Raw genomic sequence first — 57,671 nt, 5'->3', positions numbered from 1 at the left:
AGATATTTGACGAGCGCAGCAACGCCAAGTATCAGTGCAATAACCAGCAGGATGGAAATCAGCCCCATCCCCGCCATACCCTACATGCATGCTTCGCTTCCCATCATCTCTGTCTCCCGTTGACTTTCGCTGCTTAGGCTTGGTGGTGGACTTGACCCACCTGGGGTTCACCACGTGTCATGGGTGAAGCGTCGTCGATATCCGGCGTAAAGCGGCGCAGCCGCAACGAGTTGGTCAGCACGAAGACGCTGGAGAAGCTCATGGCGGCAGCCGCCAGCATGGGGTTGAGCAATACGCCGACGAATGGATAGAGCGCGCCTGCCGCCACAGGGATCAGGGCCAGGTTGTAGCCATAAGCCCAGACGAAATTACCGATAATGGTCCGATGGGTACGCTTGGAGAGCGCCGTGGCATTGACGATGCCTCGCAGGTCGCCACGCATCAGCACCACATCGCCGGCCTCGATCGCGATATCGGTACCGGTACCGATCGCAATACCCACATCGGCCTGGGCCAGCGCCGGCGCATCGTTGATCCCGTCCCCCACGAAGGCGACACGTCTGCCCTCCGACTGGAGGCGCCGTATCTCCGCCGCCTTCTGGTCCGGCAGCACCTCGGCGAGCACCCGCTGAATACCGGCCTGCCGGGCAATGGCTTCGGCCGTGGCGCGATTGTCGCCGGTGAGCATGGCCACTTCCAGCCCCAGCGCCTTGAGTGCCGCGATGGCCTCGGCCGAGCCCTCCTTGAGCGGGTCAGCCACCGCGATGATCGCCGCGAGCCGACCGTCCACCGCGGCATAGAGGGGGCTCTTGGCGTCTTCGGCAAGCGCCTTGGCGCGCTCTTCCGCCTTGCCGAGCCCGATCCCGAGCCGGTTCATATAGCGATCGGCACCCACGTGAAGCCGATGACCGGCGACGTCGGCCTCGATACCATAGCCAGGCTCAGCGCCGAAATGGCTCACGGCCGGCAATTCAAGCCCGCGCGCCCTGGCACCGCGCACGATGGCCTCGGCAATGGGGTGTTCGCTCTGCGCTTCCACCGCCGCTACCAGTCGCAGCACCTCGTTCTCGTGACCGTCGATCGCTTCGAAGTCGGTCAGCTCGGGGCGCCCCCGGGTCAGCGTGCCGGTCTTGTCCAGCACGACGGTATCCATCTTGGCAAGTGTCTCGAGCGCCGCGCCCTTGCGAAACAGCACCCCCATTTCCGCACCCTTGCCGGTGCCGACCATGATCGCGGTCGGCGTGGCCAAGCCCATGGCGCAGGGGCAGGCGATCAACAGCACGCTGACGGTCGTGACAAAGGCGAAGGACAGGGCCGGGGCCGGCCCGACGGCGAACCACACCCCGAAGGTGATCAGGGCGATGGCGATCACCACGGGCACGAAGACGCCGGCGATCTTGTCGGCCAGCTGCTGGATCGGGGGCTTCTCGGCCTGGGCCGCTTCCACCATCCTGATGATTTGTGACAGCAGCGTGTCGGCGCCGACCCGCGTGGCACGGAAGGTGAGCGCACCGTTCTTGTTGATGGTACCGCCGACGACCTCGGCATCCTTCTGCTTGGCGACCGGCACCGGCTCACCGCTGATCATCGACTCGTCGACGTAGGAATGACCGTCTTCAACGACGCCGTCCACGGGGATTCGCTCGCCCGGGCGGGCCAGGAGGCGATCGCCGGGTACGACGGCCTCGATTGGCACCTCGACCGCTTCGCCGTCACGGATGACGCGGGCGGTTTTCGCCTGCAGCTGCAGGAGCTTCTTGATCGCCTCGGAGGTACGGCCCTTGGCAAGGTGCTCGAAGTAGCGTCCCAACAGGATCAGCGTCACGATCACCGCCGCCGCCTCGAAATAGCTTTCGGCGGTCCCGGTGGGAAAAAATCCGGGCATCAGCAGGGCGGCGACCGAATAGAAATAGGCGGCGCTCGAACCGATCATGACCAGGCTGTTCATGCCCGGATTGGCATGTCGGAGTTCGGCATAGCCGGCGCGGTAGAAGCGCGCCCCGGCGTAGAACAGGACGGGAGTGGTGAGCAGCCACTCGATCCCCATCCAGCCACGGTGTGGCATCAGGCTCGAGAAGAGCGTCTCCAGCGCCGGAATCATCTTGCCCATGGCGATGATGACCACCGGGATCGTGAACACCGCGGCGAGCACGACCCGGTTGCGAAGCTGTGCTCCCTCCCGGTCCTCGCTGTCCGCCTGCTGTGGCGCATCGCCAGCCTGCGGCTCATAGCCCGCCTCCCGGATGGCATGATGGATAAGCGACAACGACACGGCCCCCGGCAGGTAACGTACGAAGGCCTTCTGTGTGGCGAGATTGACACTCACCTCCACCATGCCGGGCAGCTTGCCGAGCGCTCGCTCGATCCGCGAGACGCAGGATCCGCAGCTCATGCCGGTAACGGGAATGTCGCTGCTTTCCACCACCGGCTGATAGCCCGCCGCTTCGATGGCGTCGAGCAGGCCGGCAGTAGGAGTGCCTCCCTCCACCTCGATGGCAGCCTTCTGCATGGCAAGATTTACCTGGGCGTGGATGACCCCCGGCAGCTTGCCGAGCGCACGCTCCACCCGTCCGACGCAGGACGCACAGGACATGCCACGAATCTCGATGTCGACGTTTTCAGCCATGATTGCCTTCCCCTCTCCCTTACCCACCCGACAAGACACGCGAGTTATGGGTATCAGTATTGCGTTGTCAGTGGTTTCGCTCCCGCTCATCGGCTTTATCGGCGATGGCCTCGACGATCGGACAACCTTCCTGCATCGGCCCCTCTCCTGAGCACTCGATGAGAGTTCTCGACAGCACGGCCTCGACTCGGGAGAGATGCTTGATCTGCTCGCGGATCTTGTGCAGTTTCTCTTCGGCGATGCGCTTGGCCTGGGCTCGGTCGCCGTTGGCATCCTGGAGGATCAGCAGCTCGCGAATCTCGTCGAGCGTGAAGCCCCACTGCTTGGCATGAACGATGAATTGCAGCCTGGCCACCGCGTCGACGGGATAGCGCCGATAGTTGGCGTCCGTGCGCTGCGGGGCGGGCATGAGTTTCTCTTTCTCGTAGTACCGAATCGCCTGGCTGGCGACCCCGCTGAGTTCGGCAAGCTCGCCGATACTGATGGTTTGCATGGCTTCACCTCACGACACTGTGAATCGGACCTTCAGGCAGACCTATGGGGTCGGGCTGCCGGGTTCAGGAACAGTGGCCCTGGTCAGTCCCGCTGGCGCACGACGCAGGCAGGTCGTCTTGACAGCCCAATCCTGGAGAAGCGCACTCTGGGGTCCCCAATGGCGACAGCGAAACGATGATGTACTGCGCACGATAACCTTGAAGCCAACTTTAAGGTCAAGCGCCTTCGGCATAGCGATTATTCTAAATACTTATATTGTTATTCAACTATTCATGGTTGACCTTGAAGTGGACATAACCTCTAGAATCGTTCACTGAACCGAATGCGAAGCAGGCAGCCGGCCGCAGGCCGGTTCGCGCCTCGTGCGTTGACACCCCCAGGAAGCGTAATGCCTTGGAATCTCTCTCTTCTATCGGCTTGATCGGTGCTTTCGCCGGCGGGTTGATCTCCTTCTTCTCTCCCTGCACCCTGCCGCTGCTACCGGCCTACCTGTCGGTGGTCACGGGCGGTAGTGCCGGCAAGGCCGATAGACGGCTTGAGGCGTTGATCCTCAGTGCCTTCTTCATCTTCGGCTTCAGCATCGTGTTCATCGTGCTGGGGCTCGGCGCCAGCGGTATCGGTCAACTGCTGCGCGGCTATCGCCAGGAGCTCAACTGGATCACCGGCTCCGTGGTGATCGTGCTCGGCCTGTTCATGACCGGCGTGTTCCGGTTGTCGCTTTTCCAGCGCACCCTTCAGTTCACACCGAACGTCCAGGGCGGCTCCCCGCTGTCGGCGACGGTGTTCGGGGTATCCTTCGCCATCGGCTGGACACCCTGTATCGGCCCCATCCTGGGCGCCATCCTGATGGCCACCTCCAGTGCCGCCAGTGCCCAGGCCGGCATGATCTATCTCAGCGCCTATTCAGTGGGCCTGGCGCTGCCTTTTCTCGCCAGCACCCTGCTGATCAATCGATTCGCCCTGCATCGGCAAAGTCTGGGGAGGTGGAGCGCCTATGCTCGGCCGGTCGCCGGCACGATCGTGATCCTCATGGGCATCGCTATCGTCTCGGGTACCATGACGCGTCTCTCCAGCATCATGGTCGATCTCTTCCCGTCCCTGGCGACGCTGGGATAGTCGATACTGAATCTCACCACGCCATCCAACGAACAGGTGACGATACCTGATGTCCTTTTACGAGAAGCATATCTTGCCCCATCTCCTCCACCTGGCGTGTGGCAACAAGGTGGTCGATCGTCAGCGGGCGGCAGTGGTGCCGGAAGCGCGGGGTCGTGTCCTGGAGGTGGGCATGGGGTCCGGTATCAACATTCCTCACTATGATCCAGACAAGGTCGAGCTGGTCTGGGGGCTCGAGCCTTCCGAAGGCATGCGACGCAAGGCCCGCCACAACGTCGCCGACGCACCGTTCGAGGTGCGCTGGCTGGACTTTCCGGGCGAGGAAATTCCGCTCGAGGACAATAGTGCGGATAGCGTGGTGCTCACCTATACCCTGTGTACGATTCCGGACTGGAATCGGGCGCTCGAGCAGATGCGCCGTGTCCTCAAGCCGGGAGGACAGCTGTTGTTCTGTGAACATGGCACGGCGCCGGATGAGAGTGTGCGCAAGTGGCAAGACCGCGCTAACCCCCTGTGGCGCAAGATGGCAGGCGGGTGCAATCTCAACCGGCCGATACCCGAACTCATCGAACATGGCGGCTTCGGTATTCACCGGATGGAGACAGGCTATCTGCCGAAGGTCCCAAGATGGGCCGGTTTCAACTACTGGGGGGCAGCCGTTTCCCGGTAACCCGGTATGCGGTCAAGGAGCCGGATGGACTTCGTGAACACGCCCTGATCATAGGGTCTCCACGCCAGAAGCAGGGGCATCGCCCATGGACGACGTCGCCAGCCAGTTCATCGCCGCCAACGAGACCGCCCTCCGACTGGCGGTGGCGCTGCTGCTGGGGGCGCTGATCGGCATCGAGCGGGGCTGGGTGGCACGGGAGCAGAAGTCCGGCGAACGCATCGCCGGCATCCGTACCCATGCCCTGGTGGGACTGCTCGGCGGCATCGCCGCGCTGCTCGCCGAACGGCTCATCGCCTGGGCCTTCCCGCTGCTGTTCCTGGCCGTGGCGGCCATCGGCCTGGTGGCCTGGCGGGCCCGGGTGAGCGAACATCGCGACTACAGCATCACCGGCCTGATCGGACTGCTGCTCACCTTCTGCTTCGGCGCCATCGCGGTGGCCATCGACCTGGCCCTGGCCACCGCCTGTGCCGTGATCACCGCGGTGATTCTCGACAACAAGCGCGAGATCCACGGCCTGCTGGGCAAGCTGCAGGCCCACGAGCTCGATGCCGGCCTCAAGCTGCTGCTGATCACCGTGGTGATGCTGCCGTTGCTGCCCAACCAGGGGATGGGGCCGGGCGAGGCCCTCAACCCCTACCAGATCTGGTGGATGGTGGTGCTGATCGCCGCGATCTCCTTCGTCGGTTACTTCGCCATCCGTGTCGGTGGCCCCGAGAAGGGCATCCTCTTCACCGGCCTGTTCGCCGGGCTCAGCTCCTCCACCGCCCTGACCCTGCACTTCGCCCGCCAGTCGCGCCACAGCCAGGAGGTCCAGGCGATGCTGGCCGCCGGCATCCTGCTCGCCTGCGGCACCATGTTCCCGCGCATCCTGATCTACGCCGCGGTGGTCAGCCCCGGCCTGCTGCCTCGACTACTGCTGCCGGTCACGGTGATGGGCGTGCTGCTCTATGCCCCGGCCCTCTACCTCTGGCGCACCCAGCATCGGGCGCTCAAGCTCGACCGACCGGCGCTGATCCAGAACCCGCTGGAACTGCGCACGGCGCTGCTGTTCGGTGCCCTGCTGGCGCTGATCATGCTGCTCGGTGAATGGCTCAGGGAGTGGCTGGGCGAGGCCGGCATCTACCTGCTGGCCGCCACCTCCGGGCTGGCCGATGTCGACGCCATCACCCTATCGCTGACCCGCATGTCGCTGGGGCGCATCGACGCCTCCACCGCGGTGCTGGGGATCGTCATCGCCGCCGCGGTGAACAACCTGGTGAAGGCCGGCCTCGCGGCCGGCTTCGGCACTCGCCGGCTCGGCCAGCGGGTCGCCCTGCCGATGCTCGCCTCCTTGCTGGCAGGGCTGGCGCTGGCCTGGCTGGTCTGAGCCGGCGAGCGAGCTCAGTCCCGCCGTCGTTCGACCTCGGCCAGACGCCGCTCGAGGAAGCGCCGCTCCGCCGCCTGGGTCACCAGGCGCAGGGCCTCGCGGTACTGCGCGGCGGCCTCGCCGTATCGGCCCAGCCGACGCAGCAGGTCGGCCCGGGTGGCCGGCAGCAGGTGATAGCCGGGCAGGTGGATCTCCTCGAGCAGGTCCAGGCCCGTCTCCAGACCGTCCGCCATGGCGATGGCCACGGCACGGTTGAGCGCCACCACCGGAGTGGGCTGGAGGCCGTGGAGCAGGCTGTAGAGCGCCGCGATGCGCCGCCAGTCGGTCCGGGCCGCCGTGGGCGCCTGGGCATGCAGGGCGGCGATCGCCGCCTGGATCGTGTAAGACCCGGCCAGCAGGGAGCGCGCCCCCGGCGACCGGCCTCGCAGGGCCAGCTCGACCTGGGCGACACCCTCGGCGATCGCCTCCCGGTCCCAGCGCGTACGGTCCTGCTCCTCGAGCAGCACGATGTCGCCGGCGGTATCGGTCCGCGTCTCGCGCCGGGCGTCATGCAGCAGCATCAGCGCCAGCAGGCCCCGGGCCTCGCGCTCGGCGGGCAGCAGCCCGACCAGCAGGCGGCCGAGACGAATCGCCTCATGGCACAGCTCGACGCGTATCAGCCGATCGCCGTAGCTGGCGACATAGCCCTCGTTGAAGATCAGGTAGATCACCGCCAGCACCGCTTCCAGACGCTCGGCCAGGTCGTCGTCGTCCGGCACCTCGAAGGGAATGCCGGCATCGCGGATCTTGGCCTTGGCGCGCACCAGCCGCTGGGCCAGGGTGGGCACCGGCACCATGAAGGCCCGGGCGATCTCCTCGGTGGTGAGCCCGCCCAGGGTGCGCAGCGTCAGTGCCACCTGGGCGGACCGGGACAGGGCCGGATGGCAGCAGGTGAAGATCAGCCGTAGGCTGTCCAGCGGCTCGGGCTCGTCGCCACCCGACGCGGACTCGAGCAGCAGCGCCAGATGGGTCGCGAGCTCGCCCTGCTTGCGCTCGCGCATCTGCCGATGGCGCAGCTGGTCGACGGCCTTGTGCCGGGCGGTGGCCGCCAGCCAGGAGACCGGGGTCGGTGGCACGCCCTCGGCCGGCCACTGCGCCATGGCGGCCTCGAAGGCCGCCTGCAGGGCATCCTCGGCCAGCGCGAAATCGCCGAAGCGGCGAATCAGGCCGGCGAGCAGGCGACCATACTCACGCCGATAGAGGGCGGCCAGGTCGAGCTGCGTCCCCATCACATGCGATAGGCCGGGTCCACCGGCCGCACCTCGACCGCGCCCCCCACCCGCAGCGGCGGGATGCGCCGGGCCAGGGCCAGGACCTCGTCCAGGTCGCGGCACTCCACCACATGGAAGCCCCCCAACTGCTCGCGGGCCTCGGCGAAGGGGCCGTCGAGGGTCACCACCTTGCCGTCCTGCTCGCGCAGGGTGGTGGAGGTGGCCACCGACTGCAGCCGTGCTCCGCCCCGGTAGTGGCCGCTGGTGACCATCTCCTGGATCAGCCCATGGTAGTCATCCATCACCTCGTCGCGCGACGCCTCGGGCAACGCCTCCCACAGGGCCTCGTCGATACAGCACATCAGCATGTATTGCATGTCGAAATCTCCTCGGTTGCCAAGCAGCCTAGGCGCTGCCTGCACAAGGGTCGAGCGACGGTGGTGAGAATCGACAGCGCATCGAGTGCGCCGGCGAGGTCGATGGCCGCCTCACTCGCGGGTGGTCCCGAGCAGCCGCACGCCGAGCCACCGGGCGAGCCCGGTGGCACCGTCCTGCATCACGGCATGATGATTCCAGGCGAACAGCGGCCCCGCGACGGGGGCCACCAGGGCCATCCAGCGCCGGACGGGGCGTACCCGCCATTCGTATCGCACCCGGGTGACTCGCCCCTCCTCGGTCAACTGCCAGCGGCCGCTACCCTGCACGTCGCCACTGGCGATTCCCTCGATCGATCGGCCCGGCCGGACGCGGGTGACGCGGATCTCGAAGCGCAGGCGATAGCCCAGGCGGCTCTTCCAGGTGTAGCGATACCGCCGGCCGATGCCGTTGGTATCACCCGGCGTCAGCTCCTCCACCGAGCAGAGGCTCTCCCACCAGGCCGGCCAGCATAGCGACGAACTGATGGCCCGATACACCTCGTCGATCGGCGCCTCGAACCGCCAGGTGGTGACGAACCGGAACTCCGCCATGTTCGGGGTCCTTGCCTGCGCTCAAGACAGGTGCTCAGGGCGAGAAGAAGCTCTCCGGCAGGTCGGGATCGATGACGATCTCCTCCAGCCACACCCTCTCGATCACGCTCCCCAGCCGGTCCGAACTGATGACCTTGAGCGGGAACAGGGTCTCCTCGTCGAGCCACAGCTCGTAGCGGGCCACCTCGCCCACCCGGTGCCCCTCCTCGCCCTGCACGACCAGATGATGGCTGCGGCGACCATCGACCACGGCGCCACCCAGATGATGCAGCTCCCCCTGCTGCTGCAGTCGCTGCACGTTGCGCAGCAGGGTGCCCACGTCCGACTCGTCCACCCGGTGTCCCCGGGCGCTGCGTACCAAGGGGTTGAGAGGGCTGAGGGACAGACCGACACGCCGCTCGGGGGAGCCGAAGGGCCAGAGCCGGACTCGCCGGGTCTCGGGGCTGTAGATCAGCACGGCCCCGCTGTAGGGCGTGACCATGTCCATGCGGATGAAGCCGGGGCGACGGTAGGCGTAGCGGATGATCTCCTCGCCACGCCGACCCTCGCTGCGCACGGTCAGTTGGTAGGCATTCACCCGCTCGAAGCGCGACAGGGCCGCCGACAAGGGATCGGGCTCCAGGCCGAGCGCGACCACCATCAACAGTTCCGGCAACATGCATCTCTCCCCCATGGCCAGGCGGCGACCTGCCTGCCCTCAGCTTAGCAGCGTGGAGCCCGTGAACAGGCACAGTGTGACCGACAAGCTCCTGGCCATAGTGCTGCCCATCAGCGCCTTCGTGACCCTCGGCTTCGAGCACTCCATCGCCAACTGGTTCTTTTGCCCCTGGGGCTGGTCCTGGATGGGCAAGGGGTGGTGTCACTTGCCGGCTCGCTCGGCAATCTGCTGGTGGTCAGCCTGTGCAATATCGTCGGCGGCAGGGTCACAGCAACCGTGCCGCCAGCTCGGCCAGGCTGGCCTCGACCGACGCCCCGGGCGTGCGCGCCTCGTCGCCTTGACGATACTTGCCGGTCTGGACCAGTGCGCCGCGCATGCCGATGTCCATGGCCGCAGCCACATCGGCCTCGGCATCGTCGCCGACCATCAGCGCATCCGCGGCGCCCACGCCGATATCCTCGAGCACGGCCCGGAAGAAGCCCGCCGCCGGCTTCCCCAGCACCACGGCCTCGGTGTCGGCGGCGTACTCGAGCGCCTTGACGAAGGGGCCGACATCCAGGTGCAGGCCACCGCGCTGGCGGAAATAGCGGTTGGTGCCCACGGCCAGCAGTGGCGCGCCCTGCTGGAGCACCTGAAAGGCCTCATCGAGGTGCCGATAGTCCAGTCGATGCTCGGCATCGCACAGCACCACCGCATCGGGGTCGGCGAGGTTCAACCCCTCGAACTCCGGCTCGAGGGCCTCGTGAACCAGCAGGTAGGGGCGCAGCCGGTGCTGCTCGAGATAGCGCCGGACTGCGGCCGGTGCCGTGAGGACCTGCTGCCGCTCCAGCTCGAAGCCCATCTCCAGTAGCTCGGCATAGACGGTGGCGCTGGTCTTGCGGGAGGTATTGGTCACGAAACGCAGCGCCAGGCGGGAAGCCTGCAGCCGCGCCACCGCCTCCACGGCACCGGGCAGTGGCACGCCATCTTCGTACAGCACCCCACTGATATCGAGCAGCACCGCCTGCAGCATCGTCATCCCCTCGCTCCTTCCCCTCCACTCTCCAGACTAGCAGCTGATCGGTGCCGCGTTCGCGCAGGGCACGGCGGGCATCCCTCTGTCACGGTGGCTGGGCAGAAACAGGAATCGCTCCTGGCAGTAAAAGACAACGCGCCCGGCAAGGAAAGCCGGGCGATTCGATTCTATTCTGAGAGCTAGGAGCCCGAATGGCCGCCAGGAGACCGTCATGATAGACACGGATTTCCGCACGCTCGCTGTGGGGCTGCCCGGGGCGGTGGAGCACGCCCACATGAACCACCCCGATTTCCGGGTCAGCGGCAAGATCTTCGCCTCCCTGGGCTACCCAGACGAAGCCTGGGGCATGGTCATGCTGACGCCGGAGGAACAGCAGCACTTCATCGCGGAGAACCCCGAAGGGTTCCAGCCCGCGCCGGGCGAATGGGGCGAACAGGGCTGCACCAGCGTGCACCTGGCCTCGGTAGATCACCACCAGGTGCGCGCCGCCCTGATCGCCGCCTGGCGCAACAAGGCACCCAGGCGCATGACCGAGCACTTCCACGAATAAGGCCCGTATCACCAGGCCCACCCGCGAGCCTGAAGGCATGGCCGTGCCCTACCCGATCCCCCCACCGCCAACCCTCGAATCATCGACGCGACCCGCTCGACGTGGTCGGCGCGCTACTCCTCCTCGGTGGGCCGATAGGCCTGCATCAGGCGGCGCTGGACGGCGTCGGGAGCCGGCTCGTAGTGGCTGAACTGCAGGGTGTAGCTGCCGGCGCCGCCGGTCAGCGCATTGAGCCGGTTGGAGTAGTCGGCGATCTCCGCCAGCGGCACGATCGCCTGGATGCTGACCTGGTCGCCATGGTTGCGGGTGTCCTGGATGCGCCCGCGACTCGCGGCGAGATCCGCGGTGAGATCGCCCATGGCGCTGCTCGGCCCCTCGACCACCAGTTCCGCCACCGGCTCGAGGACCACCGGGTTCGCCTTGCGCACCGCGTCGAGGAACGCCTTGCGACCGGCGATGACGAAGGCGATCTCCTTGGAGTCCACCGGATGGGTCTTGCCATCGTGCACGGTGACCCGGATGTCCTGCAGCGGGTAGCCGGCCACCGCCCCGCTGGCCATGGCCTGGCGTACGCCCTTCTCCACCGCCGGCAGCAGCGAACCGGGAATCACCCCGCCGCGGATGGTATCCACGAACTCGAAGCCGGCCCCACGCGGCAGCGGCTCGACGCGCAGGAACACCTCGCCGAACTGCCCGGCCCCGCCGGTCTGCTTCTTGTGCCGGCAGTGTCCCTCGGCGGAGGCACCGATGGTCTCCCGATAGGCGATGGAGGGCGTGCTGGTCTCGACCTCGAGCCGGAAGCGCTCGGCAAGCCGCTCCAGGGCCGTGCGCAGATGCAGCTCGCCCAGCCCGCGCAGCACGATCTCCTGGGTGGTCGCGTCCTGCGTCACTTCGAGGCCCCGGTCCTCCTCGACCATCCTGGCCAGTGCCTCCCACAGCTTCTGCTCGTCACCGTGCCGGGTCGCCTGGATCGCCAGGCCGAACACCGGGGCGGGCAGTGCCACCGGGCGCAGGTGGATATGGTCCTCGTCGTGGGAGTCGTGCAACACGCTGTCGAAGGTCACCTCGTCGACCTTGGTCAGGGCGCCGATCTCGCCAGGGCCCAGGCGCTCGACGTCGAGATGCTCGCGGCCCTGCAGTCGAAACAGGGTGCCGACCCGGAACGGTTTGCGAGCCTCGCCGGCAAACAGCCGGGTATCGCGGGTGACGGTGCCCTGGTGGACACGGAACACCGCCATCTTGCCGAGGAAGGGGTCGTGCTCGATCTTGACCACGTGGGCCAGGACGTGGGCGTCCGGGTCGGGGCGGGCATGGTACTCCCGCCTGCCCTTCTCGTCGTCGCGCAGGAAGGGCGGCGGATTGCCCTCCAGGGGACTGGGCATCAGCCGCGTGAAGATCTCCAGCAGTTCGCGCACCCCGGCGCCACTGGCCGCCGACACGAAGCAGACGGGCACCAGGTGCCCGTCACGCAGCGCGGCCTCGAAGGGGTCGTGGAGCTGAGCGGGATCGAGCTCCTCCCCCTGCTCCAGATAGAGCGCCATCAGCTCCTCGTCGAGCTCCACCACCTGGTCGACCAGCATCTCGTGGGTCTCGGCCACGGAGGAGAAGTCCGCCTCGCCGGCGGGAGTGAAGAAGCAGTCCGCCACCCCCCGGGCACCCTGCGACGGCAGGTTGAGCGGCAGGCACTCGGGGCCGAAGGTGGCACGGATCTCCTCGAGCAGGGCGGGCAGCGCGGCGGGCTCGGCATCGATCTGGTTGACGATGATCAGCCGGCACAGTCCCCGCTCGCCGGCCCACTGCATCATCCGCCGGGCGCCGGCCTCGATGCCGCGGCCAGCGCTCACCACCACCGCCACCGTCTCGACGGCCGGCAGGATGGAGAGCGCCGCCCCCTGGAAGTCGGCCAGGCCGGGGGTATCGATCAGGTTGATCCAGGTCTCTCGCCACTCGATGCCCAGCACCGAGGCGCCGATCGAGTGCTGCAGCGCCTTCTCCTGAGCGGTGGTATCGCTGACCGTGGAGCCCTTCTCCACGCTGCCGGCACCGTCGACCGCACCGGCCGCCGCCAGCAGCGCCTCGGCCAGGGTGGTCTTGCCGGCACCGGCCGGGCCGGCCAGGGCGATATTGCGGATACGTTCGGGGGATAGCTCGGGCATCTCCTGGCAACTCCGCTGCGGTTCCATGCCGCGGATACGCGACTGTCTCTAGACAGGGTAGCAGGCGGTAGGGAAAACAGAGGAACGAACCACCGCTACTGCCTGCCCCGTCCGCGGAAGTGATGGCGGTCGATGCCCCGGCGAATGGGTGCTCGCCGCTGGAAGTGATGGGGCGCGAGTCCGCGGCGAATGTCCTTCCGCCGCTGGAAGCGTTGGCGCTCGATGCCCCTGCGTATGGGCTCTCGCCGCTGGAAGCGATGGGGCGCAAGGCCGCGGCGAAGGTCCTTCCGCCGCTGGAAGTGATGGGGCTCGATGCCCCGGTGAATGGGCGCTCGCCGCTGGAAGTGATGGGGCGCAACGCCGCGGCGGGGAGGGGCAAACCGCTCGCGTTCGAACCGACGTGGGCCGATGTCGAACGCCGGCGAGTGAATCCGGCCGGTTGTCCCGAACCTCACGCCATCATGCCGCCGTGTTCGATGCCGAATGCTTCGGCCGGAATGCCGCGGCACGTGACGCCCGCGGTGGATGTCGTGTTGCTGTGCCCGATGTCGCGGGGCGATCACGACCGCCCCCGGCGAATGCCGATGCACCACCCCGTGGCGGTGGTGCCGGTCGAAGGTGCCGAAGGAGAACTGCGTGGACACGCGGCCCCCGGAACGCCACAGGATGCCGACATGCGCCCGAGAGCTCGCCACCATCAGGGGCCGGGACGGCAACGCATCGGGATGGATCGGCGCCAGCCCCTGGTCGGTCTCGGCCGAATGAAACGTCGGTGACACTTCCTCGATAGACAGGTCCTGGGCTGGCAGGGGGGATACCGCCATGAACAGGAGCAGCAAGGGGGCGAGCACCAGCCTGGCAAAGACGCGCATGGTCACTCCTCCTCGGCGGGCAGGCCTGAGCAGGGGAAAACCACGCGGCTGGTTCCCGCGTCAAGCGCGCACACCGCTTTCCGGCACCCGGGTGGGGGGCACCGCAACGCGTGCGGTACTCCCGCGACGATAGCTTGGTGTCAATAAATTGAGACCCCCGTCGCCCCGGTATCGTTCCCCCAGCGGTCACGCCAGGCGGGGGGCCCGCTCCTCGGGGGAGAGCGGCCGATAGCCGGGGCCGCGCCGCAGTTGCTCCGTCACCTGCCACTGCTCGGCGGCCGGCAGCACCTCCAAGCAGTGGACCTCGCCGTTGTGCAGTACCGCCTCCGGTACCCCGTCGCGGTAGAGCAGGCGGTTGCCCGCCACCGCTGGCAGGCGGGAACCGGGGGTGAGAATCCCCAGCAGGTTGAGCGGGTCGGCGGCCGACACCACGACGCGGGTGTCGTCCGGTTCGCGCTTGCGCATCGCCTTGAGCGCGCCAACCGCCTCCGGCAGCGCGAACTGCTCGCCGGCGAACTGCTGCACGAAGCGCCCGCCGCGAATCTCGCCGCGCGCCTCCAGGCGACGGTAGACGTAGAGCAGCTCGCGCCACGGCGGCAACGCCGACTCGCGCTCCAGCACCCGCCGGAACACCACGCCGTAGCGGCCGAGCAGCACCCAGGCGATATGCTCCAGGCTCTCCAGGTCGGTGGTGATCCGCCGTCGCTCCGTGGTTGCCTCGCGCTCCGGCGCCGGCAGCCACGACCAGCGACCGGCGGCATCCACGCCCGGGGCCTGGCGGCGGCGACGCCGTCGCCCCGCATCGATCGGTGGACGCTTGTGGGCCGGGGCGATCAGCGCGCGCAGCCCGGTGAAGCTGTCCGAGGTCACCAGCCCCCAGGCCGCCAGCTCGCCCAGCGCCTCCTCCACCTGGGTGCGCAGCATCCGCGTTGGGCCGAGCAGGTCGGCGAAGAACATCGCCCCGCCGGCCTGCAGCGCCTCGAGCACCCGGCGCGCGCCCCCGGACAGCGGCAGCGCCTCGGGATCCGGGGCCGGTGTCGCCGCCCGCCAGTCGTTCAGAGCCCGACGCTCCACCAGGGCAATGGGCGTATTGCGCAGCGGCCCCGGCCGCTGGCGGCCGTCGTCCGCCGCCAGGCGCGGCGACACCAGGCGCAGCCAGACGAAACGCCCGCTGGCGAGCAACTGGTCGAGCAGGTGGGGGGCATAGTCCGCGACCCGGGCCGGCAGCACGTCCGGCTCCCAGGCCCCCGCCGCCACCGGGAAGCCCTCCAGCCGCTCCACCGCTCCCGCCAAGGCCTCGGCCCCCTGCGGGCGATCGGTCAGGCCGTGCCAGTCGAGCAGGAAGCGTAGATAGGTCTGGACGCTGACCGGCTCGATCTCGGCCCGCCGGCGATCGATGGCATAGCGATGCATCCGGGCCAGCAACCGCCGCTCGCACCACTCGACCTCACTCGTGGTGCCGGTATAGCGGCCCTGGAGCACGAAGCCTTCGGCTTCCAGTCGCGCCAGCGCCGCCATGCCCCGTGCCGGCGACATGCCCAGTGGCGCGGCCAGGGTCGCGGCGGTCACCGGGCCAAGCGCCTCCAGCCGCGAGCGCAGCAGCTCGATCAAGGCCGTGTCGGCGCTCTCGGGGACCGGCCCCACCGCCTCGATCGCGGGCGTCGGCGCTGCCCGGGGCTGGACCTCGCGCACTTCGGCCAGCCGCTCCGCGGCGACCCACAGCACCTCGCCCTCGGGCATGGAGACCGCCGTGGCGCGCCGCGCCTCGGCCAGCTCGGCGAACCAGGCACGCCACTCGTGCCCTTCCCGCTCGGCTTCCGTCGCGGTCAGGAAGCCGCACAGCACCAGGGCATCGTGCAGCTCGTCCATGTCGCGCGGTACCGGCCAGGCCTCGTCGCGCACGCGGCGAATGACCTCGGCATCGTAGCGCGACGAGGCCGCCGTCTCCGCCACGTCCAGCGCATCGCCGGTGCGCACGCTCAGGGTGCGCCGCTCCTCCTGGGCACCGTCGTCGAGGAAGGCGTAGGGCCGCGCATTGACCACCTCCTCCGCCAACGGCGAGGGCACGGCGAGATCCCGGCCACACACGGCGATCTCGCCCGCCTCCAGTCGTTCGAGCAAGTGTTCCAGGCCGGCCACGTCCATGGCCTGTGTCAGGCAATCATGCAGTGTCTGGGAAACCAGCGGATGATCGGGAATCTCGCGCATACCGGCCAGGTTCTCGGCACAGGCCAACTGGTCGGGAAAGACCACCGACAGCAGGTCCTCGGCATCCTGGCGCTGCAGTTGGGGCGGGCGCCGCCGGCCGATGCGGGTGCGCGGCACCGCCAGGCCGATGGAGGCGTTCCAGCGCCAGCGCAGGCCGAACATCGGCGCGTCGAGCAGCGCCTGGGCCAGCACCTCGCGCACCGTCCTGGCCTTCAGGTAGTGCCACACCTCGTCGAGCGGGAAGCTGTGGGTGGGGCCCAGCGACAGCACGATGGTGTCTTCCAGCGCCGCTGCCTGCAGCTCGAAGTTGAACTTGCGGCAGAAGCGCTTGCGCAGCGCCAGCCCCCAGGCGCGATTGAGCCGCGAGCCGAAGGGCGCATGCAGCACCAGGTGCATGTCGCCCGCCTCGTCGAAGAAGCGCTCGAGCACCAGATACGCCTGGCTGGGCACCACGCCGAGCGCCGCCCGCGCCCGGGCGAGGTAGGCGGCAAGCTGCTCGGCCGCCTCGCCAGCGAGGCCATGGGTCGACTCCAGCCACTCGCGCGCGGCGTCCTCGCCCTCTTCCGCCAGGCGCTCATCCACGCCGGCCCGCAGCCGCGACACCGCCTGGGACAATTCCTCGCTGCGCGCCGGCGCCTCGCCGAACCAGAAGGGAATGCTCGGCGGCGCGCCCCTGGCGTCCTCGACGAACACCCGCCCGGTCGCCACCTTGAGAATCCGGTAGCCCTGGTTGCCGAGCTGGAAGACATCGCCCGGCATGCTCTCGAAGGCGAAGTCCTCGTTGACCGTGCCGACCCGGAGTTCCTCCGGCTGCAGCATCACGTCGTAGTCGAACTGGTCGGGTATCGCGCCACCGTTGGTCAGCGCCACCAGCCGCGCGGCTCGCCGCGGGCGCAGGCGGCCGTTGACCCGGTCGCGGTGCAGATAGGCGCCACGCCGTCCGCGGCGGGTGGTGTAGCCATCGGCGAGCATCTGCAGCACGTCGTCGAAGCGTTCCCGGGGCAGCGCCCGATAGGGCCAGGCCGCGGTCAGCCGCCGGAACAACGCTTCCTCGTCGTATTCGCCGGCACCGGCGACCTCGGCCACGATCTGCTGGGCGAGCACGTCCAGCGGCCCCTCGGGGATGTGCAGGCGGTCCAGCTCGCCCGCCTGCACGGCCCCCATCAGCGCCGTGCACTCCAGCAGGTCGTCGCGGGTCAGCGGGAACAGCCGCCCTTTCGGCAAACGACCGACGCCATGGCCGGAACGCCCCACCCGTTGCAGCAAGGCGGCGATGGAACGCGGCGAGCCGAGCTGGCAGACCAGGTCGACCTCGCCGATGTCGATCCCCAGCTCCAGCGAGGCGGTGGCCACCAGGGCGCGCAGCTCCCCGCTCTTGAGGCGCTGCTCCGCGTCCAGGCGATGCTCGCGGGCCAGGCTGCCGTGATGCGAGGTCACCGCCGCCTCGCCCAGGCGATCGGCCAGGCGCCGCGCCACCCGCTCACAGACGCGCCGCGTGTTGGCGAAGATCAGGGTGGTACGGTGCTTCTCCACCAATGCCGCCAGGCGGTCGTAGACCTCCTCCCACACCTCGTTGGCCATCACCGCGGCCAGCGGCGAGCCGGGCACCGCGATGGCCAGATCGCGCTCGCGCACATGGCCGGTGTCGATCACCGTGCACTCGGCGCCGCCAGTGAGAAAGGCGGCGACCTCCTCCACCGGCTTCTGAGTGGCCGAGAGGCCGATGCGCTGGGGCGGCTCATCGGTCAGGGCGGCCAGCCGCTCCAGCGACAGCGCCAGATGCGAACCGCGCTTGGTGCCGGCCACGGCATGGATCTCGTCGACGATCACCGAGCGCACGCTGGAGAGCATGCGCCGGCCCGACGCCGAGGTCAGCAGTATGTAGAGCGATTCCGGCGTGGTGACCACGATATGGGGCGGCCGCTTGCGCATGCGCTCGCGGTCCCCGGCAGGCGTATCTCCGGTGCGTACCCAGGCACGGATTTCCGGCGTTGGCAGGCCCTCTGCCGCCAGTTCCTCGCTAATCCCCGCCAGCGGCGCCTGCAGGTTGCGCTGGATGTCGTTGGAGAGCGCCCGCAGCGGCGACACATAGAGCACCACCGTCTCGTCGGGCAGCTCCTCCCCCAGACCGCGACGCACCAGACCATCGATGGCCGCCAGGAAGGCCGCCAGGGTCTTGCCCGAGCCGGTGGGCGCGGCGATCAGCACATGGCCGCCGGCGCCGATCGCCGGCCAGGCGCGGGCCTGGACCTCGGTGGGCACGCCGAGGTCGCGCTCGAACCAGGCCTGGACAGCTGAATGGAAGGCGTTGAGTGGCATGACAATACACCTCACCGGTAACCGCGGCGCCATGATCCAGGACCGGAAAATGCCTTGTAAATCCTCGCTGACGGCACCATGGTTCAAGTAAAGCCTGATTGCCTATGGGGTGTCCATGACACAGCGGGACGATCGGCGGAACGGGAAGCGGCAAGGCCACATGCAGCAAGACAATGGCCAGCCCGACCCGAACGAGGAGCTTCGGAACAAGATCCGTCAACAGTGGATGATGTTCGTCTGGTTGTTGGTGGGGCTCCTGCTTTTCTTCTACTACATCGACGTTCAGCAGCAGCCGACACGGGCCGAACTCGGCTACTCCGAATTCGTGGAAGCCGTGGAGGATGGCTATGTCAGCGAGGTTACCCTGCGGGGCCAGCAAGTCGATGGCACCTTGACCGAAGAAGGCCGCAGGAACCTGGAAGTCGGTGACGCCCAGGCATTCGAAACCGTGCTACCGGAGATGGACCACCAGCGGTTGCTCGACCGACTCGAGCAGCATGGGGTGAACATCAAGGCGCTGTCGACCGAATCGCCTTGGTGGCAGCAGCTGCTGATGGGAATGCTGCCGCTGATCCTGATCCTCGGCCTGCTGTTCTGGTTCTGGTATCGCATGCAGCAGAGAGCGATGTCGGGAGGCGGGCTTTTCGGCATAGGCCAGTCCAAGGCCAAAAGAATCCGGCGCGAAGACAGCCACGTGCGCATGAGTGACGTGGCGGGCTCGGACAACGCCAAGCGGGAAATCGCCGAAGTGGTGGAGTTTCTCAAGAACCCGGCTCGCTTCCGTCAGCTCGGTGCCAAGATTCCGCGCGGCATCCTGATGATGGGGCCGCCCGGCATCGGCAAGACCCTGATGGCACGTGCCGTGGCCGGCGAGGCCGACGTGCCGTTCTTCAGTGTCAGCGGTTCCGAGTTCATCGAGATGTTCGTCGGTGTCGGTGCCTCGCGGGTACGCGATCTCTTCAAGCAGGCCAAGGAGGAGGCACCCTCGGTAATCTTCATCGACGAGCTCGACTCCGTGGGCCGCACCCGTGGCGCCGGCATGGGGGGCGGTCACGACGAGCGCGAACAGACCCTCAACCAGATCCTCGCCGAGATGGATGGCTTCGAGGTAGAGGAATCGGTGGTGGTGCTGGCCGCCACCAACCGCCCCGACGTGCTCGACCCGGCCCTACTGCGCCCCGGCCGCTTCGACCGCAAGATCACCATGGAACGCCCCCACCGGCAGGCGCGTCATGCGATACTCCAGGTGCATACGGCGAACATCCCCTTGGCCGAAGGCGTTTCCCTGGAGCGCCTGGCGCAGATCACCACCGGCTTCTCCGGCGCCGACCTCGCCAACCTGGCGAACGAAGCGGCCCTGCTTGCCGGGCGTCGTGAGAAACACGAGGTGGACTGGGCGTGTTTCGCCGATGCACGCGACCGCATTCTGCTCGGCGAAGTCCGGGAAGCCGCCCTTTCCGAGCGAGAGCGGCATATCGTGGCCTATCACGAGGCCGGCCACACGTTGTTGGCCTACCTGCTGCCCCACGCCGACCCACTGGAGAAGGTCACCGTCATCCCGCGCGGCCAGGCGCTGGGGGTGACCGCGCAGGTTCCCGAGGAAGAGCGCTACAACTACAACGAGTCCTACCTGCGAGACCGCATCACCGTGATGTTCGGCGGGCGCCTGGCCGAGTCCATCGTCTTCGGCGAAGTCAGCAGTGGCGCGGAGAACGACCTCCAGCAAGCGACACAACTCGCCAGACGCATGGTGGCCCACTGGGGCATGAACGAGCGCATCGGCCCCACCGCCTTCCCGCAGAGCCATGAGCATGTGTTCCTGGGCAAGGAACTCGGCCAGGGACGCGAGCACAGCGAAGCCACGGCCGCCGTGATCGACGACGAGATCCGTCGGCTCCTGGTGGACATCGAGTCCCGCGGCCGTGAGCTGCTCGAACGCAACCGTGATCATCTCGATACGCTCGCCGACGCCCTGGAACGGCATGAAACCCTGGAAGCCGACGAGATTCGCCGCCTGCTCGAACCGTCACGGCCACACATCGCCACGCCCCCTCAAGGGTGAGGACCGCGTGGTACCAGGCTGGGCCGTCGCATGCCCAGCGCCGGCAGGATGAGGATGGACGACACCACGGCACAGGCCGCGAGGAAGGCGATCACTCGATGGCCGCACCCGGCGACGCCACCTCGCCGTGGCCCGCCTCCCGTTCGAGCAAGGCGCGTTTTCTCTCCACACCCCAGCGATACCCGGACAGCGTCCCGTCGGTGCGCACCACCCGGTGGCAGGGAATCGCGATGGCGAGCGTATTGGCGGCACAAGCCCGGGCGACGGCTCGCACCGCCCGGGGTGCCCCGATCCTCTCGGCCACCTCCGCATAGCTGGCGGTCGAGCCCACCGGTATCTCGGTCAGGGCATGCCAGACACGCCGCTGGAAGGCGGTCCCGCGGATATCCAGGGGGAGCGACAACCCGAGCCGCGGGGCCTCGACGAACCCCACGACACGGGCCACCCACTCGTCGAAGCCCGCATCGCCGGGAATCAGCCTGGCCGCCGAGAAACGCTCCTGGAGCTCGTGCAGCAGCTGGTCCGGGTCGTCGCCCAGGGAGATGGCACAGATCCCCTCGTCGCTGGCGGCCACCAGGATCGATCCCAGCGCACACTCGCCCAGGGCAAAGCGGATCTCCATGCCCTCACCTCCTGAACGGTATCTCTCCGGCGTCATGCCGAGGATCCCGGACGAGGCGGCATAGAAGCGGCCGCTGGAGCTGAAGCCCGCATCGAAGATCGCCTCGGTCACCGTCTCGCTGCTCAACAGCTCCTCCCGCACCCGCTCGGCGCGACACGCGGCGCCGTATGCCTTCGGGGTCAAGCCGGTGGTCGCCTTGAACACCCGGTGGAAGTGAAAGCGACTCAATCCCGCGGCGTCTGCCAGATCGTCGAGGGAGAGAAGGGCCTCGGATGCCTCGATCAGGCGACATGCGCGGGCAACCGCCTGGGCGTGTCGCTGCGCCAGCGATGTTGCCTGTGGTCGACATCGCTTGCACGCCCGATAGCCGGCTCGTTCGGCCGCGTCCCCGTCGGTGTAGAACTCGGTGTTCTCACGGCGCGGCCGCCGCGCCGAGCAGGTCGGCCGGCAGTAGATCCCGGTGGAGCGAACCGCATAGACGAAGGCACCGTCCGCCGTAGTGTCCCGGTTCAGGACCGCCTGCCACCTCGCCTCATCGGTGGTGAAGGTACAGGGCGGATCAACGCGATCATGGGTCATGACGGGTCCCCTTCCATTACCCGATTCTCTGTTCATCGAGGATGGGCCAGCCGGCCTCCATTCGCACTCCGTCTCTTGCTTTCAAACCAGCCAGCTGTCTCCGACGTCGACACGCTGTCAAAGCGGCCCGTTTGACGGCAAGAAGCGGAGTGAACCCGATCGCACAAGGCGAGGGGGGCGCCTAGTCGGAGTCTGTCGCCCCGGGCTGCCGAAACACCAGCACCAACCCCAGCAGGATGGCCAGCATGCCCGCCAGGCTGAGCGCGGACAGCGCGTTGCCCAGGAACAGGTAGTCCATCGCCGCGGTGACCGCCGGCACCAGGTAGAACAGGCTGGTGACATTGACCAGGTTGCCGGCCTGGATCAACCGGTACAGCAGCAGTTGCGCCACCACCGAGATCACCAGGGCCAGCCATAGCAGCGGGATCAGGAACCCCACCGAGAGTTCGAACGACAGCGGCTGGAACGCCGCGAAGGGCAGGCACAGCAGCAGGCTGGCGGCATACTGCAGCGGCAGGACCTCGATGGGCGACTGCTGCATGCGTTTCTGCAGGATGGCGCCGCCGGTCATGCAGGCCAGGGCCCCCAGCGCGAACCCCATGCCTCCCGGCGAGAAGCGAGCCAGGCCGATGCTCTGGTAGACCACCATGACCAGCCCGGTCAGCGCCAGGCCGAGCCCCAATACCCGCACCAGCGGGAAGCGCCGCTCCAGCAGCACCAGCGTCAGTATCGGCTGCACCCCCAGCACGGTGGCCAGCACGCCCGGCGTAATGCCTTGGGCCAGTGCCAGGAAGTAGCAGATCGCATAGGCGCCGACCAGCAGCAGCCCGGTGAAGGCGACGCGCAAGCGCGTGCTGGGCGCGGGCAACCAGCGTCGTCGGTACAGCCCGATGGCCATCAGCACGGTCAGCGCCAGGGCGAAGCGCAGCACCAGGAAGGCGGAAGCGGAGGCGTGATCGAGCCCCCACTTGGTGAAGATGGCGCCGCTGCCCCACAGCAGCACGAAGAGCGCCGTGGAGCCGTAGACGGCCCAGGCAGTGTTGTGGAATGTCATGAGGAAAGTCACCTGTCGAGAGACGCACAGGCTCCAGCGGCCCTATCGGGCCAGCGCTGCGAAGAGGCAATCGACTACTGGAGCCGCCTGGCGGGCTGGCGATCAGCCCAGGGCAGACGCGGGCGGCGGGGAAACACCGGCCACGGCGATCCCCACCGGCGGAGAGACACCGACCGGCGGGGCAACAGATGACAGGGGGGGAGCAGTCGCGGCACGCACCACGGCGGCGACCGGAGTGGCCACCATCGTGGAAAGAGGAAAGCGTGCAGAGGTGGTCATGAACAGTTCCGCCTGGATGCGACTACGCATTAGAAAATAGCATGCCCGGCCGCAGCGTCAATCCACATCGCGTCGTAGTGCATAACCAGGCTGCTGCATACCCGACAGCGGGCTTGTTCCTCGGTTGCCAACACGAATCGCCGCACCGGGCCTGACCCTCGACGAGCCCCTTCGTTAGAGGCCTTCCAGTTCGGCCTGCCGCTGCCTGACCGCCTCGACCGCGAAGGCCATGAAGGCGCGGACACGGGCGCTGCGACGCAGGTCCGGATGGACCAGCAGCCACAGGTCGGTCGCCACCTCCGGGCCGATTGCCAGCACGCACTCCAGTTCGCTTTCCCGGCGAGCCATGTAATGCGGCACCACGGCGAGCCCCGCGCCGGCCCGGGCGGCCCCCAGCGCCGCGACGACGCTGTTCGTGCGTAGCGCGAAGGCCTCCGGCGGCACCCGTTCGTCCAGCCATCGGCTGCTGGCGAGATGGCGGATCATCTCGTTGCCGCCGACGAAGCGGTGCCCCGTCGGGCGCGCCGGATCCTCGAGCGCCGGACGCTCCCGCAAGTAGTCGCGCGCGCCGTACACCCCCCAGCGGATGGTGCCCAGCCGGCGGCCGATCAGGTTCTCCGGCGGCGCCTGCGTCGGGCGAATGGCGACATCCGCCTCACGCCGGGCCAGGTCGAGAAAGGCACTGACGATCAACAGCTCCAGCTCAATGCCCGGATAACGCTCGACGAAGCCCTGGAACACGGGCGCGAGAAACGCATTGGCCAGGGTATCGGTGGTGGTCACGGCGACCCGCCCCGACAGCCTTACGTCGCGCCCACCGAGCTCACGCTCGATGGCCTGCGCCTCCTCCTCTACCCGTTCCGCGTGCTTGCGCAGTATCTCGCCCGCCGCCGTGGGCACATAGCCCTGCGGCAAGCGATCGAACAAGCGCACCTCCAGGCCGGCCTCCAGCGCCTTGAGCCGCCGGAACACCGTCGAGTGGTTGACGCCGAGCGTACGCGACGCCCCGGCCAGGCTACCGGCGCGAGCGATCGCCAGGAAAAGCCGCAGATCGTCCCAGTCGAAGTTCATGCCTTGCAACTCTGCAATGATCCTATGCAAGTTTTGTCGATTTCATTGCCGATGCGCAAACCCTACGCTGGTCGTCACGTTGCCGAGGCAACGGATTCACATCGCCGACAGCAGGAGTCCCACCATGAAGACGATCCACCGTGAAGAGCTTGCCGCCCGCCTCGAAAGCCGGGAGCACCCCACCCTGGTAGAGGCGCTGCCGGAGAAGTATTTCCGGGAGTGGCACCTGCCGAATGCCGTCAATATCAACCACGACCAGGTCAAGCAGCGCGCGCCCGAGTTGCTGCCAAACAAGCATGCCGAGATCGTGGTGTACTGCGCCAGCGCGACCTGCCAGAACTCGGACATGGTGGCCAACCAGCTCGAGGCCATGGGCTATACCGACGTTGCCGTCTTCAAGGGCGGCAAGGCGGAGTGGGAGGAGGCCCAGTTGCCCGTCGCCACGGCCTGACGAGCCTTGGCCCTTCGCTGGGGCCTGCCGTGCTTCGATCCGGCGGGCCCCTTTCGTGGCGGCGTGGGTCCCATCCCAGCGACGTGTCGAACGCCACCCGCGTCGCCGTCGATCACTGGACAGGCCCGCGCCTCCCCCTCTATACCACAAAGGCATATCGCCCTTGCCGGTCTCGCCTGGCGGCGCGGTATCGACAGGATGCGCCATCTTCGGTGTCGCCATTGCCTGCCCAGGCGGCAGGCGCAAGGACGTCGCGGGTCCGGGGACACGACATGACGTCGGCGGGCACCGATCCATGCCGAAGGAGGGGAAGATGGCGAACGAGCCCGTCGCCTCACGAGAGCCATCGGGGCAGCGGCGCGACCGCCTCAACCCCGTGGTCTTCTACGGTTCGGCCATCGGCATCGTGGCCTTTGCGCTATGGGCCATGATCTTCACGGAACCGGCCGGCGCAGTAATCAACGCCGTGCTGGCCTGGGTTTCGGACAGCTTCGGCTGGTTCTACTTCGTTGCCGTGGTGCTCTACCTGGTATTCGTCATCTGTATTGGCCTGTCGCGCTATGGCAAGCTCAGGCTGGGTCCGGCCCACTCCACACCCGACTTCAATATGGTCACCTGGGCCGCCATGCTGTTCTCGGCCGGCATCGGTATCGACCTGCTGTTCTTCTGCATCGCCGAACCAGTCACCCAGTTCCTCGCGCCGCCGGAAGGCGACCCCGGCACCGCCGCGGCCGCCCGCCATGCCATGGAGCTGACCTTCCTGCACTGGGGCCTGTCGGGCTGGGGCATCTATACCCTGGTGGGCATGTCGTTGGCCTTCTTCAGCTACCGCCACGGCCTGCCGCTGACCATCCGCTCCGCGCTCTACCCGCTCTTCGGCCATCGCATCCGCGGCGCGCTCGGTCACGGCGTGGATATCGCCGCGGTGCTGGGCACGGTGTTCGGCATCGCCACCAGCCTGGGCATCGGCATCATCCAGCTCAACTTCGGCCTCAACTACATGTTCGGCATCCCGGAGAGCACGGTCACCCAGGCGGCGCTGGCGATCCTGATCGTGGTCTTCTCCGCCATCTCGGCGGTGACCGGGGTCGACAAGGGCATCCGCCGGCTGTCCGAGTTCAACATGCTGCTGGCGCTGCTGCTGATGCTGTTCATCCTGTTCAGCGGCAAGACGCTGTTCCTGCTCAATGCCCTGGTGCTGAATGTCGGCGACTACCTGGGCCGCTTCGTCACCCTGTCGCTCAATACCTATGCCTTCGATCCACCCACCGACTGGCTGAATGCCTGGACGGTGTTCTTCTGGGCCTGGTGGATCGCCTGGGGGCCGTTCGTGGGACTGTTCCTGGCCCGCATCTCGCGCGGCCGCACCATCCGCCAGTTCGTGGCCGGCACCTTGATCCTGCCCCTGTCCTTCATGATGGCGTGGATGTCGATCATGGGGAACAGCGCCATCGACCTGGTGATGAACGACACCGGCGTCGTCGATTTCGGCGAGCAGGCCATGAACAATCCAGGCTCGGCCATCTACCTGTTCCTGCAGAGCTATCCCTGGATCGGGCTGACCACGGTAGTGACGTCCCTCCTGGCCATCGTGTTCTTCGTGACCTCGGGCGATTCCGGCTCCCTGGTGCTCTCCAACCTGACCTCGGTGCTCACCGACCCCAACCACGACGCGCCGGCCTGGATGCGCATCCTGTGGGCCGCCGTCATCGGGGTACTGACCCTGGCCCTGCTGATGGCCGGTGGCCTCGGCGCCCTGCAAAGCACCGTGGTGATCATGGGCCTGCCCTTCGCCTTCGTGTTGTTCCTGATGATGCTGGGCCTGTTCAAGGCCCTGAAGGTGGAAGGCCTCAAGGAGGACAGCCACCGCGGCAGCATGGCCGGCCACCTGTCGGGCCGTACCGCGCCAGGTGAGGGTGCCGCCCGCAACTGGCGCCAGCGCCTGGCCCGCGCCGTCAGCTTCCCCAATCATGGGCAGGCCAGCCGTTTCCTCGCCGACGTGGGCAAGCCGGCCATGGAGGAGATCCGCGAGGTGCTGAGCGAGAAGGGCTTCCCGGTGGAGATCGTCGAGGGCAGCGGCGAGCACGAGCACCTGGCCCTGAACGTGAGCCTCGGCGATGAGCCGGACTTCACCTACCAGATCTGGCCCCACCAGTGCGCCATGCCCGCCTTCTCCATTCGCGACACGCGCGCCGGCACCCATTACTACCGACTGCAGGTGCACATCGGCGAGGGCGGCCAGGGCTACGACGTCTATGGCTACACCCGGGAACAGCTGATCGCCGATATCCTCGACCAGTACGAACGGCACCTGTTCTTCCTGCACTCCCAACGGGAGCTGCCCGGCGCCGCAGCCAACATGCCGGACGATCCCACCACGCCGGGACGCTGACACCAGGGAGCGATGCCATAAGCGACCAAGCCTTCGACCTGGCCGGCCGTCGACTACCACAACCTGATGGACTGGGTGAAACGCCACGACGAATACGCACCGGCGAAATAACGCCTGCCCTGTCGAAACGACGGGGCCTCGCTCGACCAGAGAGAGGACATCGATACGGAGGAACCCCTCATGCTGCTGAACACCTACCTCATCTTCAACGGCGACTGCCGCGCCGCCTTCGAGTTCTACCAGCGCTGCCTCGGCGGCGAGATCGCCGCGCTGCACCCCTACTCGGAGGCGCCAGAGGAGTGCGCCCAGGATGTGCCGCCGGAGCATCTCGACAAGATCATGCACGCCCGGCTGGTGGTGGACGGGCAGGTCCTGATGGGCTCCGACACCACCCCGGCATGCCCCGCCCCCTACGAAGGCATCAAGGGGGCCCATGTCTCGATCAGCGTCGACACCCCCGAAGAGGCCGAGCGGATCTTTCCCGCCCTGGCCGACAACGGCAGCGTCGTGATGCCTCTGGAGGAGACCTTCTGGGCCCTGCGTTTCGGCATGCTGGTCGACCGCTTCGGCGTGTCCTGGATGATCAACTGCGAACGGGAGGAGGCGCCGTCATGACCCCTTCGGGAGACACCGCCATGCACGAACACGACCCGCCCCATCCCCCCATCGTCACCCGCGACGCCTGGCTGACCGCCCGCAAGGCCCTGCTGGCCCTGACGCACCAGAGGGACGCGGTGAATGCCGCACGCCGGCGGCTGCCGATGGTGAAGCTCGACAAGGCCTACGTCTTCGACGGCCCGGCCGGCAAGACCCGCCTGCTCGACCTGTTCGAGGGGCGGCGTCAGCTCATCGTCTACCACTTCATGTTCGCTCCGGAGTGGGAGAAGGGCTGCAGCGGCTGCACGGGGTTCGTCAACGCCCTGGGGGACCTATCGCTGCTCCATGAGCGCGATACCAGCTTCGCACTGGTCTCCCGGGCACCGCTGGCCAAGCTCGAGGCCTACAAGGCCGAGCAGAGTTGGCACTGGCCCTGGGTGTCGTCGCTCGACAGCGACTTCAACTACGACTTCCACGTCACCCTCGACGCGTCCGTTGCGCCGCCCGAGTACAACTACCGCAGCCGGGAGGAACTCGAGGCGCGCACCGGCGAGCCCCACTTCATGAGCGGCGAGTGCCACGGGCTGAGCGTCTTCTTCCGTCTGGGCGAGGAGCTCTTCCACAGCTATTCGACCTACGCCCGGGGCTGCGAGAGCCTCACCGACGCCTACGCCCTGCTCGACACCACGCCCTACAGCCGGCAGGAGGACTTCGAGGACTCGCCGCCGGGCTGGCCGCAGCGGCCGACCTACGGTTGATCGGGCACGACGCCGGGCCTCTTGTCAGAGGTCTAGATGTGGGCCCTCGATAGGCCCGGCGAGAGCTTCTTCGCACTCCAACCGGTTTTCTAAGACATTGCCGCCTTGGAGTGTAAGAGATCAACGACATCGCCATATTTGGCTTGAACAACGAACAGCAACAACTACCATTTAAACATGACCAAAAAAACCTAAAAAATCACCACTCTGTTATCATAAAAATAGCCATACATCGGAATAAAATACTTCAATAAACACAAGAATCCACTCCAATATCTGCGCACTTACCCCCTAAACGCCATTATCACTTTTTCCGCAAATCAATCGATTACATCAACACTGACATCCTCACAACCACGCCTTCACGTTTTCATCATCCCAGGTTTCTCAAGGAATCACCCTCGATGTATGAAGATTCTCCTACGCCAACGGACGCGGATGGCACTTACGAAGTACCGGAAATCCCCAAACCGGAGGGAGGAGGGTCTTTGGGGGGTGCGGAACGCTTCCGCCTCGACACGGCATCGGGCTCGGCACGATTCGAGATCCCGCTTCCGGGACCAGAGGCACGAGGTCTGGCACCTGAACTCGCGCTTGTCTACCGCGGTGGTACCGAGAACGGGCTTTTCGGGCTAGGGGTCGGGATGGATCTACCCGCGATCTCGCGACGCACGGCCCTGGGTGTTCCGCGCTATGACGAATCCGATCACTTTGTCACCGAATCCGGCGACGTCCTGACACCACGCCGCGCCCTGATCCATGGTAGTTGGCAACGGGTCCGTCGCTGGGAAACCCGGGACGGCGTGACCTACCGGGTCACCGACTATCGTCGGCGTATCGAATCCACCTTTGACCGGATCGAATACTGGGAAAGCACTCAAGGACCCGCAGCGTTCTGGACGATCACCGATCACGACAACGTCACCTCGGTTTTCGGCCGCACTGACGCCAGTCGGCTCGTTGACCCAGACGCACCAGAGCGCATCTTTCGATGGATGATTGAGGAACGTCGGGACGCCAAGGGCAATTGGATCACCCATGGATACGACAAAGATGACACGTCCCGCTACGCCAGCCTCTATCCCACCACCATCGCCTTCGCGCCATTCCCCGACGAGGACAACGAGGCAATGGCCTATCGCTATGTGTTCGATTACGGCGATAGTGAAAGCTGCGCGCCCTCTTCCCGACCCGACGTGGTCATCTCCTTCCGTCCCGGATTCGAACTGCGGGTGGCACGGCGTTGCACCGCGATAGGCCTGGAGCATTACTTCCCTGGTGACCTCGGGCCCGAGCCGGTCCGGGTTCAGGAAGTCCGCCTAGCCTATGCCGAAGCCTGGGACTTGTCCCTACTGGAGTCCGTCACGCGCGTCGGCTATGGCACAAGCCAGTCACCCAACGTGGAGAAGGCCAGCCCTCCGATTTCCCTAGGCTTCACCGAATGGCAGCCAGAAGAAGCCGCCTTCGCCCTCCTGAACTCCCCCCCACAATGCCCCATCCCCTCGGATAACCGCGACGGAGCTTTACGCTTCGCAGATCTGCTCGGTGAAGGGGTGCCCGGAGTGCTGAGCCAGGCCAGTGAATCCGATAGCGCCCATTACTGGCCACCGGAGGGAGGCGGCATGCTCGGTCCGCCCACGCCACTACCGAGTGCGCCGGTGAGCGCCCTGGACAAGCCAACACGGCACGCATTGCTGGACCTTTCAGGACTCGGCCATCTCGATGCGGTAACCCTGACGGCAGGCCAGTCGGGATACTTCGGCAACAACGGTGACGGCACTTGGGCAGCCTTCCAAGCCTTCCAAGACGCACCTCTAGGCCTGGAGGACCCATCAGCGGCTTTCGTGGACCTGCGCGGCAATGGCCGGCCTGACCTCGTCAGCAATGGCCCGGCCGATTGGCGCATCAACGACTGCCAGGGCCGAGTGGGCTACCAGCCGGCCCGGCCAACCTCTCCCCCCAAGGGGGCCTTCGACTATGGCGAAGCGGGCGAGGCCGCACGCATCCAGTTCGCCAATGTCTTCGGCGACGGCTTGTCTCATCTCGTCCGGATATCGAGCGGATGCGTGAGAATCTGGCCCAACCTGGGCGGAGGGCGATTCGGGCCACCGCGTGATGTATCCATCGGAAGCTTTCCGACGTCGGTGACCACGCAGGACATCTTGATGGCCGACCTCACCGGTGCAGGCGGTACGGACATCTGCGTGTTCGGGCCAACGCATATCACGATTTACCAGAATCACTACGGACAGCGTTTTTCCCACGTTCGAACCCTACCCCTCCCCATGAATAACTCTCGCCTGGCTTCGATGAGCGCCGCCGATCTCGACGGTATCGGCGTATCACGGATCATCATTGGCACAGGTGTTCCCAGCGAGGCGCAGTGGACCCTTGATCTCGCCAACGGCATACAGCCGTTTTTACTGAATCGTATCGACAATGGCATGGGACGCCAGACCCAGCTGACCTACCGAAGTTCCACCGCCTACTATTTCGCGGCCCGCGCCACGGGAAAACCGTGGCAGATCCGCTCGCCCTTTCCGGTGAACGTGGTAGAAAGTGTCGCCCAGCGGGATGCCATCTCGGGGGCAACCCTGACTCGATTCATCGAGTACCGGGACGGCTATTTCGATCCCGTTGATCGCCAGTTTGCAGGATTCGCTTACGCTCAGGTGCGCGACCATCCGGTGATGGACCCGGAAGCTTGGCAATTCACACCGCCCCAGCACCTCGCCCAGGCGTCTCTGGAACCTGGTGTCGAGCCCCTGTTTACGCGGACATGGTCCCATGTAGGCGACATGAGCCACGCCAGCGTGCTGCGCGAGTCCATGCTGAAACACGCCTATCGCGGTGGCCCGGAGCCCCTGGTGCTTCCCCGCCCCTACTTCGATCCACTCATTGACGGCGCCGACGCCGAGACCCGACGCCTTGCCTGGCGAGCACTGGCCAACCACCCGATCCGCTCTGAAGCCTTTCCTGTCGATGCGGACGGAATGATCGCGTCGACTCCCTTCGGGGTGGATCAGAGCGCTTACGCTGTACGCCTCGTTCAACCTGCCATGGATGGCCAACCTGCCGTGGTCCAGGTGCTCGCGCGCGAAACTGCCCGCACCAGCTACGAGCGCCAGGCCGATGATCCCCAGACCTTCCATGTACTCAAGACCGCCTTCGATGACTTCGGGCAATGGACTCGCTCACTGAAGATCGGCTACGCGCGCTTCCCCATGGAAGACCGGGACATCCTGCCCAGCCAGGCGAGTACAGGGCTGCGCCTGACCACGCGTGGGCTGATCAATCATGTGGATGGCGCCTATCGTAACGCCAGCGGCGGAACGGCAACCCCACTGGCGACAGAAGATGGCACCTCATCCCATTTCGTTGGCCTGCCCTTCGCCAAGCAATCCTTCGAACTGGCTGGGTTCCCCCAACCCATCCCCTATTTCAGCTACAACGACGCCGTAGCCGTCGTAGCTGACTGCCTGCAAAAAGTGCTGGCCTATGGGGAACCCTTCACGGGCGAGGCCGAGGCACAACTCTTCCACTGGACTCGGATCTTCTACTGGGAAACGGACCAGACAACACCCGCTGCCTTACAGCAAACGGGCCCCCAAGCCCTGGTTCATCATACGGCAAAGGCCACCTTCTCCGATGCCTTCGTATCGTCCTACTACGGTGGCGAAGTGGATCAAGCACTGCTCGCCGACCAAGGCGGTTACGTACATGAGGATGGCTATTGGTGGTGGACAGGCGATACCGTCCATTACGCAGGACTGACAGGCCATCACCTCCCTACCGAAACAATCGATCCGTTTGGCACCACGATGCGGATCAAACACGACGCCTATGACCTCTTCATCATCCAGCGAGTCAATGCCAAGGGCGACAAGGTGAGCGCCGTCTATGACTACCGAGCGCTCTCACCCGCGCGAATCGTCGACGAGAACAACAATGCCACGGAGTTCGCCTACGACCCTCTGTCAGAAGTTCTCCTGCGTGCCGTGTACGGCACCGAGGGCGACACCATCATCGGCGACCGCCCGCTCTCGGATTACAGCCCTCATCCCGTGGCCTCGCCAGGGGAGGTCCTGGCCGACCCAGCCAAGTATCTCCAAGGGGCGGGCCGATATTTCCTCTATGATCTCGAGGCTTGGAATCACCATCCTCGTCTGCCACCGTTCACTTTGGAATTGGAGCGTCGCCAGTTCGCTCGGACAGTGTACGAGGACGAGAGTGAGCAAGATGCCATTGCCATCACGCTCCGGTACTTCGACGGTGCTGGCCGGGACCTGGCTACCGCGGAGTTGGTGAGTGGACAACCTCCCTACCCACTTTTCGGTGACAGCACGCCACGACTGGCGACACAACCGCCCTCCGCCGGCGCCGCCCAGGCGACCGAATGGCGGATCACCCACCAAGTGCGTTACGACAATCGAGGCGATGTCGTCACTCGTTATCAACCCTATTTCGCTACCGTGCCCGCGTATCAGGCGCGTCCCGACGTGGCACATTGGTCCCTGCGTCACGATGGCCTACATCGGGAAATCAAAACTGAGACACCCAAGGGCTTCTTGACCCGCACCGAGTACGGCGCCTGGTCCGAGACCCATTGGGACGAAGACGATTTGGTCACCCGTTCGCCCTACTACATCGACCATATTGACGACCCGAACACGCCAGCGGCAGAAAAGGAAGCGCTAAGACAAGCAGCAGACTTCGAGAACACGCCTCTGGTCACAGTCCGTGATGTACTAGGCAGAACGACACAAACCATCCAGTATCTCGTTTCCTCTTTCGGCGAGGCGCTCAAAACCTATGCCTGGTACAACGCTCAGGATAAGGAAACCGCCTTCGCCGATGCGCGCTTCTACAACGCAGAAAATCCAGAATACCCGTTCTATTATAATTATCTAGTGGCGTACGACATGCTCGGCCACGGCGTCTGGCAAAAAAGCGCCGACTCCGGCAATGCCCCGCTGCAGACTGTCGAGGACGGCATCGCGCAGCGGCGCCTGTTCGATGGCGATGGCCAGCCCATCGCCGAATGGAATCGCCGTGGCTATCGACTCGACACCACCTATGATGCACTACGCCAGCCTATCGAACTTCGGGTCCGCGGGGCGAATATCGACGTCGTGGTACAGCGCTTTGCTTACGGCGACGACCCCGATACGAACACGGTGAACCGGATCGTCACGATCTGGGACCAGGCAGGTGTTCTGCGTACGGATACCTATACGATCCTCGGTGAGCCAATGGCCTTCTCACGCCAGTTCACCACCGATCCCGAAGCCTCTGTCGACTGGCAACATCCAGATACGGTTCCCCTACAGGATAATATCTGGGCCTGGAACAAATCCTGGAACGCCGTATCCGAGCAGATCATGGAGACGGCCCCGAACGGCGCATGCGCGCATACTTCGTATACGCTGAACGGCTGGGCCAACTCGGTGTCGTTGGCAGCATCATCAACCGCAGACGCCGGCACCTTCTCCGAGATCGCAACGATTACATCCTTTGCCACGGACGGACGCCCGCGGACACTCACCTTTCCCGGGGCCGCCGAGGTGAATGCCGACTACGATCCAGCGACGTTACGCCTGACGGCGACCCGTGGAGGGACGTCGTCAGGGAATGCCCTGCTTAAGCTTGGTTACATCTATGATCCCGTCGGCAATGTCACCCAGATTGTCGACGCTACACCGATTGGGGGCGGCGATTCCGACATACGGCATTATCGTTATGACGCGCTCTACCGCCTGCGCCACGCGACGGGCCGCCGCCAGGCCCGGACTGGACATGGTACGCCCGAGCGCTATGCACGAACCTATACATTCGACCCATCCAACAACCTGACCGCCCGGCTCGACGACGCGGGCGAGGACTTCTCGACCGTCTACAGCGTCTCTCCCTCATCAAATCACGCCGTCACCGAAGCCATGTCGCGGGACAACGCACCGGACAACTACTTCGATGCAGACGGCCTGATGACAGCATTGCCCGAGGGGGTGATGCTGTCCTACGACCCGCTGAGCCAACTAAGGCGGGTTCAAACATCTCAGGCCCAGGGCACCTACCAGTACGGCGCCGATGGTGTGCGCGTTCGCAAATCCCTGGTCTCGGAAGACGACGGTGTGACGGAAGAAACCGTTTACCTGGAGAACTTCATTGCCACCGGTGGCACACAGGGGCGCGGTGAACTGACTCTCTTTCTGAGCGACCGGCTCATGGCGGTCGTCCATTATCCAAGCGCCTCTTCCACGAACGGCGCCACCCCCCGCCTCCAACTCTCGGACCGAATCCACTCGGTCGCCTACGAACTGGCCGCGGACGGCTCGGTATTGAATGGCCAGACTTACTACCCCTTCGGCGAGACAGCGATCTACATCATGCCGGCGACAGATGCGGTCGAGAGCAAGCGTTACCAATTCGCCGGGCGTGAATGGGATCCCGAGAGCGGCCTCTACCACTTTCCGGCCCGAGCCTACTCACCAAGCTTGGGGCGCTGGCTCACCCCGGACCCGGCGGGAACCATCGATGGCCCGAACCTGTTTGCTTACGTTCAGAACAATCCGATCAGTCGGATCGACCCCAGCGGCGAGAATGGCGGCGACGGCGACAACCGGATAAGCGGCGGTGATGCTCTCTTCAAGGGCATGAAGGTCACAAACAAGGTTAGTGTCTTCTCCAACGCGATCGGCGAATTCATGGGCATACCGATCCACCACGTCGCTACCAGCCTCAAATCCCCCGTGCTGCAGTTCCTTGCTGCCCAGTCGGTCGCCTTCGGTGGAACCGCGGCCATCGGTGGCATCTTCGGCGCGGGTTATTACGCACGCGACATGCAGAAAAAAGGGGTGACCCCCTACAACGTCACTTCCTTCGCCGGGAACCTGCTTTTCGCCGCCGAGGGGGTCATGATCTATCGGACGATCCTCGCGACCACGGATCATGCCCTGCACTTGGCCCACCAGCGTATTGGGGTGGTCGGCTTCATCGCCGATACCTTGAAGATCCCCAAGGCGATAAAGGACAAGGACTACGGGTCAGCGGGGCTCTACTACTCTCTGGCGCTAGGAAATCTGCGTAGCGCCATGACCCAAAGCCAGGCGGCACGACTCTACACGGGAATCTTCCAAGGTTTCACCGCGGCTTACAACACCCTCAAGCCGCAGGGGTACGGTGCTATCACACGCAGCACGGTTCTCAATGGAGCGACTCTGGCTTCCCGCATATCTGGCCCACAGATATTCGCTCCTTATCTCGTAGGTTATCTGGCATACCAATGGTACAAGTCTTCCGAAAACTGAAAGAAACGAAGCCAGAAATACAACAAAGAGCCGCCAATGTCGCTTTTTAAAACCGTCATAGAGGATCAAGGAAATGAGCGGGGTAAAGGTACAGCTCGCGTCTCCCAGGTTCACCGACTTCTTCGCAGACAACGACGATTTCGACCTGATGACACATGACTTCTTCGACCCACAAGCCCGTCAGGATTTGAAGGGTGAACGAGCGGTCCTGGAAGAACACCTCGAGGCTCTCAAGCCCTACCAGCGTCTCTTCCGGCTATTTCCCAGCGAACGACTGAGCGAGCACTTGGCCGCTACGCAGGGCCCCTCCTCAATCGAGCGTATCGCCGCCGGCCTGATAGACTTCGGCTATGATTCGGCCCACCTTATTGCTGCGGCCTCACCACTACGATTTGAACGTGAATGCCTCTCGATCTTCGGCGGTGACGCTCCCTTTACCCGGGAGGTACGACGCCGCGCGGGACAAGTGATGGCCGCCGCCCGTCACGCCTTCGCCAACGCACGGAGCCTCGCGGCCTCGCCCTTCGATGCCTCCAGCGTCGTCAAATACGCGGAGCCAGAGGTCACGGAGTATTTTCAATCCCTACCCAGCTACCAGAGCCTATTCGGTTCCCTCGACTACATCGAGGTGCCTCATGGTGCGTCCATTTTCGGGCCAGCGGCCTATCTGCTCGACATCATGCGTATCACCGATGAATACATTACCGACTATAACGAAGCAACGATCCCATCGGGGTTCACCCTAAGAGAACGGCGCCCCGATCTGTTCGATCAGGTCAAGCTCGATGCGGCCACCACCACGGCCACCCTGCCTTATATCTCCCTCGTCAACGAGATCATGGAAGCCCGGCTGGCCACGGCGCTGGACGGCGATCCTTACGAAACCCTCACCCTCGCCCCCTACCCCTTCAATCTGCCGTTCAACCGGCCTTGGGTCGCAACCCGTCGTTACGTCGCCAAGACAGGATCCTCCCTGGAGGCCATCGGCCAGGCAATGCTGGCATCACCGCCTGAGGTACCGAACGACAGGCGCTCCACTCTGGCCACGACCGCGCTCGGCCTATGTCCAGAACAGGTGGAGGAGCTGACCACGGTCAACAGCGATGACGCCACCATCGGCGCCCAATACGGCTTGAGCGCGGTGTCCGACGCCATGCCCAAGGAAGGGAATGGCCAGATCGCCTTCACCAAGGGCGAATTCACAGCGACCGGCGTGAACGTCAACCTGGACGAGGTGTTCAGCGTCGGGCAACGCCTCGAGACCGAAGGTCAGCTCCGTACGGTGACCGCCATCTCCAAGCAGGGAGAGATCACCGTCGACGTACCCTGGGTCTCGGACAGTGCGGGAACGACCTACCGAGTTCACGGGTTTCCCGTCGATTTGACCAATGCCTCGTGCTTCCGCGACATCGCCGGGAGAGTGAGTTTTCAAAGGCTGCAAACCCTGCTCACCCAACAATTAAGCCCGGCGGAGTGGGCTGCGAAGGAGGCCAATGCCTTCTTCATCAACCACACCGACGAGGGGCTGGACCCCATGGCCCAGCAGCAGGGCGACCCCACGCTGGGGAACGTGGTCACCAGCCTTGCCAACGTCTCGCCGAAGCGGCTCGACCGGCTCAGTCGCTTCATCCGTCTGGTCAACTGGTGCAACGTGGATGCCACGGCCGCCGACTGGTTAATGCGCGTGGCCGATGCCTCAGACATCACCCCCGACTTCCTGGTTGTCCTCACCGCCACCAAGCGACTCGCCGAGGATCTCAGACTGGACCTGGATACCTCGGCAGCAATGGCGGGCCCCTTCAAGACGTCGGGTAAGGGCGATGGACCGACGTCGACCGCCCCCTTCGACAACGTCTTCAACTCGCCCTCCTTGCTCAAGGGTGCCGACCCCTACACCGCTCGTGATCCGATTCCCTTCGACCCCACTCGCCCTCTGGCTTGGGCACCTGGAGGCTTGACCGGGAGCGGCGTCACCGGAAACCTACGGGCGGCAACGGCATCGACGGCGACCTTGGCGACGAAGGCGCCGGACCGCGACGGCCATTTCGATGGTTTCCAGATTACCATCACGAAAGGGCCCGGTGCCGGTCAGAAGCGAATCATTCGCACCTACAACGGCACCGACCGCCAGGTGACGCTCTACGAAGACTGGCAAGACACTCCGGATAAGCGCTCCGAATACGCTATCGTAAATACCTCGGACCTGACGGACAGGTTGGCCGCTGCGCTCTCCACACGGCAGAGCGAATTAGCCATGCTTGGCGACTACTATCAGGCGGAAAACTTTCCTGATGAGCCTGGCATTACGCTCGATCTCTCTGCACTAACTGGGCTATGGCGATTAGCCCGAATGGCTAGCACCTATCGACTGTCCATTACCGAATACCTGGTGGTCCGACGCCTTGCTGGTGTGACGGGTGTCTACGCCACCGACACCCAGACAGCGCTCGATGATGCCCACGCTGCCATCGCGATGATTGAATGGTTGCGTGCCCGCAAGATGTCCGCGTATGAGCTGGACTACATCGAGAATGGCACCTTATCCCGCCACGTTCTGCCGCGTTTCGACCGCAAACAAACCGGAGGTATTCTCAAGCATCTTGCTTCGTCCACAGCGAATCTTCGACTCACGTCCGATACGCTGAGCACCGCGGGTTTTTCCAGGACCATTAGCGAGGAATTGATCCATGGACTGACGGAAATGGGGATGCTGGATGCCGGCGGTCTCGTGCTACCCCACGACGAACTCTTCATCCAGACATCAGCCGACTTTCCGATCACTGCCGAGAGCCTGCGCATGCTCGGATTAAGCGCCAAGGAAGTGGATGCTACTCTCGCCACCCTTACCGAATTGCGCCCGGCCTATCTTCAATCTACGAAAGCGGACTCCTGGGCACTGACCGCCAGCTATCCACCAGGCAACACTCTCGACTTCCTCTGTATCGACTTGCCCAATGCTTCCAGTAAGCAGGCTAACATCAGCGCCTATCTGGATAGCGTAGCACAAAGGACTGCCTGCCAGATCATCTCACCCTTGCTTCCCTTTTCTGCGGCCACGGGCTTTCAGACACAGACAATCGGCACGCCGCAGTCGCGCCGCATTTTCGAGTGCCTGCAGACTGTTAACCCCGCGGTATTGATCGCCACGCAAAGTAAAGATCTCGCCTATCTGAGCGCCACTTACGACGGTTCGAGCTCGGGATGGGAGCTCTTCACCAGTCAAGCTACCGGCCAATCCAAGGTGGTGAGTGCCTACACAGGCTCGGAGCGGCGCGTCACCCTCGCCTCGGACTGGTCACCCCTTCCCGACGCCTTCGCCTACTATGAGATCGCTAGAGAGGAAAGCCAGGGACAAGCCAAAGGCGGTGGCAGTGACGACATCACCCTGGCGCAAAGCGCCTCCGACGACGACGGCGCCTATCAGAACGACTACGTGGTTCTCACCGACGGACCCGGTGCCGGGCAACGTCGACTCATCTCTGCCTATGACGGCGCCCAGCATGTCGCTCAAGTGGCCAAGGCCTGGGAAACCGCCCCCGACGATACCTCAACTTACGTCATCGAGCGAATAGTGGCACGTGGCAATGTCCAGGCCGCGAGCTCCGATACGCTGACACTCGACGCTCGCGCTTCTAATCTCGACGACGCCTACGACGGCATGACGGTGTACCTGGTCCCAGACCCCGACGCCGAGAGCAAGACGCAGGAAGTATGCACCGCCCTCGATACCCGTCAGGACGAGATTGCCAATCTGGCTCAGGTGATCAACGAAGTGCAGACAACCCAGAGCGCTGCGGTGACAAGTGGCTGCGCCGAGGTTCTGGACATTTCTTCGGCCCAGGCGCTGCTGGGCATGACCTATCTGGATGCGGACCCCAGGCCACGGCGCCTGATCCCGGTCTTTTTGGGTGGCGACACCGAGTCCAACCGAGACGCGGCGGGCAAGATCCTCGATGGTCTCTCCAGGTTCACCTTCGCCCGCACGAAGATCACCCTCACAGACTCGGTCTGGAGTGGGTTGGCGCGCGAACCCTGGCTTTACGATCTGGATCTCTCCCAGCCCTTGGCCCGCAGCAACCTGGTCCGGGAGGGTGCGCTTGAGTCGCTGGCGAAAAACCATGGCACCGATCCTGAGGCCATCTCGAACTATTTGGAGATCTGGACCGAGGTGGTCGGCGAGGATGCCAAGCTCGCCGCCCTCCACGATGCGCTGGGCTGGGAGCCAGAGGACACCCGGGTCCTGGACGCCTACCTGCGAGCATCAAGCACGGCCCCGGGCCAGAACCCCTACGAGCTGGATGGACTAACCAGGCTGGGCCCGAGCTTTGCGATCATCACTGACACCACGGCCAACGCTCACTTCCTCGTCCAGGTTGCCGACATGCTCAACACCCCCCCTCTTGGCCCGATCGGAGGCGATGTCAACACCGCCCAGTGGTCGCGCTTGAATGCCGTGTCTTCCGCTGCCCTGGGGGTGGTCGCCGTCCGCTATGGCGACGACGCCTTTCCCGGCGCCGCAGATCAGTTACGTCGCAGCGTGGATGTGGAAAAGCGCGATGCGCTGATGAATTCGCTTATCTGGACTCTGAGCCAGACCATTCCCACCATCACGATGCCATCGAGCCTGTTCGATTACCTGCTGATCGACGTGGAACAGAGTGGTTGCGATACCACCTCTCCGATCGCCCAAGGCATCACCTCGGTGCAGCTTTACATGCAACGCTGTCGGATGGCCCTGGAGCCAGGGATCGACGTGGATCACATCCCGCAGGTCTGGTGGAGCTGGATGAATGCCTACCGGCTATGGGAAGCCAACCGCAAGATTTTTCTCTATCCGGAGAACTACCTGGATCCCACTAATCGCAAGTCGGCCTCTCCCGAATTCAAGCGACTCGAATCTGATCTGCTACAGGGAAGGCCGACCGAAACCAATATCGCCAAGCGGCTGATGGAGTATTTCAATGCATTCGAGCAATTGAGCGAGCTAGTCCCCATCGGCGCCTGCAAGAAAGACCAGCGAGCCCTGGAGGGCGGCCAGATTGATGAAACCACACTGATCGTCGGACGCACCAACACCTCGCCCTACGGCTATTACGTTCGTGAATTCACGCGCAGCACCCTGCCCGAGGCGCCCAATGGCGCTACCTTTCGACAGTTGGAAGAGTGGCGCGCCTGGATCAACGTCGACGTCAAGGTTGACGCCCCCTATGTCACGCCGGTCTGGGCCTTCGAGCGCCTTTTCGTATTCTGGAACGAAGTCAATTCTACCAAGAGTTCCACGATCACCTCCAAGTCATCGGACACGGCTTCCAGTACCCAATCCATGTGGAGCATCACGCCACATTACACCTTCCAGACGACCACCGGAGACTGGTTGAGTCCACAGTCCCTGAGTGAACCCTTCGCCGTACGTGTCGCACCGAACACCTATTCCCCGGCCCAGAACCCGAACGTGCAATCGTCGTATACGGCGACCCAGCACTACTGGGCCCAGCCTCTGGCCCTGGCACTGCCTCGCGGTCTACCGGGTGCTGGAACACTGAGTTTCACCAAAGGCACCAAAACGGCCAACGGGAACGGAACCCGCTTCGAGGGTCAACTCTTGGCGGGCGACTTCATCGTCGCCAATGGCCAACAGCTCCAGGTGGAAAGCATCGGCGCCCAGAACCAGTCTCTGGTCTTGCGCACCGAGTTTGTGACCGACGGCAACGACACTCCCTTCAACGTCATCCCCAAGGATAGCAAACGCACACGCTATGCCCCCTTCGCGGGCCCCGGACTGGCCAACGTGGCAAAGAACTTCAATGTGGTAAATGGTGATGACGACACACGATTCACGGTCGATTTCATGGTTGGCGACTATATTGAAGTGAAAGGTGAAATCCGTACCGTCAACGCCATCTTCGATGATCACCAGATGACCGTAACTCGGACTTGGGGCCTGACCACACCCAACCCCGGCAAGCCTTACAAGATCATCCCGCGTGAGGACGGCGCCGAAAAACTGCTGGTGTTCTTCGGCCCCAACCTGGATCTTGACACCGATTATGGCGAGCTACCCTCCGGACCACCGCATGAGAACAACCCTGGTGAAGATCCGTTTATTTCCGCCAGCAATGCCTTCAACTCCGAACTTTACCATGGCATCAACCTCACCAATATTGTAAAGAACGACCCCCTTCTTCCCGACAATGGAGATATCACTGGTTATCGAAGCATCATGCTATCGCCCACGTTAGACAAGAGAGAAATTCGAGTTTTTTCACCCTTCTACACTGAAAGTGAATCTCAAACATCAAAGCTGGTCCGCACCGCCATAGACCGAGAAAACCAGACACTCTTCGCAGAAAGATCCGAACGCCCACTAGTATCATTGTATTGGGGAAGCAGCGCCCCAGGAAGCACCGCTAACCAACAAGATTTTACCAAAAAAGATCGCGCACTGCTCTACCATATAAACCCTGACAACGCCACCATTATCGCTATTAATAACCAGGTAGGGTGGTCGATATTTAATACCGACGAAGATTCCTTCCTGATTACGGTCAACAACCCGTCTCCTGTCGAAGTCGGAACAGGTGTCGTTCTCAAGACCTTTTCACTTACCCAGGCCCCTCAAAGGGATTCGGCTGCCACAGGGTCGATCATCAACAAACAGATGACCTTCGGACCCTATAGCCTCGACCGTCAGGAGTTCGAGGAACAAACCTATCGCATTTCACGATTGAATACTGGTGTTGGCCAGGCATTGAAGCAGCGGCTGTATGTAAGCATTGATCAACTCCTTTCTCTAGAGTCGCAGTTTCTTCCCGAGTCACCGTTCGATCAATACTACGCGACGCCTGAAGGTGCCCCGCCACCGGCTCTTGATAGCAACTATCTGCCGGAACCGGTTATGGACTTTTCCGGCTCATATGGACCTTATTTCTGGGAAATATTCTATCATGCTCCGACCTTGATAGCCGACTGGATGACTATCAACCAGGATCATCAGCAAGCGAAGGACTGGTATGAATATATCTTCAATCCTATGGCAAATAGCGATCCGCTTGGCGCCACAGGAAATGACCGGTACTGGCGATTCCGGCCGTTCCGTGAACACATGGATATCCCCTCGCTTCAGGAAATACTGACAAATACTTTAGAAATAAACCATTACAACAACGACCCGTTCGACCCACATGCCATTGCTAGGCTTCGCATATCCGCTTACGCCAAGTACACTGTTCTTCGCTACGTCGACAACCTGATTACTTGGGGTGACGCTCTCTTTACCCAGGACACCCGTGAGTCGATCACTCAAGCGACTAACCTCTACATCCTGGCGCGCGACTTGCTGGGAAGGAAACCGGAGGTGGTCGGAGTATTCGAGCAGTCAACCCCATTGACCTACGATGAAATCAAGTCCCATTATCCCGATGGTGGCATTCCTCAATTCTTGATCGACCTGGAGAACACCCCTTTCGTATCCGGCGCCTCGTCCGGGGCCGGCTACGCCGACGTGCCAATCAACGACATCCATGCGTACTTCGGAGTGCCTGACAATGCAGAACTGAGCACCTATTGGGAGACGATCGACGATCGACTCTACAAGATCCGTCACTGCATGAATATCAACGGCATGCGGCGCACCTTGGCCCTGTTCGCTCCTCCTCTCGATCCAGCCGCACTGATCGCCGGATTGGGCAGTGGTGGAGACATCGGCGGTGGTGCGCCTCCGGCACCCTACCCGATTCCCAACTACCGCTTCGGCTACCTGGTCTCGGTGGCCAAGTCGCTCACCGATCAGGTCACGCGACTCGGTACCGGCCTGCTTGCAGCGCTCGAGCGCAAGGATGCTGAGGCCCTGGCCCGGCTTCAACTCACCAATGAAGCCCAACTCCTGAGCCTTGGGACCGAAATCAAGGAAACGACAATTACCCAGATCGAGGAACAAATCGCTAGCCTAATGGATGCCAGAGCGGGTGCCGAAGAGCGTCAGTCTCACTATACCGACCTGATCGATGCCGGCCTGCTGCCGACAGAAGTTGCCCAAGAGACGACCCTGGGCATCGCCGGAGGCTTCAAGATGGGCGCCAGTATCTTGGGAGCAGCGGCTTCGGTGTCGGCTGCCTTCCCACAAGTCGGGTCGCCCTTCGCCATGACCTATGGTGGTAATCAGCTGGGCGCCAGTCTGCAGAACCTCGCCGGCTGGAGCTCGGCGCTCGCGAATGTTTTCGAGACCGCCAACCAGATCCTGGCCATTGAAGCGGCGCATGCCCGTCGAAAGGAAGAGTGGGAACTACAAAAGAGCCTGGCCGGGTTCGATATCGCGCAGTTCGACGCGCAGATCGCCGCCACCCAGGCACAACTTGAGATCGCCCAGCGTGACCTGCAGATTCATGCCTCTCAGATCGACCAGAATCAGGCGACCCAGGATGCCTACAAGACCAAGTTCACCAACGAGAGCCTCTATTCCTGGATGGCGGGAAAACTCGCCAGCACCTACTTCCAAGCCTATGGTCTGGCCCTCGAATTTGCCCGCATGGCCCAACGGGCCTACCAGTTCGAATACCGCTCGGATAGCACCTACATCGCCGCGAGCTACTGGGATGACCTTCACAAGGGGCTGACCGCAGGAGAGCAGCTCGGCCAGGCCCTCAGCCAACTCGAGGGCTCCTATATCCGCTCCGGGGCACGGATCCAGAACATCACCAAGGTCATTTCCCTGCGCGCCCTGGATCCGGTTGCCTTCCTGAGCTTCCTCGCCACCGGGAAAACCCATTTCGACCTTCCCGAGCGTATTTTCGACGAAGACTTCCCAGGGCAGTACAAGCGACGGATCGCCTCGGTGAAGGTGTCACTCCCCGCCGTCGTCGGTCCCTATCGCAATATCCACGCCACCCTGACTCAGACCGCCAACCGCGTGGTGCTACAACCGGACCTCGACGCCGTGAAGTTTCTCCTCGGCGAGGATACGGAGGTCAAGGCAGGAGTGATCGAACATAATGTCCGCGCCTACCAGAAAATCTCCTTGTCCAAGGGACAGGGAGATACCGGCGTGTTCCAGCCAGAAGCGTCCGACTCTCTCTACCTGCCTTTCGAGCAGACGGGGGTGGTCTCTTCCTGGCAACTCTGCATGCCGAAACCATCGAACCTGATCGACTTCGAATCGATCTCGGACGTGATCCTGGAGATTCAGTATACCGCTGTCGACGGCGGAGCCCGGTTCACCGAACAGGTGGCAGGCCTGGCGGCGCTGCGTGAACGCCAGTGGACCGAACTCATCCAGCCAGCGCTACAGTACCAGCCTGACTGGAGTGCCTTCATGACAGGCCCGGTGACAGGTGAACGACAGACGCTGCGCCTCACGGCTCAGCGTCTGGTGCCACCGAACACATCGCAGCCGGAATGTCTCGGCGCCTACCTCCGTCTCGAGGTACCCGAAGGCACCACACTCAGCTCGCAACACCCTTATCTGACGATATCCATCGCCGGCGCAGATCCCGTCACCCTCCTGCCTTCGGCCGACGGCACAGCTTACGCCATGTTCGAACGACCCGTTCCACTCGAGGGTGGGGACGCAGAAATCGCCGTCAGTTTCGACCTGCGCCCGGCCTACACCCCATCCAGCCTACGTGATGCCTCGGGGGAGCGCCTCGACCCCGCCGTACTGCGGGACATTCAGCTCGTGCCCTTCCTCTCCGGTCGGACCTAGGACACGACATCAGCTGCGGCGACCGAAGACCGGCCGCCGTGTTCCATCGGTACCCTTGAAGGAGATAGACATGGCTAGTCAAAGTTGCTTGAACAACATCCAAAAGAAAGGTGGACGCTATTGCGAGGGTAATCATTGCGCCTCGATCCAGGGTGACATCAACGAGTACTGCGAACACAGTGGACTGGGTGGCGATGTCCCCGTTCCGCAGGTGGATGACCGGGGTAAATGTTGGTGCTGCTGTTCCTGTGCCGCCTGGGGAACACCTGTTGAAGTGTCACCTGGCAACTATCGCATGATCGAGTTGATCCGCGATGGCGACACCGTACTCGCCACTGGCGGAAAGTTGCAGAACTGGGAAAAATACGAGGTCACCGACCTAGGTGGTATCGCGCCCGGCGTTCCCCTGGATTTTTGCTACTTCGGCCGCTTTACCTTGGAGAACGGTGAAGTCCGCCAGCTTGTCACCACCGCCGACCACCTGTTTCTCCTTCCCAACGGCAAGCTCAAGCCCATTCAGGATCTTCGCCCCGGTGACACGGTGGTTCAGGCCGATGGTGCCAAGGCCACCGTTGCCTTCGTCGCCATCGGCCAGTTCAGCGGCGGGGTACGCAACTTCGCACTGGGTCCCTTCGATCCGAAGGCACATCCCGATGACCCCTACAAGGGACATCTGATTAACACTTTCGGCCTGGTTACTGCCGATCTTGCCGTTCAGATGGCCTTCTATGGTGAAGAGTTTTCGACAGATATGGTCGAGACACAAGAGGATAATGTGCCGCCCATCGGTTCGAAGGGATTCTTCGATAAGCACAACACCCAGGCCTATGAGGCCTTCATCAATGACCCCGAGCAGTGGCCGGTTGGCTTCGCCGCTACCACACCACCGCTGTTCAACATTCCGCCGAGTTCCTTGGCCTATTTCACCAAGGATCAGGCCGGCGCCTTGGCCGAGGCGGAGCCTGACCAGAATCAGGGTGACTCACAGGCGATGGCCAACTTCAAGTATCTGAAGCGGCTATTTTCGGGCTTCTATCCAGGAATCTACTTTGCCGCCGATTGGTCAGATGACAGTGTCAACGCCTGGTATTTCAACTCCGGCGATCAGCCCTATATCATCCTGTCCGGTGGTCTGCTCCGCTTCCCCACCCTGAATGTCCCGGGTGTATCCATGGTGATGTGTCACATGATCGCCAACCATGAAGGACATGGCTGCCAGGGTGACGCCGATTATCACGGTTCCGCCATCCAGTTCCGGGAGGTCTGGTTCGACGAGTTGTATTTCGACCAGTTCGACAAGGCCTTCGCCGAAATCCAGGCGACCTTCGCCCAGGTTCCCGCGAAATACGCCAAGGAGAATCCTGACAATCTCTGTCGTCAGCCTTCCCTGGAGTGCCGTGAAGAAGCCATCGCCAACGGTCAATCCTTCCGGGGCACACCGTCTTGCGCGAAGCCGCCCCCCGCCTTCGCTGTGACCGGCGCCGAGGCGCCGCGCCTCGGCCAGGTGGAAGTGTCCTTCAGCACCACCCTGTTCGCACCGACGGCGACGGATCCGGCCCACTACTCGATCTCCGAGGATGTGGAGGTACTGCAGGCGGACTACAACGAAGGCGAGACCTGCGTCACCCTGACCACTCAGCCTATGCGGCCTTCGGTCTCTTATGAAGTGACGGTCAAGGGCGTGCTGAGCGAGCGGGGGCAACGCCTCGATCGCGACCAGAACACGGCTTCCTTCCAGACACCGTAACCTTTGCCGTAGCCGACATCAGAGGAGGAAACGATCAATGCTTGCCAAGATGCTTGATCTTCGGGAAGCGGCCACCCTCGAGGATGCCCGGGCACACCTCGGTGAAGTGCTCGGTCTCGAGGCTCCCGCGTCCCACGAGGCCACTCGTCGAGCCCTCGACGATCCCAAGTTCGCCATGTACCTGATGATGACGCAAAACAGCCCGGCATTGCGGGACAAGCTCTTGAACGCTCCCGGCACTCGGGCCTATGCCGAATCCGAAACGCCGAGAGCGACGACAAACGAGGCGGAAACGGCCACCAAAGGGGTGGTTAGCCTCTCGACCCGGGTGGCCAGCGCCATGGTCAAGTGGGCTAAAACAGGCTTCAGGGTCGCCGACGAGGAACTGGTCACGCGACGTTGGAAGGCCTGCCAGGCCTGCGAGTACCTGACCGCCCCCCCACCTGACATGATCTACCAGGGCGTGAAGCTGCTCACGGGTAAGGAGTCCTGTATCTGTTCGGCCTGCGGATGTCCTGCCCGGAGAAAGGCCGCTCTGCCTACCGAAGCCTGTCCCAAAGAAGATCCTGATCATCCGGGATTCACCCGTTGGGGCGATCCTGTGACGCCGAAGTATCGACCCGTCCCACCGGGGTGAAAGGAATGGCTTCCCGCGCGCCTGATGGAACCCCGGCCCCGCCTTGCCCCGGGCCACCCTCGCCGTAGCGGCGCCCCACATGCCTGAGATAATCGCCCGGGGTGATGCCAGTCACCGCCTTGAAGTCGTGAATGAAGTGCGCCTGGTCGAAATAGCCCGCCTCATGGGCGGTGTCGGTGAGCGGCGTGCGCCTCCTGCCCCGCTTGATCAGGGTACGGCTGTGGGCGATGCTCGGGCATTGCCCTTCCCGGGCAACAGCGTTGATCTGGCCGTATCGATCACCGCGCTGTGCTTCATCGACGACGAGCATCAGGCGGTCCGGGAGATGCTGAGAGTCGCCCGTCGAGGCGTCGCCCTGGGCCTGCTGAACCGGCGCAGCCTGCTGTGGTGGCAGAAGGGCCGGCGGGGCGAGCGTTTATGGCCAGCGTGGCTCCACGGCGGCGCCTTCCTGCATGTTGTGGTGGACCTGGCAGGCGAGTAGAGGCTTTAGCTGCCGGGCTTCACTCTCCTGGCGTGATGAGGTGGTCAACCCCCAGTCGCGAGGTGCTGCCAGGCGTGAATCAGCGCATCGGATGCTCTGGTGATCTCATCCTCTGTAGTCTGCCAGCCCACCGATAGGCGCACGGCACCGAGTGCGCGTGTCGTGTCGAGCCCCATGGCCCCCAGCACACCACTCGGAGCAGACTCACCGGCATGACAGGCAGCCCCCACCGAAGCCATCACGGCATCACTGGCGGCGGCCAGCAGGCCCTGGCCGCTGACCTGGGGAAACGACACGTTCAGGGTGTTGGGCAGGCGGTCCTCAGGATGGCCATTGAGGCTGAGCCCAGGAATGGCAGCGCCCAACCGGCCATGCAACTGGTCACGGCGATCACGCAGGGTGCTCCCGGGCTGTGCCAGATGCCTGGCGGCCAGTTCGGCCGCCACGCCCAGGCCGATGATGGCCGGCACGTTCTCGGTACCCGGACGCAGCCCGCGTTCATGGCCGGCACCAAACAGAATCTGTCGTATCGGGGTGCCTTGGCGCACGTAGAGTGCGCCGATGCCCTTGCTCGCCTGGAACTTGTGGCCTGCCACGGTCAGCAGGTCGACCCCCAGCGCATCGACATTCACGGCGACCTTGCCCACCGCCTGGGCGGCATCTGTATGCAGCAGCACGCCGCTGCCGCTCAGTTGCGTGGCGATCTCGGCAATGGGCTGGAGCGTGCCCACCTCATTGTTGGCCAGCATGACCGAGACCAGAGCCGTATCGGGACGCACGGCCTCGGCTACCGCCTCGGCCGACACGCGCCCCATGCCATCAACTGGCACGATGGTCAGTCCCCACCCTTGAGCCGCCAGGTGGCGAGCCGGCTCCATGGAATCTTGTCTCCTGCGGCGAGTGGGTCGGTTCAGAACACCAGGACCCTGTCGGCCTGCTCGGTGGCCTCGGCCAGGGCGTCCATGGTGCTGCGCTCGGCGCCCTTCACCACCTCGTCATCGGTGAGCCCACGTGCGTCCATGCAGGTGCCGCACAACAGCACCTTGCCCCTGGAGGTGACGCGCTTGACCATGCGCTCGGTGTTGTAGAAGCCATCCGGCGTCTTCTGGCCCGTCTTGGCACCGGCCACGGCATCCCCCATCAGGAAGACCGTCACCTCGCCATCCCGCTTCAGCAGGGCGTGGGCGAGGCGCAGACCGTTGTAGAGCCTTTCGGTGCCATAGGGGGGATCGTTGATGATGATGAGGGTCTGCATGGCGTGGATCCTTGCTATCATTCAATGAAGTGATAGAATGATGGTGCTGGCTGCAACCTCCTGTCAAGCGGCAAAATACGCCGCTTCATCCCGCTTCCGACCCTCAGAGATGACCCCGATGACGTCGCAACATCAACTTCTCGATACCCTGGCCCAGGTCGCCCGCGCCCTGGGTAACGGCCATCGCCTGGCACTGCTGGAGCGTCTGGCCCAGGGCGGTGCCGCGGTGGAGACGCTGGCCAGCACCGCCGGCCTCACGGTAGGCAATGCTTCCCAGCATCTCCAGCAGCTGCGGCGTGCGGGGCTCGTGACCGCCAACCGTTCCGGCAAGCAGATGATCTACCGCCTGACCGATGAGCGCATCGTCACCCTGATGGCACTGCTCAGGCAGGTCGCCGAGACCAACCTGGCCGAGATGGAGCGTCTGGTGAGTCGGCTATTCGCCGACGACGATGCTGAGGGGGCCCTGGAGGCAGTATCCCGGGACGAGCTACTGGTCGGGCTGGAAAGCGGCAAGGTCGCGCTGCTGGACGTGCGTCCCGAGGAGGAGTTTGAGGCCGGCCACCTGCCCGAGGCGATCAACATCCCTCTGGCACAGCTGGAAGACATGCTGGACAAGCTGCCCCAGGACAGGGAAATCGTCGCCTACTGCCGTGGGCCCTACTGCGCCCTGTCGCACGAGGCCGTCCAACGCCTGCGGCAACTCGGCTATCGCGTCAGGCGCTTCGAGGAAGGCTATCCGGAGTGGAAAGCGGCCGGCCTGCCCGTGACGTGACCTGAGGCACCGCCATGAGTGACACGCTCTTGACCCATGAGCCGCTGCTTCGGGGCGCCGTGTTCGCCTTCGTCCTGCTGGCCATGGCCCTCTGGGAGGTCGCTGCCTCGCGCCGACCCCAACACGTGCCTCGCCGAAAACGCTGGCCAGGCAACCTGTTGATCGTCGCGCTGGATACCTTGGCGGTCCGTCTGGTGTTTCCCCTTGCCGCCGTCGGCTCCGCCTTGATCGCCGTCGAACAAGGCTGGGGTCTTTTCAACCTGGTCGCGGCTCCTGTATGGCTGGCGGTGTTGGCCTCGGTTGTCGTGCTGGATCTGGCCATCTATTTCCAGCACCGGCTGTTCCATGCCGTTCCCTGGCTATGGCGCCTGCATCGCATGCACCATGCAGACTTGGAATTCGATGTCACCACGGGCCTGCGCTTCCACCCCCTGGAGATAATGATCTCAATGGGCATCAAGCTCGCCGTGGTGGCCCTGCTGGGAGCACCGGCGTTGGCGGTGCTGCTCTTCGAGGTCGTGCTCAACGCTACCTCCATGTTCAACCATGGCAATGTCCGCCTGCCTGCCCGGTTTGACCGCCTGCTGCGCCTTCTCGTGGTGACACCGGACATGCACCGTGTCCACCACTCCATCGTCCGTCGGGAAACGGACAGCAACTTCGGCTTCAATTTGCCTTGGTGGGATCGGTTATTCGGCACCTACCGAGACCAGCCTGCCGCTGGCCATCTCGGCATGACGATTGGTATCGAGGACTTCAGGGAGGTGCGAGACCTCAGGCTGGACCGCATGCTGATCCAGCCCTTCTTGAGCCCTCACCGGCAAGTGAAGCGTAATCACCTTTAAATAAAGGCGTGGTGTTTCCAGCCCACTAATGATATCGACCTCTACCCTGCCAACCAGATAATCCCTGGATTCATAGAATAACCGCAGCACTTTGGGCCAGGATAAAGGAGCACGGGCGACGCATCTTTGTGCCGTACAGTGCGCGCCTCTCAGGGGCGACAGAGAGTGCGTTGCCTCCCTCGACGGAAAGCAGGCGACGGAATGAAGCTGATCCTCAGCCGCAAGGGCTTCGACTCCTCCGCCGGGGGCGTGCCGAGCCCCATCTTTCCGGATGGCCGGATGGTCGCCCTGCCCATCCCGGACGGGAACTCGATCATCCGCTACCGGGACATCGCCCATGACGGCGGCTCGCTCGGCGATCTGGTCGGCCAGCTCTCCCGGGGCAGGGTGACGCCGGACGACCGCGCCCATCTCGATCCTGACCTGATCGGCGCTTTGCTGCCCCGGAAGCCCGGCTGGCGGCCCCTCTTCGGGCAAGCGGGCCAGGCCCAGGGGCATCTGCGCAACCAGGAGGTCGGGCCGGGGGATCTTTTCCTGTTCTTCGGGCTCTTCCGGCGCGTCGAGCCTCACAACGGAGCCTGGCGCTGGACCCCCGACTCCCGGCCCTGCCATGTCATCTGGGGCTGGCTGCAAGTGGCGAAGGTAGTGCCGGTGGACGAGGCCCGGTCGGGAGACTACGAGTGGGCGGCCTATCACCCCCACTTCCAGCGGGAGGGCGATCCCCACAACGTGGTCTACCTGGCGAGCCGGCGAGTACGCCTCGACGGGCTGGACGAGGCCCTGCCAGGGGCCGGCGTCTTCCCGCACTTCTCGCCGGGTCGTCGGTTGACCGCTCCAGATGCCGCCAACACCTCCACCTGGCGGCTGCCCGCCTGGTGCTATCCGGAGAATGGCCGCACGCCGCTGACCTACCATGCGAACCGGCAGCGCTGGCACCGGCACGCCGATCACACCGAGTTGACCGCGGCGGCGCGCGGCCAGGAGTTCATCCTGGACGGCGAGGAGTATTCGGAAGCGGCGCCCTGGGCAGGCGACTTGATTCGCCATCGGTAGCCTCGTTTCCGGTCGGTGATCAGGCCGCCACCTCCCCTTCCATTGCTGCCTATGCCCTGCCCATCGCCATGGCCGATATCGGCGAGACACCCTGCGCCTCCGTTATCAGCCAGTGTCTGTAGGCCGACGCCACCGGTTGCGCCACGCTGACGGCTGCGTCGCGTTAGTCGTGCATATCGCGAAACGCCTCGATCACATACCCCCCCAGGGCCTCGCTGGCCTGGCCCGCGCCGCCCCGCTTCACCAGCTCCAGCTGGTAATCGCCGAGTGGCGGCAGCAGCTTCTTGTCGATCCGGCGCAGCGGCGGCCGGATCAGGGCCAGCGGGAATGGCGATACCGCCAGGTCGGCAAGCATGGCGGCTTCCTGCCCGGCGCAGTGTTCGCAGGTGTAGGCGATCCGGTAGCTCACCCCGGCACGGTCGAGGGCGTCGAGGGCCATCCCGCGCCAGGCACAACCGTGGTGGGCCAACGCCACCGGTAGCGGCGAGCGCTGGGCGGCGATGCCGCCTTCGCGCCCGGCCCATACCAGCGGCTCGCTGTGCACGACCTCGCCACGCACGCCCTGCCCCGGGTTGCCGGCGGTGACCAGCACCAGGTCGAGCTCGCCGGCATCCAGACGCGCCAACATCCCCGCGCTGCTGCCCACCACCACGTCGACCTGGACCGCGGGGTGCGAGCGGGCAAACTGCGCCAGTACGCCGGGCAGGATGCGCGTGCCCACGTCGTCGGTGGTCCCGATGCCCACCCGTCCCTCCAGCGACGGTGCCAGGAACTGGGTCACCGCCTCCTCGTTGAGCTTGAGCAGCCGACGCCCGTAGCCCAGCAGCACCTCACCCTCCGGGGTGAGCCGCACCTGGCGCGCCTCACGCACGAACAGCGGCTGGCCGAGGGTCTCTTCCAGGCGCTTGATCTGCATGCTCAGGGCCGATGGCGTGCGAAACACCTGCCGGGCGGCGCGAGTGAAGCTGCCGCTCTCGGCGATCGTCACGAAGGTGCGCAGCACCTCGATATCCAGCAGCGGCAGGGCCGCACCGCCGGTCGGTAGGGACAACTGTGTCATGGCCGATACCTTTAAGAAATTCTTAAAGGTAAATGTAGGCCTTTTCGTTTGATTGATCAAAGAGGCGGCACCATGCTGTCACCCAGAGGTCGCGACCCTCCACCCAAGAGCAAGCAGACACCGGCAGCCGCACGCCTGGCGGCCGCCTGGATGGAGGTGCGAGATGAGTCAGTACGAACCGATTCGCCGCCCGAGAGTCGTCGCCGACAAGCCGGCGCCACCGCCAGCGCCGGACTTCTATATGCCGGCCATGCCGCCCCTGGGGCTGATCACTGCCGTCGAGCACTGGTGGCACGTCTACCGACGCCGGCGGCAGTTCCGGCGACGCTTCCTGCCGCTGCTCGCCCATGACGATCATATCCTCGAGGACATGGGACACCACCGCGACGACATCCTGTGGGCATCGCGTCTGCCGCTGCAGGTCGATGCGCTGAAGGCCCTCGAGGAGTGCCGGGCACTACGCAAGGCCCAGCAGGACCCTTTCTTCTTGCTTGATCTCAAGCGGGGTTGAGAATCCAGGCCCCTGGCGAACCGTCACCAGGGGCCTTGCCGCGGCCGCGAGCCGGCCGCTATTCCATTTCCAGGCCATCGAGCAGCTTGCCGAGCAGCCTGCCCAGCGTCTCCTGCTCTTCCCGACTGAGGGCGGAGAGCAGGCGCGCCTCGTTCTCGACATGCAGCGGGACGAGCCGGTTCATCAGTTCCAGCCCCTTCTCCGTCAGCGAGACCAGCGTGCCGCGCCGGTCCTCGGGGTTGGGCGAGCGCTGGATCAGCCCGGCCTTCTCCAGGCGATCCAGCCGGTTGGTCATGCCCCCGGAGGAGATCATCAGCGCCTCGAAAAGCTGCGTCGGCGTCAGCGCATGGGGCGTGCCGGCGCGGCGCAGCGTGGCCAGCACGTCGAACTCCCCCGCCTGCAGGCCGTGCTGCTTGAACAAGGCGTCCACTCGGCCCTTGGTGAGCAGTTGGCTGGTCTTCAGGTAGCCGACCACCTCCATGGGCAGCAGGTCGAGGTCCGGCAGCTCGCGCTGCCATTGGCTCACCGCCAGTTTCACTCTATTCATTGCCAACCACTTATCTCGATGCTAAGATACTTTTATCTTTATACAAAGATACTTGACGGCAAGATACTTTCCGACAAGCTACGGGAGAAGGGATGATGTCGAACGCAACACTGTCGCGCAAGGGTACGGATCGGGCCGGGATTTACGCCCTGGGCTGCCTGCTGCTGGTCGGCACCTTCCTGGCGCTGTCGCTGGTGGTGGCCAAGCTGGCGGACGGCGCGGGGGCGCCGCGGCTGACCTTCCTGATGACGGCCATGGCCGGGGCCGGGATCGTGCTGGGTACCATCGGGACGCTGCAACGTCGGTCGATGGCGCTCAACCGCCGTACCCTGGAGTACGCCGCCGTGGCCGGGGCGCTGTTCGCCGTGCCCAACGCCCTGGCCTTTCTCGCGGTACGCCATGTCGGCGCGGGCTTCATCTCGCTCAGCTTCGCCTTCCCCATCCTCGTCACCTGGCTGCTGGCCGTCTGGCTGAGCCTGGAGCGCCTGCGCGCCCTGCGGTTGCTGGGCGTGCTGCTGGGGCTCGCCGGCGGACTGGTGCTGGCCGCGGCCAAGGCCGGCGGCGCGGACGGCACCCCGGGCTGGGCGCTGCTGGTGCTGGCCATGCCGCTGGTGATCGCGCTGGGCAACATCTACCGCACGCTGCGCTGGCCCGAAGGCAGCTCGCCGATCTTCCTGGCCGCGCTGATGATGCTCGGCGGCGCCATGACGCTGGTGCCTTTCGTGCTGCTGCTCGAGCCGGATCAGCTGCCGGCGCTGTTCACCACGGGGGCCGTGTTGCGGCTGCTCGCGGTGGAGGTCACGGTGTTCTCGGTGCTCTACCTCTTCTACTTCGTGCTGCAGAAACTCGCCGGCCCCGTCTACCTGAGCCAGATCGGCACGGTGGCGGCGCTGGTCGGCACGCTGATCGCGGTGCTGGCACTCGGCGAGGCCCCGCCCCCCAACCTGGGCCTGGCCGCGCTGCTGGTGGCGCTCGGCACCGTGCTCTTCCATCGCGGCGCCCGCGCCGCCTCCGTCCCGGGTGGCGCAACGACCACCTGATGGCGACACGTCCCCCCGACCAAGGAGTCATCATGAGCCTTATCGAAGCCCTGACCTGGCGCTACGCCACCAAACGCATGAACGGCAAGCAAGTGCCCAGGGCACAGGTCGACAGGATCCTGGAAGCGGTGCGCCTGGCGCCCTCCTCCTAGGGCCTGCAGCCCTACTCCGTGCTGGTGATAGAGGACCGGGCGCTGCGCGAGCGGATCAGCCCGGTGGCCTACGACCAGCCGCAGATCACCCAGTCCTCGCACCTGCTGGTGTTCGCCGCCTGGGATCCCGTCGAGGAGGCCCACGTCGACGACCTGATCCGGCTCACCGCCGAGACACGCGGCCTGCATCCGGACGACCTGGCGGCATACGGGAGCACCATCAAGGGGGCCGTCGGCGGCTTTGCGTCGGCCCACGAGAAATTCCAGTGGGCGGCCAAGCAGGCCTATCTGGCGCTGGGAACGGCGCTGGCCGCGGCGGCCGCGGAGCGCGTGGACGCCTCGCCCATGGAGGGTTTCGACCCGGCGGGGCTGGATGACCTGCTGGGGCTCAGGGAGCAGAACCTGCGCAGCGTCGTGCTGATGGCGCTAGGCTATCGTGACAACGAAGCCGACCGGCATGCCGGCCTCGAGAAGGTGCGCTGGCCCCGGGAGAAGCTGTTCATCCACTTGCCACCAGCCTAGCGGTGGCGAGCCAACCACGAGGAGCGAGCGTGACGGAGAGCGAATCCCTGCTGCGCGCCAGCGAGGAAGAGGTCGCCCTGGTGGTGTGGGGTGAGCGCCTGTGGCGTGAGCGCCTCCAGTTTCGCGATGCCCTGCGTGCCGACCCGGCGCTTGCCCGCCGCTACGCCGAGCTCAAGCGGTCGCTGGTCGATCGACATCGCCGGGACAGGGAGGCCTATACCGCGGCCAAGGGCGACTTCGTGCATGCGATACTCCATGGCTCACCGCCGCCCTCGGCACAGGCGTCATGCGGCGACTGAGAGCCAGGCACAAAGGGAGAAAGCGATGAGCCAACACCAGCACGACTACCGGGTGCGGGTCACCTGGACCGGCAACCAAGGCAGCGGCACCCGTGGCTACCGCGCCTATTCGCGCGACCACGAGATCGAGGTGGCCGGCAAGGCCACGCTGCGGGGCTCGGCCGACCCCGCCTTCCTGGGCGACGCCGGGCGGCACAATCCGGAGGACATGCTGATCGCCTCCCTCTCCGCCTGCCACATGCTGTGGTACCTGCACCTGTGTGCCGATGCCGGCATCGTCGTCGAGCGCTACACCGACCAGGCCGAGGGCAGCATGGCCCTGACCGGTAACGGCGGCGGCTACTTCACCCGGGTGACGCTGCGCCCGCAGGTCGGTATCGCCGCCGGCAGCGACCCGGCCCTGGCCGAGCAGTTGCATGAACGTGCCCACCGGCTCTGCTTCATCGCCAACTCGGTCAACTTCCCGGTGGCGTGCGAGCCGAGCATGGAGCGGGCACCGGCGCCTTGAGCGGCTGATGGCGACCCGCCACGGTGCTATCGTAAGCCCACCTTTGAGCCGTGATGGAAGGAAACGCCGCATGAAATATCTCGGAGCCCACGTCAGTGCCGCCGGCGGCCCCGATCAGGCCGTGCTGCGCGCCGTGGAGATCGGCGCCGACGCCCTTGCGCTGTTCACCAAGAACCAGCGCCAGTGGCACGCCAAGCCGCTGACCGACGAGGCCATCGAGGCCTTCCACGCGGCCTGCCGCGAGCACGGCTTCGGCCCGGGGCAGATCCTTCCCCACGACAGCTACCTGATCAACCTCGGCCACCCGGATGCCGCCGGGCTCGAGAAGTCCCGCGCGGCCTTTCTCGATGAATTCCAGCGCTGCGAACAGCTCGGGCTCACCCTGCTCAACTTCCACCCCGGCAGCCACCTGAAGAAGATCAGCGAAAGCGAGTGCCTGACCCGCATCGCCGACTCGATCAACCATGTGCTCTGCGAGACCCGGGGCGTCACGGCGGTGATCGAGAACACCGCCGGCCAGGGCACCAACCTGGGCTGGCGCTTCGAGCACCTCGCCGAAATCATCGAGCAGGTCGACGACAAGTCGCGGGTCGGGGTGTGCATCGACACCTGCCACGCCTTCGCCGCCGGCTACGACCTGCGCACGCCGGAGGCCTGTACCGCCACGCTGGACGAATTCGCTGCCGTGGTCGGCTTCGAGTATCTGCGCGGCATGCACCTCAACGACGCCAAGAGCGAATTCGCCAGCCGCGTCGACCGCCATCACAGCCTGGGCCAGGGCAACATCGGGCTGGACGCCTTCACCACCCTCATGCGCGACCCGCGCATCGACGATATCCCCATGGTACTGGAGACCATCGAGCCGGCGATCTGGGCCGAGGAGATCGCCTGGTTGCGGGCCCAACAGCTCGACGCCGCCTAGTACTACAGCCATATCTATAGTAGAGACCTTTCATTCATGGCCATCCGGGCTTCCCCCAGTGTCAGGATGAGTGTCGTGCCCTCTGATACCCTGTTCTTAACATCCAGGGGGCGATAGGAGCCGCTCATGCCTCGCTACTCCGAGGAACGCCGACAAGCCGTGGTGGCCAAGCTGCTGCC

At 64.7% G+C, this 57,671-nt stretch carries 42 protein-coding genes and 1 pseudogene; 26 read left to right on the top strand and 17 right to left on the bottom strand.

Annotation, left to right across the window (positions count from 1 at the left end):
- Positions 1–133: 133 nt before the first annotated feature.
- Both MKP05_RS13780 and MKP05_RS13775 read right to left on the bottom strand, forming a co-directional pair.
- A complete protein-coding gene (locus MKP05_RS13780; RefSeq protein WP_240568809.1) occupies positions 134–2,626 on the bottom strand; it encodes a heavy metal translocating P-type ATPase in 2,493 nt (830 codons plus the stop codon).
- Positions 2,627–2,693: 67 nt separating this feature from the next.
- A complete protein-coding gene (locus MKP05_RS13775; protein WP_240568808.1) occupies positions 2,694–3,119 on the bottom strand; it encodes a heavy metal-responsive transcriptional regulator in 426 nt (141 codons plus the stop codon).
- Between the two features lie 395 nt (positions 3,120–3,514).
- Between MKP05_RS13775 and MKP05_RS13770 the strand changes: the two genes are divergently transcribed.
- The 3 genes from MKP05_RS13770 (at position 3,515) to MKP05_RS13760 (ending at position 6,273) form a co-directional block, all read left to right on the top strand.
- Positions 3,515–4,237, top strand: a complete 723-nt coding sequence (locus MKP05_RS13770) for a cytochrome c biogenesis CcdA family protein (RefSeq protein WP_240568807.1) — start codon at positions 3,515–3,517, stop codon at positions 4,235–4,237.
- 49 nt (positions 4,238–4,286) lie between these two features.
- Positions 4,287–4,907, top strand: coding sequence for a class I SAM-dependent methyltransferase (locus MKP05_RS13765; RefSeq protein ID WP_240568806.1), 621 nt, complete (start codon positions 4,287–4,289; stop codon positions 4,905–4,907).
- Between the two features lie 85 nt (positions 4,908–4,992).
- Positions 4,993–6,273, top strand: a complete 1,281-nt coding sequence (locus MKP05_RS13760; RefSeq protein WP_240568805.1) for an MgtC/SapB family protein — start codon at positions 4,993–4,995, stop codon at positions 6,271–6,273.
- Between the two features lie 14 nt (positions 6,274–6,287).
- Here the strand turns inward: MKP05_RS13760 and MKP05_RS13755 are convergent, their stop codons facing one another.
- The 4 genes from MKP05_RS13755 to MKP05_RS13740 all read right to left on the bottom strand — a co-directional run bounded on the left by MKP05_RS13755 (position 6,288) and on the right by MKP05_RS13740 (position 9,149).
- Positions 6,288–7,541, bottom strand: coding sequence for an RNA polymerase sigma factor (locus MKP05_RS13755; RefSeq protein ID WP_240568865.1), 1,254 nt, complete (start codon positions 7,539–7,541; stop codon positions 6,288–6,290).
- A complete protein-coding gene (locus MKP05_RS13750; RefSeq protein ID WP_240568804.1) occupies positions 7,541–7,900 on the bottom strand; it encodes a YciI family protein in 360 nt (119 codons plus the stop codon). Before MKP05_RS13750 ends, MKP05_RS13755 begins: the two co-directional genes overlap by 1 nt.
- Before the next feature lie 111 nt (positions 7,901–8,011).
- Positions 8,012–8,491, bottom strand: a complete 480-nt coding sequence (locus MKP05_RS13745; protein WP_240568802.1) for an SRPBCC family protein — start codon at positions 8,489–8,491, stop codon at positions 8,012–8,014.
- Positions 8,492–8,525: 34 nt separating this feature from the next.
- Complete coding sequence (locus MKP05_RS13740) at positions 8,526–9,149, bottom strand: LolA family protein (RefSeq protein WP_110283173.1); 624 nt, start codon at positions 9,147–9,149, stop codon at positions 8,526–8,528.
- Between MKP05_RS13740 and MKP05_RS21950 the strand changes: the two are divergent.
- Positions 9,148–9,315 (top strand): annotated as a pseudogene (locus MKP05_RS21950) (formate/nitrite transporter family protein); the annotation flags it as partial. The gene MKP05_RS13740 and the pseudogene MKP05_RS21950 sit on opposite strands and share 2 nt — an antisense overlap.
- A 99-nt stretch (positions 9,316–9,414) precedes the next feature.
- On the opposite strand, the gene MKP05_RS13735 reads toward MKP05_RS21950, so the two are convergent.
- Positions 9,415–10,167 (bottom strand): TIGR01458 family HAD-type hydrolase, encoded by a 753-nt coding sequence (locus MKP05_RS13735; protein WP_240568800.1) that lies wholly within the window; start codon positions 10,165–10,167, stop codon positions 9,415–9,417.
- Between the two features lie 208 nt (positions 10,168–10,375).
- On the opposite strand from MKP05_RS13735, the gene MKP05_RS13730 reads away from it, so the two are divergent.
- Positions 10,376–10,714, top strand: coding sequence for an MmcQ/YjbR family DNA-binding protein (locus MKP05_RS13730; RefSeq protein ID WP_240568799.1), 339 nt, complete (start codon positions 10,376–10,378; stop codon positions 10,712–10,714).
- Between the two features lie 113 nt (positions 10,715–10,827).
- Here the strand turns inward: MKP05_RS13730 and fusA are convergent, their stop codons facing one another.
- Positions 10,828–12,870, bottom strand: a complete 2,043-nt coding sequence (fusA, locus tag MKP05_RS13725; protein ID WP_240568798.1) for an elongation factor G — start codon at positions 12,868–12,870, stop codon at positions 10,828–10,830.
- A 122-nt stretch (positions 12,871–12,992) separates the two neighbouring features.
- On the opposite strand from fusA, the gene MKP05_RS13720 reads away from it, so the two are divergent.
- Entirely contained in the window at positions 12,993–13,646 is a 654-nt protein-coding gene (locus MKP05_RS13720) for a hypothetical protein (RefSeq protein WP_240568796.1), read from the top strand.
- Between the two features lie 282 nt (positions 13,647–13,928).
- On the opposite strand, the gene MKP05_RS21785 is transcribed toward MKP05_RS13720, so the two are convergent.
- Positions 13,929–18,269, bottom strand: a complete 4,341-nt coding sequence (locus MKP05_RS21785; RefSeq protein ID WP_276316619.1) for a DEAD/DEAH box helicase — start codon at positions 18,267–18,269, stop codon at positions 13,929–13,931.
- A gap of 160 nt (positions 18,270–18,429) precedes the next feature.
- Between MKP05_RS21785 and ftsH the strand changes: the two genes are divergently transcribed.
- On the top strand, positions 18,430–20,331 hold the full coding sequence (gene ftsH, locus MKP05_RS13710; RefSeq protein ID WP_240568794.1) for an ATP-dependent zinc metalloprotease FtsH: 1,902 nt from the start codon (positions 18,430–18,432) through the stop codon (positions 20,329–20,331).
- A 91-nt stretch (positions 20,332–20,422) separates the two neighbouring features.
- Here the strand turns inward: ftsH and ada are convergent, their stop codons facing one another.
- From ada to MKP05_RS13695, 3 genes are all read right to left on the bottom strand, one after another.
- Positions 20,423–21,532, bottom strand: a complete 1,110-nt coding sequence (gene ada, locus MKP05_RS13705; protein WP_240568793.1) for a bifunctional DNA-binding transcriptional regulator/O6-methylguanine-DNA methyltransferase Ada — start codon at positions 21,530–21,532, stop codon at positions 20,423–20,425.
- A gap of 181 nt (positions 21,533–21,713) precedes the next feature.
- A complete protein-coding gene (locus MKP05_RS13700) occupies positions 21,714–22,586 on the bottom strand; it encodes a DMT family transporter (protein WP_240568792.1) in 873 nt (290 codons plus the stop codon).
- Between the two features lie 453 nt (positions 22,587–23,039).
- Positions 23,040–23,936: a LysR family transcriptional regulator gene (locus tag MKP05_RS13695; RefSeq protein ID WP_240568791.1), complete on the bottom strand. Its 897-nt coding sequence runs from the start codon at positions 23,934–23,936 to the stop codon at positions 23,040–23,042.
- Between the two features lie 124 nt (positions 23,937–24,060).
- On the opposite strand from MKP05_RS13695, the gene MKP05_RS13690 reads away from it, so the two are divergent.
- The 8 genes from MKP05_RS13690 (at position 24,061) to MKP05_RS13655 (ending at position 47,522) form a co-directional block, all read left to right on the top strand.
- Positions 24,061–24,387 (top strand): rhodanese-like domain-containing protein, encoded by a 327-nt coding sequence (locus tag MKP05_RS13690; RefSeq protein ID WP_110283160.1) that lies wholly within the window; start codon positions 24,061–24,063, stop codon positions 24,385–24,387.
- Between the two features lie 313 nt (positions 24,388–24,700).
- Complete coding sequence (betT, locus tag MKP05_RS13685; RefSeq protein ID WP_240568790.1) at positions 24,701–26,779, top strand: choline BCCT transporter BetT; 2,079 nt, start codon at positions 24,701–24,703, stop codon at positions 26,777–26,779.
- A gap of 180 nt (positions 26,780–26,959) precedes the next feature.
- A complete protein-coding gene (locus tag MKP05_RS13680; protein WP_240568789.1) occupies positions 26,960–27,394 on the top strand; it encodes a VOC family protein in 435 nt (144 codons plus the stop codon).
- Positions 27,391–28,134, top strand: coding sequence for a DUF899 domain-containing protein (locus MKP05_RS13675; RefSeq protein WP_240568788.1), 744 nt, complete (start codon positions 27,391–27,393; stop codon positions 28,132–28,134). The genes MKP05_RS13680 and MKP05_RS13675 overlap by 4 nt, the downstream gene beginning before the upstream one ends.
- Before the next feature lie 404 nt (positions 28,135–28,538).
- The gene (locus MKP05_RS13670) at positions 28,539–35,441 is read left to right on the top strand and encodes a SpvB/TcaC N-terminal domain-containing protein (RefSeq protein ID WP_240568787.1); all 6,903 of its coding nucleotides are present in this window, start codon (positions 28,539–28,541) and stop codon (positions 35,439–35,441) included.
- Positions 35,442–35,514: 73 nt separating this feature from the next.
- Positions 35,515–45,138 (top strand): Tc toxin subunit A-related protein, encoded by a 9,624-nt coding sequence (locus tag MKP05_RS13665; RefSeq protein ID WP_240568786.1) that lies wholly within the window; start codon positions 35,515–35,517, stop codon positions 45,136–45,138.
- A gap of 70 nt (positions 45,139–45,208) precedes the next feature.
- Positions 45,209–46,885 carry a Hint domain-containing protein gene (locus MKP05_RS13660; protein ID WP_240568785.1) on the top strand — a complete coding sequence of 559 codons (1,677 nt, stop codon included), beginning with the start codon at positions 45,209–45,211 and terminating at the stop codon, positions 46,883–46,885.
- Between the two features lie 37 nt (positions 46,886–46,922).
- Positions 46,923–47,522: a hypothetical protein gene (locus MKP05_RS13655; RefSeq protein WP_240568784.1), complete on the top strand. Its 600-nt coding sequence runs from the start codon at positions 46,923–46,925 to the stop codon at positions 47,520–47,522.
- Here MKP05_RS13655 and MKP05_RS21945 read toward each other — a convergent pair.
- Positions 47,467–47,730 carry a helix-turn-helix domain-containing protein gene (locus tag MKP05_RS21945; protein WP_369127980.1) on the bottom strand — a complete coding sequence of 88 codons (264 nt, stop codon included), beginning with the start codon at positions 47,728–47,730 and terminating at the stop codon, positions 47,467–47,469. The genes MKP05_RS13655 and MKP05_RS21945 overlap by 56 nt on opposite strands.
- Between MKP05_RS21945 and MKP05_RS13650 the strand changes: the two genes are divergently transcribed.
- Positions 47,611–48,003, top strand: coding sequence for a class I SAM-dependent methyltransferase (locus MKP05_RS13650; RefSeq protein ID WP_369127979.1), 393 nt, complete (start codon positions 47,611–47,613; stop codon positions 48,001–48,003). The two genes, MKP05_RS21945 and MKP05_RS13650, sit on opposite strands and share 120 nt — an antisense overlap.
- A gap of 44 nt (positions 48,004–48,047) precedes the next feature.
- Here the strand turns inward: MKP05_RS13650 and MKP05_RS13645 are convergent, their stop codons facing one another.
- Together MKP05_RS13645 and MKP05_RS13640 are read right to left on the bottom strand one after the other, a co-directional pair.
- Positions 48,048–48,881, bottom strand: coding sequence for a cysteine desulfurase family protein (locus tag MKP05_RS13645; protein WP_240568782.1), 834 nt, complete (start codon positions 48,879–48,881; stop codon positions 48,048–48,050).
- 32 nt (positions 48,882–48,913) lie between these two features.
- Entirely contained in the window at positions 48,914–49,258 is a 345-nt protein-coding gene (locus MKP05_RS13640; RefSeq protein ID WP_240568781.1) for a DsrE/DsrF/TusD sulfur relay family protein, read from the bottom strand.
- A gap of 118 nt (positions 49,259–49,376) precedes the next feature.
- On the opposite strand from MKP05_RS13640, the gene MKP05_RS13635 reads away from it, so the two are divergent.
- From MKP05_RS13635 to MKP05_RS13625, 3 genes are all read left to right on the top strand, one after another.
- Entirely contained in the window at positions 49,377–50,033 is a 657-nt protein-coding gene (locus tag MKP05_RS13635) for an ArsR/SmtB family transcription factor (RefSeq protein WP_240568779.1), read from the top strand.
- A gap of 14 nt (positions 50,034–50,047) precedes the next feature.
- Positions 50,048–50,878, top strand: a complete 831-nt coding sequence (locus tag MKP05_RS13630) for a sterol desaturase family protein (RefSeq protein WP_240568778.1) — start codon at positions 50,048–50,050, stop codon at positions 50,876–50,878.
- A gap of 201 nt (positions 50,879–51,079) precedes the next feature.
- Positions 51,080–51,931, top strand: coding sequence for an Nmad3 family putative nucleotide modification protein (locus tag MKP05_RS13625; protein WP_240568777.1), 852 nt, complete (start codon positions 51,080–51,082; stop codon positions 51,929–51,931).
- Positions 51,932–52,094: 163 nt separating this feature from the next.
- Here MKP05_RS13625 and MKP05_RS13620 read toward each other — a convergent pair whose 3' ends face one another.
- A complete protein-coding gene (locus tag MKP05_RS13620; protein WP_240568776.1) occupies positions 52,095–52,991 on the bottom strand; it encodes a LysR substrate-binding domain-containing protein in 897 nt (298 codons plus the stop codon).
- Positions 52,992–53,154: 163 nt separating this feature from the next.
- On the opposite strand from MKP05_RS13620, the gene MKP05_RS13615 reads away from it, so the two are divergent.
- On the top strand, positions 53,155–53,502 hold the full coding sequence (locus MKP05_RS13615) for a hypothetical protein (RefSeq protein WP_240568774.1): 348 nt from the start codon (positions 53,155–53,157) through the stop codon (positions 53,500–53,502).
- A gap of 58 nt (positions 53,503–53,560) precedes the next feature.
- Here MKP05_RS13615 and MKP05_RS13610 read toward each other — a convergent pair whose 3' ends face one another.
- Entirely contained in the window at positions 53,561–54,049 is a 489-nt protein-coding gene (locus MKP05_RS13610) for a MarR family winged helix-turn-helix transcriptional regulator (protein WP_110283142.1), read from the bottom strand.
- 95 nt (positions 54,050–54,144) lie between these two features.
- Between MKP05_RS13610 and MKP05_RS13605 the strand changes: the two genes are divergently transcribed.
- The 6 genes from MKP05_RS13605 (at position 54,145) to nfo (ending at position 57,492) form a co-directional block, all read left to right on the top strand.
- The gene (locus MKP05_RS13605; RefSeq protein WP_240568772.1) at positions 54,145–55,089 is read left to right on the top strand and encodes an EamA family transporter; all 945 of its coding nucleotides are present in this window, start codon (positions 54,145–54,147) and stop codon (positions 55,087–55,089) included.
- 32 nt (positions 55,090–55,121) lie between these two features.
- The gene (locus MKP05_RS22135; protein ID WP_439108993.1) at positions 55,122–55,241 is read left to right on the top strand and encodes a nitroreductase family protein; all 120 of its coding nucleotides are present in this window, start codon (positions 55,122–55,124) and stop codon (positions 55,239–55,241) included.
- A gap of 3 nt (positions 55,242–55,244) precedes the next feature.
- Positions 55,245–55,763 (top strand): nitroreductase family protein, encoded by a 519-nt coding sequence (locus MKP05_RS13600; protein WP_276316621.1) that lies wholly within the window; start codon positions 55,245–55,247, stop codon positions 55,761–55,763.
- 29 nt (positions 55,764–55,792) lie between these two features.
- The gene (locus tag MKP05_RS13595; RefSeq protein WP_240568768.1) at positions 55,793–56,062 is read left to right on the top strand and encodes a GrpB family protein; all 270 of its coding nucleotides are present in this window, start codon (positions 55,793–55,795) and stop codon (positions 56,060–56,062) included.
- A gap of 25 nt (positions 56,063–56,087) precedes the next feature.
- Positions 56,088–56,570 (top strand): OsmC family protein, encoded by a 483-nt coding sequence (locus MKP05_RS13590; protein ID WP_240568765.1) that lies wholly within the window; start codon positions 56,088–56,090, stop codon positions 56,568–56,570.
- 70 nt (positions 56,571–56,640) lie between these two features.
- Entirely contained in the window at positions 56,641–57,492 is an 852-nt protein-coding gene (nfo, locus tag MKP05_RS13585) for a deoxyribonuclease IV (protein WP_240568762.1), read from the top strand.
- The last annotated feature ends 179 nt before the right edge of the window (positions 57,493–57,671 follow it).

Source organism: Halomonas flagellata (assembly GCF_022487945.1).
Classification (GTDB): Bacteria; Pseudomonadota; Gammaproteobacteria; order Pseudomonadales; family Halomonadaceae; genus Halomonas; species Halomonas flagellata.
The sequence above is the reverse complement of the archived record's forward strand: the minus strand, read 5'-3'. Positions and strand labels throughout refer to the sequence as shown.

What these genes read in the sequence shown, in the direction of transcription:
- MKP05_RS13780 (WP_240568809.1), bottom strand. Translation starts at nt 2,626, where the DNA reads ATGGCTGAAAACGTCGACATCGAGATTCGTGGCATGTCCTGTGCGTCC.
- MKP05_RS13775 (WP_240568808.1), bottom strand. Translation starts at nt 3,119, where the DNA reads ATGCAAACCATCAGTATCGGCGAGCTTGCCGAACTCAGCGGGGTCGCC.
- MKP05_RS13765 (WP_240568806.1), top strand. Translation starts at nt 4,287, where the DNA reads ATGTCCTTTTACGAGAAGCATATCTTGCCCCATCTCCTCCACCTGGCG.
- MKP05_RS13760 (WP_240568805.1), top strand. Translation starts at nt 4,993, where the DNA reads ATGGACGACGTCGCCAGCCAGTTCATCGCCGCCAACGAGACCGCCCTC.
- MKP05_RS13755 (WP_240568865.1), bottom strand. Translation starts at nt 7,541, where the DNA reads ATGGGGACGCAGCTCGACCTGGCCGCCCTCTATCGGCGTGAGTATGGT.
- MKP05_RS13750 (WP_240568804.1), bottom strand. Translation starts at nt 7,900, where the DNA reads ATGCAATACATGCTGATGTGCTGTATCGACGAGGCCCTGTGGGAGGCG.
- MKP05_RS13745 (WP_240568802.1), bottom strand. Translation starts at nt 8,491, where the DNA reads ATGGCGGAGTTCCGGTTCGTCACCACCTGGCGGTTCGAGGCGCCGATC.
- MKP05_RS13740 (WP_110283173.1), bottom strand. Translation starts at nt 9,149, where the DNA reads ATGTTGCCGGAACTGTTGATGGTGGTCGCGCTCGGCCTGGAGCCCGAT.
- MKP05_RS13735 (WP_240568800.1), bottom strand. Translation starts at nt 10,167, where the DNA reads ATGACGATGCTGCAGGCGGTGCTGCTCGATATCAGTGGGGTGCTGTAC.
- MKP05_RS13730 (WP_240568799.1), top strand. Translation starts at nt 10,376, where the DNA reads ATGATAGACACGGATTTCCGCACGCTCGCTGTGGGGCTGCCCGGGGCG.
- fusA (WP_240568798.1), bottom strand. Translation starts at nt 12,870, where the DNA reads ATGCCCGAGCTATCCCCCGAACGTATCCGCAATATCGCCCTGGCCGGC.
- MKP05_RS13720 (WP_240568796.1), top strand. Translation starts at nt 12,993, where the DNA reads ATGGCGGTCGATGCCCCGGCGAATGGGTGCTCGCCGCTGGAAGTGATG.
- MKP05_RS21785 (WP_276316619.1), bottom strand. Translation starts at nt 18,269, where the DNA reads ATGCCACTCAACGCCTTCCATTCAGCTGTCCAGGCCTGGTTCGAGCGC.
- ftsH (WP_240568794.1), top strand. Translation starts at nt 18,430, where the DNA reads ATGCAGCAAGACAATGGCCAGCCCGACCCGAACGAGGAGCTTCGGAAC.
- ada (WP_240568793.1), bottom strand. Translation starts at nt 21,532, where the DNA reads ATGACCCATGATCGCGTTGATCCGCCCTGTACCTTCACCACCGATGAG.
- MKP05_RS13700 (WP_240568792.1), bottom strand. Translation starts at nt 22,586, where the DNA reads ATGACATTCCACAACACTGCCTGGGCCGTCTACGGCTCCACGGCGCTC.
- MKP05_RS13695 (WP_240568791.1), bottom strand. Translation starts at nt 23,936, where the DNA reads ATGAACTTCGACTGGGACGATCTGCGGCTTTTCCTGGCGATCGCTCGC.
- MKP05_RS13690 (WP_110283160.1), top strand. Translation starts at nt 24,061, where the DNA reads ATGAAGACGATCCACCGTGAAGAGCTTGCCGCCCGCCTCGAAAGCCGG.
- betT (WP_240568790.1), top strand. Translation starts at nt 24,701, where the DNA reads ATGGCGAACGAGCCCGTCGCCTCACGAGAGCCATCGGGGCAGCGGCGC.
- MKP05_RS13680 (WP_240568789.1), top strand. Translation starts at nt 26,960, where the DNA reads ATGCTGCTGAACACCTACCTCATCTTCAACGGCGACTGCCGCGCCGCC.
- MKP05_RS13675 (WP_240568788.1), top strand. Translation starts at nt 27,391, where the DNA reads ATGACCCCTTCGGGAGACACCGCCATGCACGAACACGACCCGCCCCAT.
- MKP05_RS13670 (WP_240568787.1), top strand. Translation starts at nt 28,539, where the DNA reads ATGTATGAAGATTCTCCTACGCCAACGGACGCGGATGGCACTTACGAA.
- MKP05_RS13665 (WP_240568786.1), top strand. Translation starts at nt 35,515, where the DNA reads ATGAGCGGGGTAAAGGTACAGCTCGCGTCTCCCAGGTTCACCGACTTC.
- MKP05_RS13660 (WP_240568785.1), top strand. Translation starts at nt 45,209, where the DNA reads ATGGCTAGTCAAAGTTGCTTGAACAACATCCAAAAGAAAGGTGGACGC.
- MKP05_RS13655 (WP_240568784.1), top strand. Translation starts at nt 46,923, where the DNA reads ATGCTTGCCAAGATGCTTGATCTTCGGGAAGCGGCCACCCTCGAGGAT.
- MKP05_RS13645 (WP_240568782.1), bottom strand. Translation starts at nt 48,881, where the DNA reads ATGGAGCCGGCTCGCCACCTGGCGGCTCAAGGGTGGGGACTGACCATC.
- MKP05_RS13640 (WP_240568781.1), bottom strand. Translation starts at nt 49,258, where the DNA reads ATGCAGACCCTCATCATCATCAACGATCCCCCCTATGGCACCGAAAGG.
- MKP05_RS13635 (WP_240568779.1), top strand. Translation starts at nt 49,377, where the DNA reads ATGACGTCGCAACATCAACTTCTCGATACCCTGGCCCAGGTCGCCCGC.
- MKP05_RS13630 (WP_240568778.1), top strand. Translation starts at nt 50,048, where the DNA reads ATGAGTGACACGCTCTTGACCCATGAGCCGCTGCTTCGGGGCGCCGTG.
- MKP05_RS13625 (WP_240568777.1), top strand. Translation starts at nt 51,080, where the DNA reads ATGAAGCTGATCCTCAGCCGCAAGGGCTTCGACTCCTCCGCCGGGGGC.
- MKP05_RS13620 (WP_240568776.1), bottom strand. Translation starts at nt 52,991, where the DNA reads ATGACACAGTTGTCCCTACCGACCGGCGGTGCGGCCCTGCCGCTGCTG.
- MKP05_RS13615 (WP_240568774.1), top strand. Translation starts at nt 53,155, where the DNA reads ATGAGTCAGTACGAACCGATTCGCCGCCCGAGAGTCGTCGCCGACAAG.
- MKP05_RS13610 (WP_110283142.1), bottom strand. Translation starts at nt 54,049, where the DNA reads ATGAATAGAGTGAAACTGGCGGTGAGCCAATGGCAGCGCGAGCTGCCG.
- MKP05_RS13605 (WP_240568772.1), top strand. Translation starts at nt 54,145, where the DNA reads ATGTCGAACGCAACACTGTCGCGCAAGGGTACGGATCGGGCCGGGATT.
- MKP05_RS22135 (WP_439108993.1), top strand. Translation starts at nt 55,122, where the DNA reads ATGAGCCTTATCGAAGCCCTGACCTGGCGCTACGCCACCAAACGCATG.
- MKP05_RS13590 (WP_240568765.1), top strand. Translation starts at nt 56,088, where the DNA reads ATGAGCCAACACCAGCACGACTACCGGGTGCGGGTCACCTGGACCGGC.
- nfo (WP_240568762.1), top strand. Translation starts at nt 56,641, where the DNA reads ATGAAATATCTCGGAGCCCACGTCAGTGCCGCCGGCGGCCCCGATCAG.